This window comes from Enterococcus sp. VV15 (genome assembly GCF_005236045.1).
Lineage (GTDB): Bacteria > Bacillota > Bacilli > Lactobacillales > Enterococcaceae > Enterococcus_B > Enterococcus_B durans.
The window spans coordinates 1-41,778 of record NZ_QPTY01000027.1; the positions used below are offsets into that span (position 1 = coordinate 1).

Sequence of the window (41,778 nt, forward strand, 5' to 3'; positions counted from 1 at the left end):
GCCGGCGTGGCGGAATTGGCAGACGCGCTGGACTCAAAATCCAGTGATCTCACGATCGTGCCGGTTCGACCCCGGCCGCCGGTATCCTAACCCAAACGTAGTTTTACGTTTGGGTTTTCTTTTTGTTTCTAGAAAAAGTAGTTGGACGAGGCTGGGCCAGAAGTGTTTAACTCCGAGAAATACATCTGTTTCAACTTTTTTGTACGAATGTACCAGCCACTAAACTTTTCTGTAGTGTTCAGACCAATAATATTAAGGAATGACTTCACATCAAAAAATCCGCCAGAAGAAAACAGGGTTAGTTGTTTTTCTTCTGGCGGATCATTCTTAGTAAGTCCCTATTCTAGGGATCAACTATTTTTATCTAGCCACTCTTTAGCAATGCTTAACTCTTCCATTGTCAATTGATGTCCTGTATTTGTGTTGGTTACCGTAAGTTGGGCATGACGAGTTTCAAGTTCGTTGATTAAAGTAGAAATAGCTGTGGAAGAGACAATAGGATCGTCTTCACTGTAGGAAAGCCAGATTTTTTTGTCCGCCAATGAAAAGGACTGCTGATGGTTACCTAATGACATTGGATGGAAAAAGAGACCTGTTTTTAGACCCGTTTGACTTTCTAACATCAAATGCGCAGCAATATTTGCACCGTTTGAGTAACCGACAACGATCCAGTCGCTCAAAGGGATTCGTTCGTTTTTACTGATTTTTTTGATTTCTTCGTGCAAGTTTGTTGACTCTTCTTCTAAACTTTCATAATCAAATTGATTCAATCCATTTCGTTTGAAAAAACGATTCATACCGTCTTCATTAATGGAACCGCGAAAAGAGAGAAGTGTGCTATTGGGAGCTAAAAAGTGGGCGATATCGATTAAAGAGTATTCATCTCCACCTGTACCATGAAGCAAGAGTAACTTTTTGCCATTAGGGCTACCTTTTTCGAATAAATAGTGCACGGGGTGCCTCCTTTTTTCACTCATGGAAAATAGTTACTCACGTTTTTTATTGGCATCGCTAGTATCGAATGGACGAACATATTCTTCTATCTCTGATCGTTTCTCTTCTAAGAAAGGTGGTAAGGACAATATTTCTCCTGCGGTTTCAGTTGGTTCATCCCCAAAAAATCCAGGACCATCTGTAGCTAATTCGAATAACACGTGAGAAGCGGCTAAGAAATATTCTGATTGGAAATAAAAGCGGTCAACAAAGCCTGAATTTGGTAAATCAACTTTATTGATCAAGCGAATCCAGTGTTCCAACGCTTCTTTATCTGCGACACGTAAAGCTAAGTGATGGATATTGCCAAATCCTTCTATTGCGTCTGGAAGATCAGTCCGATGTTCGATGATGATACTAGCCCCATTACCACCTTCGCCTACTTCAAATTGATAAAAAGCATCTGAATGAGCTGTTTCTTTAAATCCTAAGATGTTTTCTAGGATCACGCGGATATGGTCTAAGTTTTTGACCCGAACAAAAACAGGGCCTAATCCAGTAATTCCATATTTTGATGGAACGTTACTGTTTTCCCATGGGATACCAGAAGCGACGCCGTGGTTATTTTCGTCTGAGATCAGTTGATATGCTTGACTGTCAAAATCTTCAAACTCTAAATACTTTTTAGAAAAGCGTTCGTTGATCTCAGAATGTGTGATACCATATTTTTCAAATCGTTCGAGCCAAAATGTTAATGATTCATCGTTTGGAACTCTAAAAGAAGCTCTTGAAATCGTATCAGTACCTTTTTTTCCTTTTGCCTGATTTGGAAAATCAAAAAAAGTCATATCAGTTCCTGGTGCTCCATGTTCATCTGTGAAGTAAAGATGATAAGTTTCGATGTCGTCTTGATTGACGGTTTTTTTCACTAAACGCATACTCAAAATGTCAGTAAAAAAACGATAGATTTTTGTGGCACTAGAAGTCATTGCTGTAACGTGGTGAATTCCTCTGATTTGTGTGTCCATACTGCTTCCTCCTGTAGACTTACAAAAAGTAAGTGAATGATGATAGATACAGTATAGTGGGAGAGGGGAGTTAATGCAATTATTTTGTCTTTGTGTTTTATTGGCTGAATGATATAAAAAAAGTCCCTTACACGAAACGGCTGTTTCTTGCAAGGGCTATATGATTTTAATTAGAACGGACATCAAGTACAGAATAATTACGAACATCGAACCGATTACGACTTGAAGAATATTCAATAGGTTGGCCGTCTTTTAAGTAGACGACTTGTTGGACTTCCAGTACAGGATCGGTTTCACTACAATTTAAATATTCTTGGTCAAAAGTGGTGCTTTTATCTGCAGAGATTGCGCGATAGGCTCCAGCAAAGTGAATATTCAATTCTTTATGCAAGTAATCATAAATAGAAGAAAGCAAGTGTTCTCTTTTTAAACCAGGTACTAAGTTAACAGGCATAAATGTGTGTTCCAAAATGTAAGGTTCATTGTCCAGTATGCGTAGGCGATGGATGTTATAAACGGGTTGTTCCGCATCGACCATCAAGCGCTCCTGGATATATTCATTCGGAAATTCCACGCCGAAATGGATCACTTGACTTGTTAGAGAACGATGGCGTTTATGCATTTGATAGCTTAGACCTTCGTATTCATTGGCAGGAGAAGTATCTTTTTCCATAAAAGGGTGATTCAATATTTTTGTCCCAGAACCTCTTTGAGAGTAAAGTAAACCTTCCATTGCTAGAATATTGATTGCTTTTTTGATCGTCATGCGGCTGGCGCCGAATTCATTCACCAAGTCCACTTGATTCGGTAAAAAACTATTAGGCGGGTATTGTTTTGAACGAATCCGTTCTCTTAATATATGGGCTATTTCTTCATATTTTGGCACGTTATTCACCTCACAATTGAGTATAACTAAAGATATGTTTTTCGACAACAAGTAATCGAAAAAGAAGGTCGATAGTTAAAAAGCTGTGGGAAAAATTTGAAAATCAGTTTTACTAAAGACTCTCGAATAAACGGTGTCCAAAAGTCTGATTTTTCGGAAATTTAAAAAAACGAGCAATACAAAAAATGTATTGTTCGTTTTTCTCCCCAATTTCTCAAACCTAAATGACTTTTGTCTCGACCTCTTTTCAATGTAGTAAAAGTAGTTATTACAAGACATCTAAGTCTGGTTGTTTATCCAAGATTTTAAGGAACGGATACCAAATGAAAGCTACAATCACGAAGTCAACAACTTGAAGGAGCCCGCCTAACCAAGAATTGGTTGCTAGCACACCACTTGCGATGATTGGAACAGTCCAAGGCACCGAAACCCCGGTTGGTGGTGGTACGATCCCAGCTGCCATGATCAAGTAGTTGAACGTAGTGACGATCAGTGGTGCAATTACCCAAGGAATCAAGATCGTTGCGTTTAAAACGATTGGTAACCCAAAGATCACAGGTTCATTCACATTGAAGATCCCGGGAGCTAGAGCAAGACGACCAACATCACGATATTGTTTTTTCTTCAAAACAAATGCCATCAAAAGGACAACAGCCAGTGTCATACCTGAACCACCGATACCAACGGTAAAAGTTTCCATGAATGGTTTAGTGATGATGTGTGGCAATTCTTTCCCTTGTTGATAAGCTTCAAGGTTATCAAGCATCAAAGTGTTCCAGATCGGATCCATTACAGAGTTGACGATGATTTGACCATGAAGTCCGAAGAACCATAGGAATTGAACAAAAAACAAAGCAATCAATGTAGCTGGTAAGCTACTTCCCAATCCAGTCAATGGTTTTTGGATTACTTCATAAACCACATCATGAAGATTTGCATGAAAGAAACCAGTCATAATCGCGTTGATAATTAAGAAAACAGTTAATGTTACAACGGCTGGAATCAAAGCAGCAAAAGATTTTGATACTGCTGGTGGTACACCGTCAGGCATTTTGATCTGCCATCCGCGTTTTGTGATACGGCAGTAGATTTCACCTGCAATAAATGCAGCAATCATACCAATGAACATCCCTTTAGCGCCAAGTCGATCAAGCGACAAGACACCAGAAACCTCTTCGCCTCCAGGTGTAGTCATGACAAAAGGAGTAAGAATCAAAAAGCTCGCAAAGGAAACTGCTCCGCCAAAAATACCTTCAACGTCATAGGATTTCGATAAATAATAGCCGATACCAAAAGTAACAAAGACAGACATGATACTCATTGTTGCATTTTGACCGTTTCCAAATAGAGTGGTTAAAGTTCCTTTCGTGCTATCACTGAAAAATGGAAGATTATTGATAACTACCACGATAGAACCAAACATCGTTAATGGAAAAGACAGCATAAATGCGTCTCTTAAAACCGTCAAGTAACGATTTCGCCCCAACATATTTGCTAGAGGCATGATTTTCTGAGCAAGTTTATCCATAAAACCGTTCATTATTTTCACCTCAAATTTATTTTTTGTAATCGATTACAAAAAATAGTATAACTGGTATTTCGTTAAATGTCTAGTCATTTATTATAAAAGTATTGATTTATTTTTTAGTATTCGTTATCATAACGGTATCAAAAGAAAATAAGCGAGGGCAAAAAAATGACGAAGTATAAATTTCCAGAGAATTTTTGGTGGGGTTCGGCAGCTAGCGGTCCACAAACAGAAGGAAGGATCCAAGGCGATCACAAAGGAGAGAATATTTGGGATTACTGGTATGAACAAGAACCAGAAAAGTTTTTCAATCAAGTTGGACCGGAAAAAACGAGTCAGGTTTATACTAAATACCGTGAAGACGTACAATTGATGAAGAAAACAGGCCATAATACTTTCCGGACGTCTATCCAATGGAGCCGTCTACTACCAAATGGAACTGGGGAAGTAAATCAGACTGCGGTTGCTTTTTATCGTGCGTACTTCAAAGAACTATTAGACAATGGTATTGAACCTTTTGTGAATCTCTATCATTTTGATATGCCGCTGACACTTCAAAAAAATGGTGGTTGGTTAGACCGAAAAACTGTCGATGCATATGTAGATTATGCGACTACTTGTTTTGACTTGTTCGGTGATCTTGTAAAAAAATGGTTTACCCACAATGAGCCGATCGTTCCAGTTGAAGGAGGGTACCTGTATCAATTCCATTATCCAAATCATGTCAATATGAAAGAGGCTATTCAAGTTGGCTATCATGAGAACCTGGCGAGCGCCAAAGCAATCAAGGCATATCACCAATTGGGACAAGATGGAGAAATCGGGATCATCTTAAATCTGACACCAAGCTACCCGAGAGATGAAACAAATGAAGAAGATGTGAAAGCCGCAAAGATCGCGGATGCTTTCTTTAATCGTTCGTTCCTTGATCCCGCTGTAAAAGGCAAGTTTCCGCAAGACTTGATCAAGATTGTCAAAGAATTGGATTTATTACCTGAGATAAAAGAAGGGGATCTGGAAACAATCAGAGAAAATACGGTTGATCTATTAGGGATCAATTATTACCAACCACGACGGATCAAAGCGAAAGAAACACCAGTGGATACAAAAAATAGTCCTATGCCAGATGATTATTTTGATAATTATGATCTGCCAAATAAAAAAATGAATCCTTATCGTGGATGGGAAATCTATGAAAAAGGAATTTATGATATCTTGACAAATACTAGAGAAAATTATGGAAATATCAAATGCTATATTTCCGAAAATGGTATGGGAGTTGAAGGAGAAGAGCGTTTTATCAATGAAAACGGCGTGATTGAAGATGATTACCGCATCGAATTTATTATGGATCATCTAAAATATGTTCATCAAGCAATCGAAGAAGGCACAAATTGTGTCGGTTACCATATGTGGACGTGCATGGATAACTGGTCATGGACAAATGCATATAAGAATCGCTATGGTTTTATTGCAGTAGATCTTGCTCAAGATGGAAAACGGATGATCAAGAAATCTGGTCATTGGTTCAGCGAAGTGGCTAAGAACAACGGATTCTAGAAACGAACCTCTAATAACAAGAAGCAAGGACAGAAGTAAAAGCGTTTCTCGTATGCAGGAAATTTTAATAAATGGCGGGAATAGAAATTACCTCTTCAAAAAATAAACATGCATCTTCAAAAATTTGAAAAATGATTTTCGTGAAATTTGGCTTATTTCTTGAGGGTAGGTTCATTTCTATTCTGGCCTTTTTTATATAAAAATGATACAAGTAAATATTTGTTATGGGCACTCAATAGTGCTAGAATTAAAGTAAGGAGGCGTTTACAATGTTAGATGCGTATAAAAATATTTTAGTTGCAATTGATGGTTCGGAAAAAGCTGAAAAGGCTTTTATGGAGGCAATTGCAGCTGCTAAGAGAAATCAAGCAACTTTGCACATTTTGTATGTCAATGAAGTAACTGGCAACTATTTCGGTGACTTTGGGTTCCTGACACCAAATCTTCAAGTAGAATTAGATGAAGTAGCGGAAAAACAAATGAATGAGCATCGAAATCTGGCAATTGAAAAAGGATTGATAGATATCGAGACATATATTTTATATGGTTATCCAAAAACATTGATCGCAAACTTCAATGAATCCAAAGAACCAATCGATTTGATCGTGATGGGTGCGACAGGGTTAAATGCAGTGGAACGAGCGTTAGTTGGTTCAACAACTTCCTATGTAGTAAACCATGCACCATGTAATGTGCTCGTAATTAAATAACATTGTCAATTAATAATAATGCTTTTAAGGAATTGCTTCTTGCTTTTCCTTAAAAGTTTTTTTTAGTGTCTATTTCTTTATCATTGGTATGAAAACGCTAAATACAAAGTATTTTCAAATAAATTTGATTGTAGGAGTAAAGTAGTGGTATAGTAACTGCAAAAGAAAAAATCAATCAAAAATGATAGATAAAAGAACGAAGGGAATGATCATGATGAAAGAACAATATTTACAAGTAATGACCATCGCTGGTTCAGATAGTGATGGTAGTGCCGGGATGCAAGCAGATATGCATACGTTTTTTACTCGAGGAGTTTATGGTGTCTCTGTAATGACTGCTTGTGTGGCAGGAAACTCATATGGCATTGGCGCAAGTGTGACGCTGCCAACTGACTTTATTGATAAAGAGTTTGCATTGATTGCAGAAGATTACCAAGTAAAAGCAGCAAAAACAGGAATGTTAGCTGATTCTACATTGATCGAAACAGTTGTTGAGAATTACCAAAAGTATGACTTCGGTCCTTTAGTCGTTGATCCTGTGATCATGACCAAACATGGCAATCTGTTATTAGAGGAATCTGCTTTACAAAGCTTGAAAGACAAACTTTTACCTTTAGCAACAGTTTTGACTCCTAATTTTTATGAAGCAGAAAAATTGATTGGCAGATCATTGTTAGAAGAGGAAGATTACGTTCAAGCAGCAAAGAAACTCCAACAAATGGGGGCAAAAAATATCATGATCAAAGGGCATCATTTAAAGGATGCAGACCAAAAAGACGTAAAAGATTATGTCTTGCTTGAATCCGGAAAGTCATTTTGGTTAAGTGCACCTTTTTATCCTACTGATCGTATCAACGGCACAGGGGATTCTTTATCTGCTTGTATTGCAGCAGAATTAGCTAAAGGAAAATCTGTTGAGGAAGCTATTCGTTTTGCGAAAGAATATGTGAATGTTGCGATACGAGAAGAAATCAACGTAGGGCATAAATATGGACCAATCAATCATTGGGCAGCGGGATCATTGAAGGAATCTGCAGATTTCTAACATATATCTGGGTCGAAAATGAAAATAAACCAATAGAAAAAAGTTGACTACTTTGAAAATAGGTTTTCCTATTTTTTTGAGTAGCCAACTTTTTTACGAACAGCTGATCGTTTTGATACGTGATCTATGAGAACCAAGAGTGTTAGATAAAAAATACTGGGGATAACTTATCCAGACTATAAAATTGGTGAGAACAAACGTGAAATTTGTTGTTTGAACAATAACCACTTGGACATTTCTTTGACTGTTTCAGTTGTCATCGGTGTACACTTTTCTTCATCAACCAAAAATTGGTCTGCTAATTGGTTCAAGAAATCTGCATCATAAATGACAGCACTAGTTTCAAAGTTCAGACGGTAACTACGAATATCCTGATTGGCAGAGCCCACCATACAGATTTCATCATCCATGATCAGTGTCTTTGCGTGTAGAAATCCATTTTCATACACTAGGATCTGCACATTCTCTTTGATCAATTGTCTAGCATAATATTGAGTAGCACGATAGATGAAGGGGTGATCTGGTTTATTTGGAATCATGATCTTGACTTCGACACCTGAGGCAGCTGCAATTTTTAAAGCTGCAAGTACACTTTCATCAGGTACAAGATAGGGCGTTTGGATCCAAATCCGTTTTTTCGCTGAAGTGATCAGTTTAATGAAGGATAACTTGATCTGCTCACGTTCATTGTTCGGACCACTTGACACTAATTGAATAGATGTATTTTCATGTTTATAGTCTTTCCCTGGTTCTTTTTGGAAAAAGTAATTAAGATGATAGCCGACTTTTTTCTGTTCAGGAACTGAAACATTCCAATCTGTTAGAAAGCGTAATTGCAAGAGCGATGCTGCGGCTCCATAGATTCGAAGATGTGTGTCACGCCAGTACCCAAATTTTTTGGTTATGTTGACGTATTGATCAGCGATATTGAAACCACCGATATAACCGATTTTTCCATCGATCACTACAATTTTGCGGTGATCATGATAGTTTAGGCGAAAACGGAGCAATGCACGTTGAGAAGTAATAAATGTGTGAATGTGTCCGCCATTTTTAATTAGTTTATTGAAGTCCTTTGGTTTTGTTCCGTTGGAGCCAAAGGCATCATACAGTAAACGGACTTCTACTCCTTCTGCCGCTTTTTCTTCAAGTAACGACAAAATCTGCTGACCAATATTGTCTGTTACAAAGGCATAATACTCAATATGGACGGAATGTTTGGCCGCTTTGATATCTTTTAATAGAGCGTCCAGTTTTTCTTGTCCATCTGTCAATAAAGTGACCGAATTTTTTCGAGTCAGTGGCATACGATTGAGGGAAGAGAAAAAATCAACGAATTGTTGATGTTCCAGATTTTCCATCAATGGATCGTAGTGATCGATCGTGTCTCCTTTGAAATCTCGAAAGTTTTCTAATTCTTTCAAGTCACTTTGTCTTAAATAGAATTTTTTCTTATCTGTCAGGCCACGCCCAAAGAAAAGGTAGAGTACAAACCCAATACCGGGAAGCGCAAAAAGTACAAGTAACCATGCCCAGATAGCAGCAACATCACGTGGTTTGATCAAAATAATAACTAAAGCAATGATGACGTTGATCAAATAAAGGACATAAATAATATTTGTTCCCACAGTCAAATCCTCCTTTTTTACAATAACAATAGTATAGCATGAGAACAAAAAGAAGCCTACAAATGAAGAACACTATTTTTGTAAACAAGGTTGAAAATATCCAGTAAACTAAGCTAAAGTGGTTGCTTTTTGGCATATATTCAGGTAGGATAATAGTACAGTTGAATATCTCCTTAGGGGAGTAACCGACAACATTTGTTGTGATAATATCAACAGTAAGTTAACCAAATGGTTATCTGGTATTGTATGAAATGGTGAGACCTAAGACAAATCCGCATTTGTCTTAGGTCTCTTTTTTTCAGTCAGGACAATTGCCGATAACTAAAAATCAAAATGGGGGATGAAATTTGGAAAACAAGGAACAGGCTCAGCAAGCCGTCTACAAGGAATCAATCGACTCGCTGATGCAAAAAACGCAGAGCTCGACCGAAGGATTGAGTACGACGCTCGCAAAAGAAAAGTTAGAAAGAGATGGATTGAATCAGCTAAAGGAAGCACCTAAGAAACCGACATGGAAATTGTTCTTAGAAACATTCAAAGATGCTATGGTCATCGTGTTGCTGATTGTCGCATTGATCCAAATGCTCATGGGTGACTACATCGAATTCTTAGTTATTTTTGCCGTGTTGATGTTGAACTCAGTGATCAGTGTTATCCAAACAAAAAAAGCAGAAGGCTCTTTAGAAGCATTAAAAAGTCTTTCCGCACCTGATGCGCGTGTTATCCGTGACGGAAAAGAACGGACGATTCCAGCAAATGAGTTAGTTGTTGGGGATATCGTCTTATTAGATGCAGGAGATTATGTACCTGCTGATGGGCGGCTGTTAGAAGCTGGTTCATTAAAAGTAGATGAAGGAATGCTTACTGGTGAATCGACAGCTTCAGAAAAAGAGGTTGTATCGATTGAGCAAACAGTACCAATCGGCGACCGTATAAATATGGTGTTTAGTGGAACGATCATCACGTATGGCCGCGGAAAATTCTTAGTAACTGCTACTGGGAACAATACAGAAATCGGAGAAGTTGCTGGGCTTCTTGAATCAACAACGGAACAAGTCACTCCTCTACAACGCGGATTAGACAAATTCAGTAAAAAATTAAGTTTGGCAATCCTAGCTTTATCACTAGTTATTTTAGGTATCCAATTGTTCCGTATCTATTTAGGTGAGGGAACAGGGGATCTAACTGCAGATATCGTTAGTGCAGTCATGTTCGCAGTTGCTGTTGCCGTAGCAGCTATTCCAGAGGCATTGCAATCGATCGTAACAATCGTTTTGTCTTTAGGAACAAACAAAATGGCAAAACGTCATGCGATCATTCGTAAGCTACCTGCGGTTGAAACACTTGGATCAACAAGTATCATTTGTACTGACAAGACTGGTACGTTGACTCAAAATAAAATGACGGTGGTTGATTATTATTTGGCAAATGGAGCTACAGGAGACTTCACGAATGATCCAGCGAAATGGTCCGATGATGAACGCCGTTTGATTGAGATCAGTGTCTTAGCAAATGATGCTTCGATCAGTGAAGATGGTACAAAACTAGGTGATCCAACAGAAGTGGCATTCATTGATTTCAGTGAAAAGTTGAATCAGCCTTATCAAGAAATCCGAAATGCCTATCCAAGACAAGCAGAATTACCATTTGATTCTGACCGTAAATTGATGTCAACGGCACATAACATCAACAATGGCCAATATTTGTTCGTCAAGGGTGGACCGGATATCATCTTTGGTCGTAGTAAAAAAGCGTTGGTCAATGGAGAAGTTGTGCCAATGACAGAAGAACTGATGACAAAATTCAAAGAACAAAATGAAGCTTTTTCAAATCGTGCGTTACGTGTTTTAGCTTTTGCGTATCGTCCAATCGAAAGCACAGAACTTTCATTTGAAGATGAAAATGACTTGATCTTAATTGGATTGCTTGCAATGATCGATCCACCAAGAGAAGAAGTGACACAAGCCGTCAAAGAAGCAAGAAGTGCTGGTATCAAGACGATCATGATCACAGGTGACCATAAGACAACTGCTGTAGCAATCGCCAAAGAAATCGGCATCTTTGAAGAAGGCGATCAAGCGTTGACTGGTACAGAATTAGATGATCTGACAGAAGACCAACTGAACGAAGTACTAGAAAAAGTGACCGTATATGCGCGTGTTTCACCAGAAAACAAAATTAGGATCGTACGAGCATGGCAAAATAAAGGCCATATTTCAGCGATGACTGGTGATGGTGTCAATGATGCACCAGCCTTGAAACAAGCAGATATCGGTATTGCAATGGGAACAGGTACGGATGTTGCGAAAGATGCTGCTGCAATGGTCTTGACTGATGACAACTTTGCATCGATCGTTAATGCCGTTGAAGTAGGACGAAATGTCTTCGATAACATCAAGAAAGCCATTTCTTACCTATTTTCAGGTAACTTGGGTGCAATCATTGCGATTATCTTTGCTTTAGTTGCTGATTGGTCAAACCCATTTACTGCATTACAATTACTATTTATCAACTTAGTGAACGACTCTCTTCCTGCTATTGCTTTAGGAACGGAAAAAGCGGAACCAGCAACGATGGGTAGACCACCAAGAGATCCAAATTCTGGTATTTTTACGGATAAAACGTTGATCTCAGTAACTTACCGTGGTGTATTGATCGGGATCGCAGTTATTTTTGCTCAATGGTTAGGGATGCAACATTCACCAGAATTTGGTGTAGCAATGTCCTTCTCTACATTGATCTGGTGCCGGACGTTACAAACATTTCCAGCACGTTCCAATACACAAACAGCGATCCAAGCTGGATTCTTCTCAAACCGAAGTGTCTTGTTAGCTGTTGTCGTATGTAGTGCATTATATTGCTTGACCATGATTCCTGGGTTAAAACAAGTCTTCTCAATTCCAGCTGATTTTGGCTTAACTGAAGTCTTTACATGTATCGGAATTGCCTTAGTGACGGTTATTTTGATGGAAATCACAAAAATGATCCTTGTCCACGTACAAAAGAATAAATAAAACCAAAAAAACGCTTGAAACAGCACTGTTTCGAGCGTTTTTTTGTGTAATCAAAGAGAAGAAACTGAATCACCTTCGATGAGTTGATAGCCAAGATTTACTTTTTCAATCAGCGTAGGCTCTTTGATTTTCCTTAGTAATAAGGTCATTGCCTCATGGCCAATAGAAGTTTGGTCCTGTTCGATATGTGTGAAAGTAAAGGCGTTCAAATCGAATAAATTGATCGTTGGGTGATCGAAACAGACGATAGAATAATCATTTGGAACAGCTTTACTCTGTTGTTCGATTGCGCTTTTGGCTAATAAAGCAATGTTGTATTCTGTAGTGAATAGTGCAGTGATCTCTGGATTTTTTTGTAAAAACTCAACAATCAGTTCGACATCTTCTGTGATACTTCTTGAAGAACCGGGGACAACTGAATCAATGACTGAAAAAATCTGCTTTTGACTGACCGCTCGGTTTGCATCGACATGAGCAGATAGAAAGCCGTCAACACGCTCGTCAATTGTAGAAACACGACTATCGGAGGTAAGTAAGCCGATTTTTTGATGACCTTGATCGAATAGATAGTTTGTCAATTCTTTTGATGCAGAGAAGCTATCTGTTTGGACGCTACATACAGGGAGTTGGTCCATTAGACGATCGATGACTACGACTGGGAAATCCCGGGCAATCAACTCTAAGATTTTTGGTGAAGTATATTCAGAAGATGTAGGTAGAAGGATCAATCCTTGAATCCCTAAATCGATTAATTCCTGGATATATTCATTTTCTTTTTTTAAATCGCCATAAGTGACTTTAACAATGACATTCAGCTTTTCCGCATCGTAGTTTAAAATACTTCTGAGAATCTGTGTACCAAAAAAATCAGAAAAATTGGTGATGACTAATCCGATGATCAGTTTTTCAAAAGTTGATTCGTTTTTACGATTACTGATGATCACTGAACCTTTTCGAGGTTTTCTGAGGATGTAGCCTTCTTCTTTTAATAAATCTAGTGCTTTTTTTGCTGTAATCGTACTTACGCTATATAAGGCGGCTAATTCTTTTTCAGTAGGTAAAAGGTCATTTATTTCATAGTTCCCTTTTTCGATATGTTTTTTTAAATCTGTGTAGATCATTTGATATAATGGTGCGCTCAATAGAATCCCTCCATTCATTTATCTGATTATATATATTAAATATAACATATATTTTAATCAAGTAATTTATTTAAAAAAACACTAAAGTAATTTTTTTCATTAAGATACTTCTTCAAAATAAATAGTTTTCTTCATTCTATTGACTTGTAGTTGTTTAGAAAGCACAAAAATCCATTTGTCTCTTTGTACAACTCTTAATAAGAAACAGTCTATCATAAAAATATCTTCAAGAAAATAACATCTGGACAAGTGAAGTAGCAAGTAAAGAAAATCAGATGAACTTAGTGGTAGCCTTCTTTTTATAAAGAAAATATTACGTGAAAGCCCAATATAGGGAAGATATGTTTCGTAGCAGTCGCAATAGCTATGAAATTTGTCTTAACTTGCTGAAGCATATAAGTTACTCTAAAGACAAGTTAAAAAATTTAAAGGAGGGTAAAAATGAGTCTAGGAGCCAAACTGAAAGAAGAACGAACAAAGAATGGGTATACACAAGAAGATATCGCAAAAATATTGAATATTGCACGTTCGACTGTTTCAAGTTGGGAGGTCTCAAGAACATATCCTGATCTTTCTTCTCTGAATAGTTTGAGTAAACTATTTGGGGTAACGTTAGATTATTTAATCAAGGATGAGGAGAATATCAATAACACACAGATCATACAAGATATAGACTCTTCAAATAAAAAATCAAATACTTTGGATTTGGTTTCTTACTGTGCTTCATTTGTGTCGTGATAGTAGGTACATTTCTGTTAGGGATACCTAGCATAGTTCCAAAACAAGAAACACTTAAAAGTGAGCAGTTAGAGTATACTATTCCTTTGACTGATATCATGGATGTATCTGTAAAAGAAATATCTTACGGTAATGATCAAGAACATGTAGTTTCAGAAATCACTGCGAACGTCAAACTACGTGAAGGTTGGCAATAACCGGGATGGAAGTTTTATTTTGATAACAAAGATGGTACTGCATATATCTCACTTTCACAAAATAAAGTACATAAAGAAGAAGCACCAAAAAATTATTTTCCGAAACTGAGCTTTGTAGCTGTACAATATGTGCGAAACACAAATAGTATGGACATACCAAATAAAATTGTTCTGATTGATGACAACACAGCAGATCCTCCAAGCACAGCGAAAGAACAACGAGTGATCTGGGAAAAAAATAAAACTTAAAAGGTGTGTATAAAATGAAAAAATTTGTATTTTTTGGATTAGCTACTTTTGGACTATTGCTACTTGGTCACTCCGTGCAGGCTGCTGAGATTAATAGCGATGTAACACCTGAATTAGGGAAAATTTTTATTGATGAAACTAAAGTGAATATAGATGCGATTATTTGTACCACTTCCAAAGGAAGCTATGTTGTCAAGAATAATAAATTAGTTGTAGTACATAAACTGCATAGTGGGATAGCCCCTTTTGTTTATCATGATGTTCAGCTTTTGAGTGGTCAGTCAACGGGTTATAGTTTTACAATTGCTAGCAAAAATAAATATACTTACCAGACTACTAATAAGAATAGTGACTGGAGTCTAAGGGCAATGTACATCATTCGAAACGGTGCTCAAATTCAATACTAGGAAGTATAGGGTACTCCAGCATCAATTAGTGATACTGCAAGTATGACAGCATCTTATACTTTTGGATTAAGAAATCTTTCATCTAACGCTATGAACTATGGAATGAATATAATATTTTAATATTTATATGAAGCGCCATTTTTTGAATATCTTTTTGAAAAATAGATCAATGTGTTAGAATCTCAACATAAGAATGAAATTTGCTAAGCTATATAATTTATTCCGAAAAGCGAAAAAATCAAATAGGAGAATCAACCATGGACGAAATAGATTGGGATGAATTTGCCCCAGCGTATTATCAAAATCAACTGGAATCACGCACGACGATCGTAGAAGATGTGATCGCCTTTTTAAAAAGCAAGAAAGTATTACCTGCATCTGACCTGATAGATGTAGCAGGTGGTGCTGGGCGCTATTTACCTATGGCGAAAGAAGTAGGAAGCTACAAATTATTTGATTTTTCAACCGAAATGTTGCGCTTTGCCCAACAAGAAGCAAATAAGCTGGGTGTGAAAAACATCCAAATGATGAAGCAGTCTTTCGAAGCTTTTTTAGAAAATAAAGAAAGTGCTGAAGTGATTTTTACTGCTGCAAATCCAGCATTGGATAATACAAAAAAATTAGAAAAAATGCTGAAAAAAATGAATCAGGCTTGTGTAATCCTTCGAGTCGTACGCTCAAGGGATGATCTTTTTATTCCTTTAGAAGAAAGATTAGGGATTTATGAAGCAGATCCGACGGTGTCTCCAGATTTAATGGATTTTTTTGAAACATTTTTAACACAAAATGATTATTCCTATCAAACACAGGAATTCACGTATGTTCTCAAAGAAGAAATTACTCGTTCATTGATGGAAGATTACTATGAAGAGTATAAAGAAGACCAACGATTGACTGATTTTCTTGACCAACATTTTCTCCAAAATGAACAAATCAGTACAACTCGTTTGACCTACCGCTTGTTGCTGATCCAATAAAAAGTAAATTGAGAGCGAGCAAGTAAAAGTAGTACCGGACACGTAAAAATAGAGGAAGTTACCCATTTTATGTAAATAAATAATCAGCCGAAGGAACTCAAAATAAAGAATATCATTTTGGTTCCTTCGGCTGATCGTAGTCATTTATTTTAGAATCTTTTGTTGCTATATACAACTCACTGCTTTAACTGATGAAAGCCAAGTCTTACGTATTACTGTTTGTAGTAGCGTATATCATTTTCTACTTTATAGATTGAAAAAGGCACATCAGAAGTATATTCTGCAGATTCGCCATTTTCTGGTAATTTTTCGCTAAAGATCGTTTCGTACTCAGCAACAGTGACTTGTTTTCTTGCATTTAGCATTTCTTGGTGGTTCTCGGTCATTAGGAATTCTTGGTAGCCTTCGACTAGATAGCCCGTAAAGAATTCACTGACTGCGCCAGAACCATAACTGAATAGGCCAATACGATCACCAGATGATAAAGCTTGAGAATTTTCCAAAAGAGAAATCAAACCTAGATAGAGTGAGCCAGTATATAAGTTGCCAACACGGCGGCTATATCGAATACTTTCTTCATAACGTTCTAACAAACGTGTTTGATTTTCCTCATCTGTCTGATCTAATACACTTTGCAACGCTTTTTTCCCCATTTTTGTATAAGGGATATGGAAACTCAATGCGTCATAATCTTCTAGTTTAAGACCAGTGAGTTCTTTATGATGATTCCAGACTTTTTGGAAGGATTCAATATAAGTTGAATTTGATAATGGCCCGTCTACGATAGGAAATTCACTATAATCTGGGCGCCAAAAATCGTAGATATCTTCTGTCAAGAAAGTACTATCATCTTCGATTGTAAGTATTCGTGGGTCAGCAGTGACCATCATTGCAACAGCACCAACGCCTTGTGTGACTTCGCCGCCACTTGCCAAACCATAACGAGCCATATCACTAGCAATGACCAAAACTTTACGATCTTGATGATTTTTCACATATTCTTTTGCCATATGCAAAGCTGCCGTTCCGCCGTAACAAGCTTCCTTGATTTCAAAGGAACGAGCAAAAGGTTGGACTTTAAGCAAATGGTGGATGATCACAGCACTTGCTTTCGAGTGATCGATACCTGATTCTGTTCCAACGATCACCATATCGATGAGTTCGCGGTCTTGTTCCGTCACGATTCTGCTGGCAGCATTTGCACCTAATGTGATGATATCTTCTGAAATGCGGTTAAGAGCCATCTGATCTTGACCAATACCGATATGGTATTTAGCAGGATCATCCCCTCGATGGTTGGCTAATTCTGTCATATCTAAATATAAATTTGGAATAAAAAAGGAAAGACGATCGATCCCTATTTTCATTTCAACACCTCTTTATTTGTGATAAAAAAACTTACTTTACTAAAGTATCATAAAATGATTAAAAGAAATACAAAAAAGCGAATATTTAAGGATTGTTAAAATTTGTTCCTCGTTTATTTTGAAGAAGTAATGTACTATTTGTTTTTGGCGAAAACAATGGTATATTTTTGTAGGAGGTGGTTTACTTGAAGGAAGTCGTAATTATAGATGCTGTAAGAACACCAATTGGTAAATATAAAGGTAGTTTGAGCAGTTTTTCTGCAGTTGAATTAGGGACAATGGTTACTAAAAAATTGCTAGAAAAAGCAAGTATCAAAAAAGATGAGATCAACCAAGTGATTTTTGGAAATGTATTACAAGCGGGAAATGGCCAAAATGTTGCCCGCCAAATCTCGATCAATAGTGATATTCCTGTAGATGTTCCTGCAATGACTATCAATGAAGTCTGTGGTTCAGGAATGAAAGCAGTGATTTTAGCGCGTCAGCTGATTCAATTAGGTGAGGCAGATCTAGTAATAGCTGGGGGAACAGAAAGTATGACCCGGGCGCCTTTACTACAACAATTTGATTCTGAAACCACTTCATATAATGAACCAATTTCAAGCATGGTCAACGATGGTTTGACTGATACTTTTTCAAACACGCATATGGGGTTAACTGCTGAGAATGTAGCAGAACAGTTCGGAGTGACGAGAAGAGAACAAGACCAATATGCATTAGACTCACAATTGAAAGCAGCCAAGGCAACGGAAAATAATGTATTCAAAGAAGAAATCATACCTGTTCCACTACCGGATGGAACATTGCTGGAAAATGATGAGGCGATACGTGGTAATAGTTCATTAGAAAAACTAGGAACATTAAAAACGGTATTCTCAGAAAATGGAACGGTTACAGCTGGAAATGCTTCTCCATTAAATGATGGTGCGTCAGTAATGATCCTAGCTTCAAAAGAATATGCACAAAAAAATGATCTTCCGTATCTAGTAACGATCAAAGGTGTGACGGAAATCGGTATTGATCCTAGTATCATGGGAATCGCACCGATCAATGCGATCAAGTCTTTGTTAGAAAAGACAGATGTTTCATTAGATGCGATTGATCGATTTGAGATCAATGAAGCATTTGCTGTCTCGTCCATCGTTGTCAATCGTGAACTTCAACTTGATCCAGAAAAAGTAAACAGTGATGGTGGAGCTATTGCTTTAGGACACCCGATTGGCGCTAGTGGTGCAAGAATCCTGACGACATTGAGTTATGGACTGCAGAGAAATGAACAAAAATACGGCGTCGCTTCTTTATGTATCGGTGGAGGTCTGGGACTAGCAGTCTTACTTGAGGCAAATCAAGAAAAAGCAGGATCATTCGACGAAAAAAAAAAGTTCTATCAGCTGACACCAGAAGAACGTAGAAGTCAGTTAGTTCGCGGAGGCGTGATTGCTGAAAAAAGTGCAGATCAACTAAAAAATGAACGCTTGTCTGACGACATTGCGAACCATTTGATTGAGAACCAAATAAGCCAAGTGGAGATTCCTATGGGCGTTGCCCAAAATTTTCAGATCAATGGTGAAAAAAAATGGGTTCCCATGGCAACAGAAGAACCATCCGTTATAGCAGCAGCTAGCAATGGAGCGAAAATTTGTGGGAATATCACTGCAAAAACGCCACAAAGACTGATGAGAGGCCAGATCGTGTTGACAGGTAAGTCTGAATATCAGGCAATCATCGAAGCAATAGGCACACGAAAAGATGAACTGTTTTTGTGTGCAAACAATAGCTATCCTTCCATTGTTAAACGCGGTGGTGGAGTGAGAGATATTTCTACGAGAGAATTCATGGGAAGTGACCATGCCTATGTATCAATCGATTTCTTGATCGATGTCAAAGATGCCATGGGGGCGAATATCGTCAATGAGATTTTAGAAGGAGTCGCCAGCCAATTGAGAAGCTGGTTTCCAGATGAAGAGATTTTATTCAGTATTTTGAGTAACTTAGCATCCGAATCTCTTGCTACAGCATGCTGCACGATTCCTTTTGAACATTTAGGCAAAAGCAAAGAAGTTGGAAGACAAGTTGCCGAAAAAATCCAACAGGCAGCGGAATATGCAAAGCTAGATGTTTATCGGGCAGCAACGCATAACAAAGGTATCATGAATGGGATCGAAGCGGTCATCTTAGCAACTGGTAATGATACCAGAGCGGCATCCGCAGCTATTCATGCATATGCTTCAAGAAATGGCTTTTACCAAGGATTGACAGATTGGAAGATAGTTGATGGACAGTTAGTGGGTAAATTGACTGTACCTTTAGCTGTTGCGACTGTAGGAGGCGCTTCAAAGATTTTACCTAAAGCGAAACTTGCGCTTGAAATACTTGATGTCTCTTCTGCAAGAGAATTGGCACAAGTAATTGCGGCTGTGGGCTTAGTTCAGAATTTAGCGGCATTGAAAGCTTTAGTAACAGAAGGCATCCAAAAGGGGCATATGTCCTTACAAGCACGAGCATTAGCCATTACTGTTGGTGCAACTGGGGATGAAATCGAACAAGTTGCGGCATATTTAAGGAAAGCAGATGCCATGAATCAACAGCTTGCAAGTGATTATTTGCTAGAAATTCGTTCTTGATTGTCTAGTAAAATTTATATTGATCGGGCGTCGACTAGCGCATTCGTATGGGGGAATGTGGGACAAATCTAAAAATCAGTTTTGTTACAGACTCTCGAATAAGCGGCGTCCAAAAGTCAGTTTTTCGGAAATTTCAAAAAAACGAGCAATACAAAAAACGTATTGTTCGTTTTTTCTCCAATTTCTCAACTCTAAACGACTTTTGTCTTGACCTCTTTGAACTGTTACATGAATGAGGAAGCGTTGTTTGACATCTGTCCAATCAGAGAGCCGAGGCAGATAAATGTCTTAGGTTCTTTTTTCTTAAAAAATAGTTGGAAAACGGCTTATTTTTAATGATTTTGCGTATATATCTAAGTTTTTTTTGGTATAATCCTTTTCATTTGTCTTTTTTTTTCTTATAATCGTAAAGGTATGAGCGAAGGAGAGAATATATGAAGAAAAAACAAAAGCAAAAATTACTCAATCAATTCCGTCCTTCTTTAGACGGCATCAGAAGTCAATTGTTCCATTCTTTGGAAGAGGAAAGCTTACGACGTTACGGACTACCTTTACAAGTGATGCTTGATCCTAAAAATCGACAAATATTGACTATTGGATTAGCAGGACAATCAAACGAAGATACACGTATTAATGTACCTATCGATGATAATTTTACTACTGTGTTAAAACGTATTCGTTCAGGTGAAAAGGATATTTTTGATCGCTTCCGCGACAACTTATTGATCGAAATCGTTTCTTACTGGAACGATCAACGTCTTAAAAATGATGAGCCAACTGCTCAAACCGTTTCTACACCAGTAAACGATACGACTGTCGAAGAAACGAACACAGTCAAAATGGAAGAACCAGTGAAAGAAGCAGAAGACAAACCAACAGCGGAATCAACTGAAAAAGAACGCTCAACGAACACTACCGCTTTGACTTTTGCTGATTTTTCAAGTGAAGTAGCTGAATATCCAAAATTCTATACAGAAAAAACAGAGCAATCCGTAGTGATTTATGAAAAAGCAGCGGATGAACCTCGCAAACTAGCTGAGATCTCTATGACATCTGAAAACGAGTTTACGATCGAAAAAGCGTTAGAGCGTAAATATAAAGTGAAACTGACTTTGATTCCACTGATCGAACAATTTGCGGCAACAGCTATCAATGATCGCTAAGCAATAATGAATGATGGTAAAATAAAATGAGGTGCCTTGAAGAAGTAGCGCATATTGCGAACTTCTTCAAGGCACCTTTTCATTCGTTGATAGGAGGCTGAGGCAGAAGTGTTTAACTCCGAGAAATAAGAAGAAATTCACGAAAATTGCTTTTCAAATTTTTGTGAATTTCGGCTTATTTAAGAAGGAGTTGCTTCTGCTCCCACGCTCTACATCATTATTCTCTTGGAATCAAAGCGAATTGTTCAAGGTCAGGAGAATAAATCACTTTATGACCTTGCCAAGTCTTGACCATCAAAGAATGATCGAATCTATTTTTAACTTCTGCTAATTTTTGTTCATAAGTAGCATTCCTCAATGGAAAATGCTGGATTTTGTCTGGTGTGATCAAAAAAACAAAATCAGGATGAAACGTTCGTGTGATTTCTTCAGGAAGAGAGTTTAAACGTTCGATTGGGTCCATAGCTATCTAACTTCCTTAACTTAGAATTGAGCAGTATCTGGATCTTTTGCTTTTCCAACTACGCCGTCCAATTGATCGATTTGTTTCATTTCTTCTTCGGACAATTCAAAATCAAATAATTCAGTGTTTTCTTTGATACGGCTAGGTGTTACTGATTTAGGCAATGGTAAAAAGCCGTGTTGTAAAGACCAGCGAAGAGAAACTTGAGCGATGCTCTTGTCGTGTGATTTTGCAATTTCTTGCATTTCAGGAACATCGAAAATTTTCCCAGTTCCTAGTGGGCTGTAAGCCTCTAAGATCATATCGTGTTTTTTAGCATAATCCACGACTTCAGGTTGTAATTCTCCTGGAGCAAGGAAGATCTGATTGACCATTGGCATTACTTTTGCTGTTTTAGCCAAAGTGTCTAAATGGTGAGGTAAGAAGTTGCTGACACCAATCGCTTTGATTTTCCCAGCTTCATATAATTCTTCAAATGCACGCCATGTTTCTGCATTTGCTTCTTCCCAATTGTCGCGAAAGGCAACGGGATTAGGCCAGTGGATTAAGAATAGATCAATATAGTCTATTTGCAATTTTTTCAAGGATTCTTCAAAGGAAGACATCACTAAGTCATAGCTGTGATTTGCATTCCACAATTTTGTAGTAAGAAAAATTTCTTCTCTAGGAATGCCACTTTCTTTTATTGCTTGTCCTACACTTTCCTCATTTTTATAGCCTTGTGCAGTATCGATGTGACGATACCCTGCTACTAATGCTTCTTTTACTGATGCAACGGCAACATCTCCATCTGGTGTTTGCCATGTGCCAAAACCAACGACTGGGATCTTATAGCCGTTTGCTAAACGATACGTACTTGTTAATGAATCCATACTCTCAACTCCTTAATTTTTATTTCTCCTTAATTCTAGCTCATTTTTCCAAAAAAAGAATCCATTTTGTTTCTTCTTTTTTTATTTTAGTAAAATCAATAAAAAAATGTTTTTCATTCTAGTATTTTGCTGGTAAATTACGTAAACTAAATCAGAAGGGAATGAGAGAATGGATATCTATTTAAAAAAAGCAATTTTGCATATTATTGATCGCGAAACTGGTTCTCCAGTTTTTTCTCAAAAAGAATTGGATTTGACAAAAGATTTTATCCGAGAGTTTTTACAAAAGAAAATCCAAAAAATTTCTTCTGCACAAACAAAGACCGGCCAGTTGACACAAGAAAGTGTAATCGGTACGCATTTAAAAAAATGTGAAGAAAATTTTGTTGAAGCGAGTGAATTGATTGTACAACGGTGGTTTGACGTCTATCAAGAAAGTGAAGAGGCACCAAGCGCGGATGTTTTTGTTGTCTTGTACGAGATGGATACCGTCATGTATTTAGCTTTGTTAAAAGTAAATTACCGAGAATCGTATACTCACTTTGTCGAAGCAGATGAAACAGGAATCGATAATCGTTTGATTTTGAACAGGGCGATCCTTGGTTCAAAATCACAGAAAGCGGATGAAGCACTTGCTGTGAACTTAACTGACTTGACGTATGAATTGATTGAAAAGAAATATGATTTCTCTGGGAAAAAAGAACTTTACTTTTCTGGAAGAGTGATCGAGAGTGTTCCCGCTCCCTCATTAGAAGAAAACGTCAAGGTTATCCAAAAGGTTGCCAAGAGTCTAGGTAAAAAATTTGAAACGGAAGAGTTTGATATCATGGCAGATTTGAAGGAAGCCGTCTATGATACGATCGAAGAAAAGGGCAGATTAGATCATGAAATGATTGCAGAAAAGGTGTTCAAAGAAAACATCACAGCAAAATTGGCGTTTCAAGAAGAAGTACAGGAACAAGGTTTTGTTCCAGAAGCACCACCTGTTAAAGAAGTACAAGAAATATCCGAGAAAAAATTTGGAAAACAAAAATTTAAACTATCAAATGGAATCGAATTGATTGTACCTGTAGATGTTTACCGCAATCCTGATTTGATCGAATTCGTAAATAATCCAGATGGAACGATTTCAGTCATGATCAAAAATGTCGATGAAGTTTTAAATCGTTTATAGGACACGACTGAGCGATTCAAAAAAACGGTTAGATTTTCAACAAATAAGCCTGAACACTGCGGAAATAATTATTTTCGTAGTGTTCAGGCTATTTTATTATTCTAACTGTTGCGCTGCAGCTTTTGGAATCTCATTGAGCTTTACTTCTTCCCAATTCAAAACGCCTTTTCTCTCGTTCACTTCTAATTTGAGATATGCGTTCATCTTCAATGGTCTTTCTCTTAGTTCGTTAAAAGAGACTTCTTTTTCTTGACCTTCTTCATTATAAGCCGCTTGTTTATACGTATAATACGTGTTTTTTCGGTCGCCCTCTGTATGTCTTTCGCCATTTGTCGTGATCTTTGTATAATAGGTTTCTCCCATGTAGTAATAACGATAAGTAGCAAAACTACCGCCTAAAAAAATCGCAACTACGATGAGTGCGCCAATCCATTTTTTCATCATCCATTTCACCTCAATCTTATTATTCATGAAAATAGTCGATTCGTCTATTGAATCAATTGGAATGTAAAATTTTATAAAGAAAAATTAAATCTTCTACTTTTTAATACTAGGTAGTTGTTTCTTTTTGATGTTGCTGTTATGATACTCCAGTACTAAGTGTTACAAAGTATTTTTACACATAGAAGGTGGCAGAAGTTGAAAGGGATGACCGAGTTATTAAAAGGCTCATTAGAAGGTATCGTCCTGCAAATCATCAAGAATAAGCAGGAAACATATGGATATGAGATCACAAATGAGCTAGTGGCTACTGGCTTTTCAGAAATCGTGGAAGGAACAGTGTATACTGTTTTATTGCGATTGGAAAAGAAGGGGTTAGTAACGACTGAAAAGAGAAAATCAGAACTTGGTCCAGCAAGGAAGTTTTATCAGTTGAATGATAAGGGTGATAGATATCTAGAAGAATTTTGGGAAAAATGGCGTTTCTTAGTCTCTCAATTGGCAAAAGTAAAGACAAATGGAGCTAGTGAAGAAAGAAGAGATGAAAAATGAAATTTTATGACAAAATCACAGGTAATGATATTAGAAGAGCGTATCAGGAATTTGATGTGCGTTCAGATAAACTGCCGCTAGATTATCAGATAGCATGGAAAGAGATCCAAAGTAGTTTATGGGACTATTCGAATTTTTCTGGTAGGAACCTAGTCCCTATTTTGGATGGGATTCTGGGACTGCTAGAGGAATCTGCAATGGATGGAATTTCAATCAATCAAATCGTTGATGGGGATGCGAAGAAATTCAGTGCAGCAGTCGCAGGAGTTGAAGGTGTAGAAAATTACCGCGATAAATGGCGAAAGCAATTAAACGAATCCGTAGCTGAAAAACTGAAAAAATGAGGGATAAACTATGGGAATCCAACAAATGATCGATGAAAAAAAAGAGTGGCGTGTCCACATGATCCGTGTCAAGAGTTTACCGAAAGACTATCAAATCGTTTATAAAGAGATCCAAAAATATTTTTTTAAAGTAGCGCCGATTGGTGTGACTGAAAAGGATGGCGTACTTTCTGAATTAGTAGAGTTGTTCGAAGAAGGGGCACAAAGCGGGAAAACAGTTCTTGATATCACAGGAGAAGACGTCGCTTTATTTGCAGATCAATTAATTGAAGGAAAACCAACATTGATCGAAAATCGTCAAATGAAACAAATACATTAGATAGAGCGATAATTCGTGTAACTTTTGTATTACATCAGTAGATAGGAAGAGGCCGAGACAAAAGTCGTTTAGGTTTGAGAAATTGGAGAAAAAAGAGGCTGGGACAGAAGTGTTTAACTCCGATAAATAAGAAGAAATTAGCGAAAACTGCTTTTCAAATTTTTGTGAATTTCGGCTTGTTTAAGAAGGAATTGCTTCTGCTACCGCCGTTTATTCGAGCGTCTGTAGCAAAGCTGATTTTTAGATTTGCTCCGTATTCTTGTTCATTTTAGTTTATCATAGAAAATAGAATAGAAAGATGACGCTTTATGAGAATTATCAAGCATGGTATAAATAATTATATAGATTTAAAATATAAAGGAGTGGAATTCATGCATATCGAGCATATTGCGATTTGGACAAAGGATTTAGAAAAAATGAGAGCGTTTTATGAGTGCTATTTTGGCACAAAAAGTTCAGAAAAATATACCAATCCCAAAACGAGGTTCCAATCTTATTTTTTAAGTTTCCCTACTGGTGGCAGAATCGAATTGATCACCAAACCATTTTTATCTGATCGATCGGTAGATACGTTAGGCTATGCGCATCTGGCATTAGCAGTCGGAACAAAAGAAGATGTGGATTCATTTGCGGAACGATTCATCGCTGATGGTTATCCACTACTAAGTGGTCCAAGAACGACGGGAGATGGTTATTATGAGGCAGTGATCCAAGATCCAGAGGGGAATTTTATTGAACTTACAGCTGATTGAGAGTTCAAAAAGCGTTGAAGAGTTTTCGCTAAGCACAAGAAATAATGGTATATATGATGAAGGAGGTGTAGTTATGCATTTTCATGAACAAAAATGTATTGGTGAACAATCATTACTAGAACTTTATGGCGCTGTGGGCTGGACGGCATATACAACAGATAGCAAACGACTAATGAAGGCGGTGGAGCAGTCACTTAAGGTCATCACTGTTTGGCAAGAGAAAGAATTGATTGGACTGATCCGCAGTGTGGGGGATGGTGAAACAATTCTTTACATTCAAGACTTGTTGGTACACCCTACCTATCAAAAGCAAGGCATTGGGACAGAACTGATGAAGAAGATGGTAGAAGCTTATCCAGATGTGAGGCAAAAAGTAATACTGGCAGAAAATGACCCTGTGATAAAAAGATTCTATGAAAAAAATGGGTTCCACCTAGCAGAGCAACAAGGAGCAGTTTGTTTTTATAAAGAATATTAAAAAGAATACAAAAAAGAATATCAGTATTCAGTTGATCCCAATGAACTGATCAGTGTGTTTTTGTTACAAGCAGATTTGGTAATCACGAAATAACCCTTACTTTTCCAAGTGGTTATTGATGAATGGCAAGGTTATTTTTAAACGACTTAATTGCTGAAAATTCAACGGTTGTGTCTGTGTGCTCTTCGAATACTGAACTGTTCAACAAGGCGAGTGTTCTTAGTTGACTTTGACCAATTTTGACGTATAATAGGGTTTGTTCAATACTTACAAAAAGTAAGTCGGACATAATCTTTTTTATTTAAGCTAAAAAGGACTATAATGAACAAGTGAGAGTGAAAAATCGAGCTCTAAAACATTTAGGAGGTTTGTTAATTATGGCAAAAGAACATTATGATAGAAGTAAACCACACGTAAACATTGGGACTATTGGTCACGTCGACCATGGTAAAACCACTTTGACTGCTGCAATCACTACAGTATTAGGTAAAAAAGGCTTAGCAAATCCTCAAGACTATGCTAGTATCGATGCAGCACCTGAAGAACGTGAACGTGGGATTACAATCAATACTGCGCACGTAGAATATGAAACTGAAAAACGTCACTATGCACACATCGATGCACCAGGACATGCGGACTATGTGAAAAACATGATTACAGGTGCTGCTCAAATGGACGGAGCCATTCTAGTTGTATCTGCAACAGATGGACCAATGCCACAAACACGTGAACATATTTTATTGTCACGTCAAGTAGGTGTTAAATATTTGATCGTCTTCTTGAACAAAATCGACTTAGTAGATGATGAAGAATTGATTGATCTTGTCGAAATGGAAGTTCGTGAATTATTAAGCGAATATGGTTTCCCAGGTGACGATACACCAGTCATCAAAGGTTCAGCATTAAAAGCTTTACAAGGAGATCCAGATGCAGAAGCAGCTATCATGGAATTGATGGATACTGTTGATGAATATATCCCAACACCAGAACGTGATACAGACAAACCATTATTATTACCAGTGGAAGATGTCTTCTCAATCACAGGTCGTGGGACTGTTGCTTCAGGTCGTATCGATCGTGGTGCAGTTCGTGTAGGTGATGAAATCGAAATCGTCGGTATCAAACCTGAAACACAAAAAGCTGTTGTAACTGGGGTCGAAATGTTCCGCAAGACATTAGACTATGGTGAAGCAGGGGATAACGTTGGGGTATTGTTACGTGGTATCCAACGTGAAGATATCGAACGTGGACAAGTAATCGCAAAACCAGGTTCAATCACACCACATACAAAATTCAAAGCAGAAGTGTACGTATTGACAAAAGAAGAGGGTGGCCGTCATACACCATTCTTCAATAACTATCGTCCACAATTCTACTTCCGTACAACTGACGTAACTGGAACAATCGTTTTACCTGAAGGCACTGAAATGGTTATGCCTGGAGATAACGTAACGATCGATGTTGAATTGATCCATCCAGTTGCCATCGAAAACGGAACAACTTTCTCTATTCGTGAAGGTGGCCGTACAGTAGGTTCAGGTATCGTAACAGAAATCGAAGCCTAATTTGGTCATTAAAGAGAATCTATTTAAATAAAAGACTGCAGACAAAGAAAAAATTCTTTGATCTGCAGTTTTTTTGTTATAATAAAAGATAACGTTTGCTTTTTATGAAGTAGTTTTACGAACAGCCAGTTCTGTTCAAGATGCGCAGATCAAGATTGTCGTTTACATTTTGATCCAGGTGTATCCAGGCAGAGTGAATAGTTAGAATAAAAAGCAGTGATGAACGTAGGATGCAGTGGAACTCAAAATGGTTGCAGGAGGGAAGAAACGATGAAAGCAGTTTTACTTGAGAATGTATCAAAAATATTTCCTGATAAAAATAAAGCGATAGACAATATAACGATTAGCATTGAACAAGGAGAAGTGTTTGGATTCTTAGGTCCGAATGGTGCAGGGAAAACTACCACTGTGAAGATACTCAATGGTATGCTTCAACTATCAGGAGGGCAGTGCCGGATATTCGATATCGATCCTATGGAAAATCCTGAAAAAGTACATGCGTTGGCCGGTGTAGTCACAGAGCATGCACAAATGTACGATAACTTGTCAGGTATTGAGAATCTTATGTTTTATGGAGCAGCATTCGGTATAAATAAGAGTGAGAGTTTCAAGCGTGCTACTGCACTTTTGGAAAGACTAAATCTGACTGAAGCAAAAGATCGCAAGCTAGGGTCTTATTCTACTGGGATGCGACAAAGACTTTCTCTTGCGCGTGCAATGATCCATCAACCTAAAATTTTGTTTCTAGATGAACCCACTTCTGGGTTAGACCCTGAAAGTGCCCAAAGTGTCAATCATATGATTCGAAAATTGGCCCAAGAAGAAGGGATGACGATTTTCTTATGTACACATCAATTGCGTTATGCTCAAGAGATTTGTACTTCTTATGGTTTGATCGACAAGGGATCACTACTTGCAATAGGCACACTTGAACAGCTTCGCGTAAAGATCCATTCTGGTATGACGGTAAAAATCGAGACGAATTATATGACGGATAGTGTGACTTATCGAAAAATCGAACAAGGGATGTTTGAAATTGACGTTCAGACAGAAAAAGAAATCCCTTCACTTGTGAAGCAGATCGTGGAGGCAGGTGGAGATATTTACCATGTTTCTGCCGAACAGCCAACGTTGGAAGATATCTATTTCAGCTTGATCGAAAAACGAAAGGGGAACGAGTAAAATGTTGCATACTATGCAGTGGGCCATCATCAAAAAAGATTTGCAAAGTATCACTACCAACAAACAGGTATTTGTTACCATATTGGTGGTTCCCTTGGCATTGACGATTGTTTTACCCACTATTTTTATTATGATGGTCCATTTTGTCCCATTAGATTCTCTCAATTTACAAGCACTATTAGAGATGATCCCACAGACAGGTGCAGATCAGGATGTCAAACAGAGTTTGATCAAGCTATTGATGAATAATACCATGCCTGTGTTCTTTTTGATGATACCCATCATGGCTTCGTCTGTTATGGCGGCAAGCTCATTCGTGGGAGAAAAGGAAAAGCAGACCTTAGAAACATTGCTTTACTGTCCTCTTCCACTAAAAAAAATTTTCCAATCAAAAATAGTGGCAGCATTTCTATTAAGTATGATCGTTTCTTTTACTTCATTTTTTGCTATGCTGATCGTGACGCAAGTTGTAATACTTGTGTTGATGGGTACCATGTTCTTACCTAGTATAAGTTGGCTAGTCATTCTGTTATTGGCGTCACCTGCAATATCTTTTATCGCGATCACGATTACTGTTCGCGGTTCTGCAAAAGCGCAGACTGTAGAAGAAGCACAGCAGCGCGCTGTTTTTCTTATTTTACCTATCTTGCTTTTTATCATTGGGCAGTTTATGGGAATCATGCTTGTAAACACTTGGATCACATTAGGATTGAGTATTGCTTTGATCCTCCTTGCTTGGTTGCTTGTACGAGGAGTTACGAGGAAGTTAAGCTATGAAACGTTATTGAAGTAGATACGTCTTTCGAGGAGATTAGTCCAGTCAGGAATGAAACTAGAAGTGATGATTAGGATCAACAGAAGATATTTTGAGAAGTGGAATGAGAGGAGGACGCTAGAACGAATAGTGATGGGGAAATAGTAAATAGACAAAAGAGGCTGGGACAGAAGTGTTTAACTCCGAGAAATAAGAAGAAATTCACGAAATTTGCTTTTCAAATTTTTGTGGATTTCGACTTATTTAAGAAGGAGTTGCTTCTGCTCCCACCATTTATTCGTTTTTAAAGAATGAGACAACAGTGCTTCTTACTTTTGTCCCACACTCTTTTGATTTACCGTCTTCTATGGAAGGCGGTAGATATTTTCAAAATGAAGTTTTTTGAAAAACAATACTTCTAAGATTTCTTTGCTATTCAAATCAACGTCTGCGCAGCCATTTTTTTAATCCGAATAATCGGTTTTTTGGAGTTTCAACAGGCGCATTATCGATGATCAATAAGGCGATCATGACATAGGTGATCCAACTATCTCTTGAGTAAAGCGTATAGCGTGGAATCCAGTTGGTTGCATATTTATCTTTGTATTCACGTAACCCATGGAATGAGTAGAAGTGAGAACCAAATTCATAGACAAGATAAGCAATTCGTTCTTGAATGAAACTCTTTCTAGAAGTTCCCACATTTGCTAAAGGTGCCATTCCCAAATTAAAGTACTCGATTTGTTCTTCTTTCATATACTCGAAGAGATGTAAGAAGAGAAAATCCATACTTCCAGATGGTGCTCGGTCTAGATCGTAACGCATCAAATCGATCGTGCCGATTCTATTATCTGTATAGGTAGGCATTATGGAGGCGAAAGCGACCATTTCTCCTTCTGGGCTATTCACAATAGCAATCGGTGCTCGTTGCAAGTAATCTTCTGAAAAGAATCCTAAGGAAAAACCTTTTTCTTTTCGCGTACCCAACCAACTATCAGAAATTTTCTTCAAGTCAGCCATTTGACTAGCTGAAAAGGGTGGTTGGATGACTTCAAAGGTAAATCCTTCACGTTCGATTCGGTTTAAGATTGCCCGAGATCCCTTCATTTTTTTGCCGGAAGTAGTGAAATCGGCTAATTTTACGTGAGCTTCTTCGCCCATTTTAATAAAGTCGTACCCAAATTCATGAAGGATCATCACGATCTCTTCACTTGTCTCATAGAAAACAGGGAGGTAGCACAAACGGTCTGTTTCTTCGATAAATGCCTCGATTGCTTCAGCAAAATCTTCTTTTTTCCCAGAAGGATCACCCATCACGATACATTTATTGTTATAGCAAGCAAATTGCAGTAAGACAGTTGGTTGCCCATCTTTTTCATAAATGAACATCCGCTTGTCTTTTAAGAAAATCAGTTGACTATCTGAATTTCCGCCAAAAGAATGTAATACTGACAATGCTCGTTCCTCGTTAAATGGTTCGCCGATCTGTTGTTTATTCCCTTGTAAAAAATGAACGAGGAGAATGATGATGAAACTTACAGCGATAATTGCAAGTAATCCAGAGAACCAAATCTTTTCAGAAGGGAAAAGGAAAAACGAGATAAAGTGATGCTTCCGATGGGGGAATTCCGGCATGTTGTATACCCCAATAATAATGTAAAGAAGGGATAAGGTGCCGGTGATCAGACCATCTACTGTCAGCCATTCCCAAGAATAGATGATTTGTTCCCTAAATAGTTCATTTTTGGAAGCAACGATGATCAACAATAGGATCGTTAGAAAAACAACTGCTGTTAGGCTAAGATCTGTGATACCAACGTAGATCAGTGAAAGGAGGATCAAGCCAATCGTTGGCCAGTAGGCTCTTTTTACGCGAGCTGCCATTGCTCTTCCCATGACTACAAATAAAAAGCCTAATAAGATACTTGGAAATTGAATGATCAAGTGCAACCTCAAAGGATTCAAGCTGTGCAACCAGCGAAACTCAGTAAAAGCTTGTGGGATCGTTGCAGAGAGAACCAACATGATTCCTGAAAAATATAAAAGGACAACAACGATTTTATGCGCGATTTCTGTCGCTAATTGCCTTGGGATACCTGAGTAACGTTTATCAAAAGTTGAGCCGATATTTTTAAAGAAAAAGATGATCCCGATCAAGAAAGGGATAATATAATAAAAGACCCGATAAAGCAAGATCCAAACAACGACAGTTTCTTTAGGTACGCCAATCGCGGATAAGCCGATGATCATCATGACGTCAAAACTACCGATTTCACCGGGTATCATGGAGACGATCCCGATAACCGAAGCGGCAATAAACAGAGGAATCGTTTGCCAAAGATCGATCCTGATTTCCATCAAATAGCCTACTGCTAGGAAACTAAATAATACCCCTGACCATTCAAGGAAAGATACGAGCAATAATTGACCTTGTGTTTTTAAGGAAAGCCCGCCGACATAACCTTCTTTTTTCAGCGTAGTGACAAGGAACACGATCGGGAAATACAATCCTCCGCCAATCAACCAGATCCAGTATTGTTTAAGGAATGGAGCGACAGGACTAAATAAGACCATGAAAAAGGAAATCAGACTGTAAACCGAAAGACCAGCCATCAAGAAAAGAAAGATCTTAGAGAGAGCTTGCATCAACTGTTTGCTTTCTTTTTTGTGGCCATAAAGTTCAGAACGCAAGCCGATACTGACGAATCCGCCAAATCCTGCGATATTGTTGATGGTATTGATCAGCCAGCTTGTCTCAAATAAATATTGCGGTTTTTGCTTTTGTCCAAGTAATCGATTTAAAATAATATCATAACCAATCATAGGAAGTACCGCGACTAAGCCGATGAGCAGCATCAATCCGGTTTTCCAAAGAGGAATGGTGGCGAATGTCTCTGCTAACTGGTCAACAGATAATGTTTTTCCAATTGAAATTAGTTCACTAACGATAATTACGATGACTGAAATCAAAAATATCATTTTAAAGAGACCTAAATGGTTTTTGATCCACTGCACGGTCTGTTTTATCAAAAAAATCACCTACTATTCTTTATTATTCAGCTAAAAATTCTAGTACTTCTTGATTAAATCGTTCTGGATCTTTTCTAGCGAGTTGATGCCCCTGCTCTTTTACAAGAACGAAGGAAGCATTTGGGATCGTTTTGGCTAAGTAAAGTGAATGCTTTAATTTGATCACATCTTTTTTCCCAACAATGATCAATGTCTTCGATTTGATTTTTTCCAAATCTGCTGTAGAAAGTCCCACATCTTGCAATAATAGATTTATTACTAGTAGATTTCTTCTAAGCATTGGACGAAAGATCGATAGCAGCCAAACCCATGCATAATGCAAGTAACTAGCTATTCTTGCAGAAAAAAGAACACCTTCTACTAAAGTATTTCCTGAATTTAAAATCAGTCGATGCACTTTTTCAGGATAACAACTTGAAAATACTAAAGCGAGGTTTGCACCATCACTAAATCCTAAAATGTTTGCCTTTGTAATCCCTTCTAACAACATGATGGTATAAAGATCTTCAGCCATTAAACGAAAGCTCAAGGTATTTGCATTGTTCGTTGATCGACCGTGTCCGCGACTATCAATCAGATATACTGTATAAAACTGTTTAAAAACAGGTACTTGTTCTGAAAAAAAGCGGCCACTGCCGTCATTACCATGAAGTAAGAAAAGCGGAAATCCTTTACCGCATTTTTCGTAATAAATCTCACTACCATCTGCCATTTTTGCATATTTCTTTTCATTTTCCACATAATCACCTACTGGTTAAATTATAACGACTTTTCTTTGATAAGGACAATGCTTTTCCTAAAAAAACAACGATCAATTTCGTAAGATAAGAAAAAATAGTGAATTTTTCATTTTTTATTAAGAGAAGCAACGAATTTTCTCTCTTAAATAGCCAAGGAAGATAATAAATAGTAAGATAAATAAGATGTCAAAATAACTAGGTGAGTTTTTATGAAGAAAAAAAGAAAATCGATTTTTCGATGGCCGCTACGGTTGCTTGCCATTGCGGTTCTTGTAGGTATCCTTTTTATCGGAGGAAGAACCTATACATCCATCAAGCAGGTGGAACAATACGATTTGGAAATTGCGGTAGCTACAAAAAAATATCAAATGGAAAATTACAAAAATCTGATTAAAGGGATCATTCTCACAGAATCAAAGGGTAAGGGTACTGATTTGATGCAAAGCTCGGAAAGTGCCTATGGAAAAGCAAATATGATCAACAACCAAGAAGAAAGCATTGATCAGGGAGTTAGCTATTTGGCCGAAATGATCACTGAGGCAAACGAACAAGGCTGTGATCTTGCTACGGCTATCCAGGCGTATAACTTTGGCAAAGACTATATTGCTTACGTCAAAAAGCATGGAGGCAAAAATAGCGTAGAATTAGCAGAAGAATATTCAAAAAACGTACTAAGCCCGTTACTAGGTAATAATGGGAAGACGAAATATCGTTATTGGCGAGTCCAGTCCTTGCTTTATAATGGTGGGTATCTCTATCATAATGGAGGTAACATGTTCTATTCAGATGTTGTGGATATGAATGAAAAACTGATCGAATTATATGAAAAAGTATGGAAATAGTTCCAAGTATTGAATGATTAAGAAAGAAGGAGTGCTAATATAGGTGGAAAATAGACAAGAAGCAACAGAAAATGTTACTAGAAATGGATCAAAAGATTGGTTTTTACGTTTTATCAAAGGAATGTTTATTGGCTCTGGATTTATTTTGCCAGGGGTAAGTGGTGGCGCATTGGCTGCTGTTTTTGGTATGTATGAACGGTTGATTTCTTTTTTGGCTCACATCACGAAGAATTTCAAAGAAAATGTTTGGTTCTTTTTGCCTGTGGGACTTGGAGGGATCACCGGTGTTTTCTTACTTTCATTTTTAGTTAGCTTTTTATTAGGGGCGTACGAAACAACCATTCTCTGGTTTTTTGTCGGTTGTATCGCTGGAACAGTTCCTGCGTTGTGGAAAGAGGCAGGGAAAAAGGGGCGACAAACGTCGGATGTCGTGATCATGGTCGTCACTTTCGTAGTTGCTTATCTTTTTCTACTTTATGGGGCACAGCTTTTCGATGGTCAAGTGGAGCAAAATACGGTTACTTGGATCATCGCAGGCGGACTGATCGGTCTTGGAATGATCGTTCCTGGACTTAGCCCTTCTAATTTCCTTGTATACATGGGTCTTTATAAAGCAATGGCAGATGGCTTTAAAGAGATGCGTTTGGACGTGATTTTACCGATTGCATTGGGCGGAATTGTTTGTGTGCTGGGATTATCAAAGATCATGGACTATATTTTCTCTAAAGCTTATAGTAAATTGTTCCATTTTATTCTAGGTGTCGTCTTTGCTTCAACGATCATGATTATTCCAACAGATTATTCTGGACTTGGACTCTTGGGAATCTTACTTTGTCCAGTTTTATTCATTGCCGGAGCACTGCTCGGTTGGTGGATGAGTCGTCTGGAAGAACGATATAAATAGAAACGGTTGCTTTACACATGATTGGTCAGACCAGCAACAAATGCTTGGTGTTCGATCGTGTGTTTTTGTTTTGTTTAAAATATAAAAAAATAAGTTGTTTTTGCTACTGGAACAAGCTAGACTTAATTACGTTGATTATTTTTTGAAAGTTGGCGAAAAATGGAAAATAAAGAAATAAGAGGTCTCTCTCAGGAAGAAGTTCAAGAAAGAATTGCCTCTGGACAACAAAATGATTATCAAGAGGATGCTACGAAAAGTACTTGGCAGATCTTCAGCGATAATATTTTGACGCTTTTTAATTTTTTGAACTTTGGTATTGGGGTATGTTTACTCTTTGTCGGTGCGTACTCGAATATGGCATATCTAGCAATCATCATGGTCAATATCATCATTGGTATTTATCAAGAAATCCATGCCCGAAATCTCGTGCGAAAATTATCGATTGTTTCGCAATCGGAAGTTTTAGTTATCCGTGAAGGAAAAGAGTTATCCCTTAGTACAAAAGAATTGGTATTAGGTGATATCGTCAAAATCGGTGCAGGGGAACAAATCCCGTCAGATCTGCGGGTGCTATCTGGTCGTGCTGAAGTAAATGAAGCGTTATTGACAGGTGAATCAGATTTGATCGTAAAAACAGCAGGTGATGAATTACTGTCAGGTAGTTATCTGACAAGTGGCTCCGTCTTTGCAGAAACGATTCGAGTTGGTGCAGACAATTATGCAGTCCGCCTGACCAGTGAAGCAAAAACACACAAAGCAATCCATTCAGAATTGGTGGATTCGATCCGTAAGGTTTCAAAATTCACTAGTTTTGTCATTATCCCACTAGGTATTATTTTATTTTTAGAAGCATTGTTTATTCGTGATGCGTCGATCAAAATATCAGTTATTGCTTCGGCAGCTGCTTTATTAGGAATGTTGCCAAAGGGCTTAGTCCTTTTGATCAGTATTGCCTTAACGACTGGTGTCACAAAACTGGCGAAAAAGAGAATCTTAGTCCAAGATATGTATTCGATCGAAACACTTGCACATGTCGATACGCTTTGTCTAGATAAGACGGGAACGATTACAGAAGGTAAAATGAGTATCCAACGAGTTGAAGCACTTCATCCTGTCTATGAAAATGCTATTTCTGAGATCATGGGTACTTATTTAGCTGAGAGCAGCGACAATAATATCACGATGCGCGCGTTAAGAGATTATTTTGCCGTTTCAAATCGCTACGATGTAACGGAAAAATTAGCTTTTTCATCTGACCGTAAATGGGGGGCGATGGAATTCCCTGAGTTAGGAGTCATTTATGTTGGGGCGCCTGAGCGTTTAGTTACAGAGGAACAACTACCAGAAAGTTTATTGTCGGCGCAAGCCAACGGATATCGTGTACTAATGCTTGGACTTGCACCAAATCAGCGGCTGACGGATGATGCACCACATGGCGTGGAGCCACTCGCATTGTTTGAAATTGATGATCCGATCCGTAAAAATGCTAAGCAAACTTTGGCTTACCTGCACAATGAAGGAGTCGATCTAAAAGTCATCTCAGGTGATAATCCATTTACAGTATCGAATATTGCCAGACGTGCAGGCCTACCAAACTATGATTCTTATATTGATCTTTCAACATTGACGGAAGAATCAGAAGTTCGAAACGCCGTACATGAATATTCCGTCTTTGGACGAGTGAGCCCGCAACAAAAGAAAATTTTAGTGAACGAATTAAAAGAAAGTGGACGTACAGTTGCCATGACAGGCGACGGCGTCAATGATGTGTTAGCTTTGCGTGAGGCTGATTGTAGTATTGCGATGGCAGAAGGTGATGGTGCAACTCGTCAAATCGCTAATTTGGTCTTGTTGGATTCCGATTTTACTACTTTACCAGAAGTTTTGTTTGAAGGGCGACGAGTAGTGAATAACGTGACGAAAGTTTCAGGGATCTTCTTCATTAAGACGATCTATTCGTTTATCTTGTCTATTATATGTGCAGTGACAGCGATTGGTTTTCCTTTCATCCCAATCCAAATCACTCTGATTGATCTAGCCATTGAAGGATATCCTTCTTTCTTCCTTTCGTTTGAACAAGATCGAAAAAAAGTCACTTATCGCTATTTACCAACTGCTCTGATCAATGCATTACCGAATGCGTTGTTAGTTGTATTAAATATCATTGTGGTGTACTTGTTAGGCGACATTTTATCGTTTACGAATCTGGAAACAACGACGCTGATGTATTACTTGTTGATAGGGATTAGCTGTATGGCAGTAATCAAAGCTTGCTATCCATTCAATCCGTTACGTATATTCTTAGCAGTCACGACAGTGATCGGTATATATGTTGCAGCAATGCTTTTCCATCATTTACTAGAAGTCAATCTTGGTCTAGGAACGACTTGGCCATACTTTGTCGGGTTCATGGGGATAAATATCGTCTTACGTTTGCTTTATTGGAAGGCAGATATCCAAAGTTATTTGCTCAATAAATTTGCAACAACTAAAGTTTTTGAGTAAGCAATAATGCTACTTTCTGTAGGAGTAGATGGGTAAAAAATGAATCGTGAGTATAATGCTTGAAAAAGTATTGAATTATGGTACAATGAACGATGTATAATTGTGTCCTTTAAAATCGCACTGATTTTCGTTAGTGCGATTTTTTACCGGTTATTCTCCTGAGAGTATCTCTCTTAAGATACTACAAGTATTGCTTACAGGGGGTGAAAACATGGCTCAGCGAATACCTCAAGAAGTCATTGAATCGATCCGAAGTCAAACGAACATCGTTGAGGTAATTGGGCAATATGTCCAATTAAAAAAATCTGGAAAAAATTACTTAGGGTTATGTCCATTTCATGAAGAAAGAACGCCATCTTTTTCAGTGGCTGAAGATAAGCAGATTTTTCATTGCTTTGGTTGCGGAAAAGGAGGAAATGTCTTTACCTTTCTCCAAGAGCTAGAAGGACTTAATTTTCCGGAAGCAGTGATAAAAGTTGCTGATTTTGAACAAATTCCTTTGGAAGAACAGTGGCGTAATCAAACGTTACCTGTTGAAAACAGTGACTCAATAAACGGAAAACTGATTTTAGCCCATGAAAAAGCAGAAGAAGTGTATCACCACATGTTGCTTCATACAAAAGCAGGTGAACAAGCTTTGAACTATCTGCTCCAACGAGGGCTGACAGAGGAACTGATTGCCGAGTTCAAAATTGGATTTGCACCAAATGAGCGGTCATTTTTAAATCAAGTATTAAAAAATGAAAACTATGATCAAGAAGTTTTGGAACGTTCTGGCTTATTTGTATCCCATGATGATGGCCGATTATCAGATCGGTTTTATCAAAGAGTCATGTTTCCTATCAAGAATCCACAGGGACGAACGATTGGTTTTTCTGGGCGCTGGCTCGCACCGGAAAAAGGACAAGAAAAAGACCAGCCTAAGTACTTAAATAGTCCTGAAACAGAGTTGTTCAATAAAAGACAAGTGTTGTTTAATTTGGACAAAGCCAGAAGCGAAATCCGAAAAAGTGGTGAAGTTCTTTTATTTGAAGGTTTCATGGATGTGATTGCAGCATGGCAAGTAGGCATAAAAAATGGCATTGCTTCTATGGGGACTAGTTTAACAAATCAACAGATCCAGCATATCGAACGTTTAACAAAAGAGCTAGTCTTTTGTTATGATGGTGATAAGGCAGGTTTTGAAGCAACAAATCGAGGAATTGAATTGCTTCGGCAAAATAGTCGATTACGCCTATCGATCATTATGATACCAGAAAAACTTGATCCGGATGAATATTTACGTAAATATGGAAACGAGTCTTTCAATGAATTGCTTTCTCATGGTCGAGAAACGGTATTTACATTTAAAAGTCGCTATTTGAAGCAAGAAAAGAATTTAGATAATGAAAAAGATAAAATAGAATATCTTGAAGAGGTGATCACTGAGTTAAGTAAGGTCGTATCACCGATCGAACAAGATATGTATCTCTCGCAATTAGCAGCTGAATTTCAAGTGAACCGTGAAACAATCCAGATGCAATTGAGAGAACTTCGACGAGAAAATCAGCGAAGTCGCACAGAACAACAGCCAACGGTGGTCCCAGAAAGACAAGCTGTCAAAACAAGTACAGCGAAAAAAAGATCACTGACCCAGGTTGAAAAAGCAGAACAAATACTTTTGTATCGGATATTCAAAGAGGTTTCTGTTCGTAATCTTCTAAAAGAGCAGAATTTCCAGTTTATCCATGATTCTTATGCAGAGGTCTATTTTTTATTCGATGCATTTGTATCACAACATGATGAATTCAACCTTGCAGAATTTTTAGACTTTTTGCAAGATGAAAAATTAAGGCGGTTAGTGGTGGAGATCGAATACTTGCGCGTGGCAGAAGAAAGTACGCCAAGGGAGATCCAAGACCTATTGCGAGTGATCAGTAAATCTGGTTTAGCTGATGAAATAATGATAAAAAAACAGATGCAGCAAGAAGCTAGAAGAACTGGTAATAAGCAGTTGGAGTTGGAATTGACGATTGAAATCATTGATTTAACAAAACAGTTAAAAAAAGCCGAATAGCTACTCAAGGGGGGCCTTCTTTTATGGCAAATGTAACAGAAAAGAAAAAGTATGAAGCAGCGGTAGCAGCTTTTATCAAAGAAAACAAACCAAAAAAACAAGTTGTATATGATGATCTTTCAAATAAACTTGCGACACCATTCACGTTGAATGCAGACGAAATGGATAAATTGATCCAAAAAGTGGAAGATGCAGGAATCAGTGTCGTTGATGAAAACGGCGAACCATCTGTTCACAGTTTAAAGAGTGCAGAGAAAAAAGCAGAACAAGCGAAGACCGAAGATTTATCTGCGCCAACGGGTGTAAAGATCAATGATCCTGTAAGAATGTATTTAAAAGAAATCGGCCGTGTGTCCCTTTTAACAGCAGAAGAAGAAGTAGCTCTAGCACTGAAAATCGAAGAAGGCGACCAAGAAGCAAAACAGCGTTTAGCTGAAGCAAACCTTCGTTTGGTTGTAAGTATTGCTAAAAGATATGTAGGACGAGGTATGCAATTTTTAGACTTGATCCAAGAAGGTAACATGGGCTTGATGAAGGCTGTTGAAAAATTTGATTACCGTAAGGGATTTAAATTTTCTACGTATGCTACTTGGTGGATCCGTCAAGCAATCACTCGTGCCATCGCTGACCAAGCGCGTACGATCCGTATCCCAGTGCATATGGTTGAAACAATCAACAAATTGATCCGTATCCAACGTCAATTACTGCAAGACCTTGGAAGAGAACCAACGCCTGAAGAAATCGGTGCAGAAATGGATCTCCCTACAGAAAAAGTACGTGAAATATTGAAAATTGCGCAAGAACCAGTTTCTTTAGAAACACCAATCGGTGAAGAAGACGATTCACATCTAGGTGATTTCATTGAAGACCAAGAAGCAACGAGTCCTGCGGAACATGCAGCGTATGAATTATTGAAAGAACAATTAGAAGATGTATTAGATACCTTGACTGACCGTGAAGAAAATGTTCTGCGTTTGCGTTTTGGCTTAGATGACGGACGCACTAGAACATTAGAAGAGGTCGGAAAAGTGTTTGGGGTTACAAGAGAACGTATTCGTCAAATCGAAGCGAAGGCATTGAGAAAACTACGCCATCCTTCTCGCTCAAAACAATTGAAAGATTTCTTAGAATAACCATCAACATTCATAAGAGCTTATGGATTAAATTAAAGTGAAAAAGGAGCAGAAAAGATCATTTTTCTGCTCCTTTTTTTGTATATTTTGCAAACCACCTGCATAGCAGGTGGTTCCGAAAAAATTGGTGCTATCTTTGAGAAAAAGCAATTATTTCCCAAAATAAAAATTATTGTCTGAAAAAAATTTTTTCATTTTTAGTAATAAAATTTATGCAAGATGATCTTCAATTTTTGACGTTTACCGTAATTTTCATTGTAAAAATAATAGGTATATGTAGTTCTTCACATTTTTGACAAGAAAATAAACTGTTAGCTATTCTTCATTTAATGAGTGTAAGATGACAAGTATAGCTATTTTTAAGATAACTTATCAATCTAAATGAAAGGATCAAACGAAGATAAAGTCCATATAATTGTGTAAAAGATAAAAGGCCATGTAACAGCCCTTTTACGGTACAATGTTTTTAACCACAA

35 protein-coding genes, 1 tRNA gene and 1 pseudogene are annotated in these 41,778 nt (G+C 37.8%); 25 read left to right on the forward strand and 12 right to left on the reverse strand.

The window, feature by feature from the left end; translation table 11 throughout:
- A tRNA-Leu gene (locus DVW83_RS10135) sits at nt 1-84 on the forward strand.
- A 266-nt stretch (nt 85-350) separates the two neighbouring features.
- Here DVW83_RS10135 and DVW83_RS10140 read toward each other — a convergent pair.
- The 4 genes from DVW83_RS10140 to celB all read right to left on the reverse strand — a co-directional run bounded on the left by DVW83_RS10140 (nt 351) and on the right by celB (nt 4,387).
- Nucleotides 351-953: an alpha/beta hydrolase gene (locus DVW83_RS10140; protein ID WP_104660894.1), complete on the reverse strand. Its 603-nt coding sequence runs from the start codon at nt 951-953 to the stop codon at nt 351-353.
- Between the two features lie 33 nt (nt 954-986).
- Complete coding sequence (locus DVW83_RS10145) at nt 987-1,961, reverse strand: ring-cleaving dioxygenase (RefSeq protein ID WP_104660893.1); 975 nt, start codon at nt 1,959-1,961, stop codon at nt 987-989.
- A gap of 166 nt (nt 1,962-2,127) precedes the next feature.
- Nucleotides 2,128-2,847: a GntR family transcriptional regulator gene (locus tag DVW83_RS10150; RefSeq protein WP_104660892.1), complete on the reverse strand. Its 720-nt coding sequence runs from the start codon at nt 2,845-2,847 to the stop codon at nt 2,128-2,130.
- A 268-nt stretch (nt 2,848-3,115) separates the two neighbouring features.
- Nucleotides 3,116-4,387 (reverse strand): PTS cellobiose transporter subunit IIC, encoded by a 1,272-nt coding sequence (gene celB / locus DVW83_RS10155; RefSeq protein ID WP_104660891.1) that lies wholly within the window; start codon nt 4,385-4,387, stop codon nt 3,116-3,118.
- 156 nt (nt 4,388-4,543) lie between these two features.
- On the opposite strand from celB, the gene DVW83_RS10160 reads away from it, so the two are divergent.
- The 3 genes from DVW83_RS10160 to thiD all read left to right on the forward strand — a co-directional run bounded on the left by DVW83_RS10160 (nt 4,544) and on the right by thiD (nt 7,690).
- A complete protein-coding gene (locus DVW83_RS10160) occupies nt 4,544-5,935 on the forward strand; it encodes a glycoside hydrolase family 1 protein (protein WP_104660890.1) in 1,392 nt (463 codons plus the stop codon).
- A gap of 269 nt (nt 5,936-6,204) precedes the next feature.
- Nucleotides 6,205-6,645: a universal stress protein gene (locus DVW83_RS10165; protein ID WP_104660889.1), complete on the forward strand. Its 441-nt coding sequence runs from the start codon at nt 6,205-6,207 to the stop codon at nt 6,643-6,645.
- 214 nt (nt 6,646-6,859) lie between these two features.
- A complete protein-coding gene (gene thiD, locus DVW83_RS10170; protein WP_104660895.1) occupies nt 6,860-7,690 on the forward strand; it encodes a bifunctional hydroxymethylpyrimidine kinase/phosphomethylpyrimidine kinase in 831 nt (276 codons plus the stop codon).
- Nucleotides 7,691-7,866: 176 nt separating this feature from the next.
- Here the strand turns inward: thiD and cls are convergent, their stop codons facing one another.
- A complete protein-coding gene (cls, locus tag DVW83_RS10175) occupies nt 7,867-9,318 on the reverse strand; it encodes a cardiolipin synthase (protein ID WP_104660888.1) in 1,452 nt (483 codons plus the stop codon).
- A gap of 347 nt (nt 9,319-9,665) precedes the next feature.
- Between cls and DVW83_RS10180 the strand changes: the two genes are divergently transcribed.
- Nucleotides 9,666-12,332 (forward strand): cation-translocating P-type ATPase, encoded by a 2,667-nt coding sequence (locus DVW83_RS10180; protein ID WP_137239341.1) that lies wholly within the window; start codon nt 9,666-9,668, stop codon nt 12,330-12,332.
- Between the two features lie 50 nt (nt 12,333-12,382).
- Here the strand turns inward: DVW83_RS10180 and DVW83_RS10185 are convergent, their stop codons facing one another.
- Nucleotides 12,383-13,474 carry a GntR family transcriptional regulator gene (locus tag DVW83_RS10185; protein WP_104660886.1) on the reverse strand — a complete coding sequence of 364 codons (1,092 nt, stop codon included), beginning with the start codon at nt 13,472-13,474 and terminating at the stop codon, nt 12,383-12,385.
- Nucleotides 13,475-13,915: 441 nt separating this feature from the next.
- On the opposite strand from DVW83_RS10185, the gene DVW83_RS10190 reads away from it, so the two are divergent.
- The 3 genes from DVW83_RS10190 to DVW83_RS10205 all read left to right on the forward strand — a co-directional run bounded on the left by DVW83_RS10190 (nt 13,916) and on the right by DVW83_RS10205 (nt 16,042).
- Nucleotides 13,916-14,212: a helix-turn-helix domain-containing protein gene (locus tag DVW83_RS10190; protein WP_123862507.1), complete on the forward strand. Its 297-nt coding sequence runs from the start codon at nt 13,916-13,918 to the stop codon at nt 14,210-14,212.
- A gap of 460 nt (nt 14,213-14,672) precedes the next feature.
- Complete coding sequence (locus DVW83_RS10200; protein WP_104660883.1) at nt 14,673-15,065, forward strand: hypothetical protein; 393 nt, start codon at nt 14,673-14,675, stop codon at nt 15,063-15,065.
- 257 nt (nt 15,066-15,322) lie between these two features.
- Nucleotides 15,323-16,042: a methyltransferase domain-containing protein gene (locus tag DVW83_RS10205; RefSeq protein ID WP_104660882.1), complete on the forward strand. Its 720-nt coding sequence runs from the start codon at nt 15,323-15,325 to the stop codon at nt 16,040-16,042.
- Between the two features lie 212 nt (nt 16,043-16,254).
- Here the strand turns inward: DVW83_RS10205 and DVW83_RS10210 are convergent, their stop codons facing one another.
- Complete coding sequence (locus DVW83_RS10210; protein ID WP_104660881.1) at nt 16,255-17,409, reverse strand: hydroxymethylglutaryl-CoA synthase; 1,155 nt, start codon at nt 17,407-17,409, stop codon at nt 16,255-16,257.
- 185 nt (nt 17,410-17,594) lie between these two features.
- On the opposite strand from DVW83_RS10210, the gene DVW83_RS10215 reads away from it, so the two are divergent.
- From DVW83_RS10215 to DVW83_RS15990, 3 genes and pseudogenes are all read left to right on the forward strand, one after another.
- Entirely contained in the window at nt 17,595-20,033 is a 2,439-nt protein-coding gene (locus DVW83_RS10215) for a hydroxymethylglutaryl-CoA reductase, degradative (RefSeq protein ID WP_137239343.1), read from the forward strand.
- A gap of 434 nt (nt 20,034-20,467) precedes the next feature.
- Entirely contained in the window at nt 20,468-21,196 is a 729-nt protein-coding gene (locus DVW83_RS10220) for a hypothetical protein (protein ID WP_104660879.1), read from the forward strand.
- Nucleotides 21,197-21,293: 97 nt separating this feature from the next.
- Nucleotides 21,294-21,401, forward strand: a pseudogene (locus tag DVW83_RS15990) (DUF3788 family protein); the annotation flags it as partial.
- Nucleotides 21,402-21,413: 12 nt separating this feature from the next.
- Here DVW83_RS15990 and DVW83_RS10230 read toward each other — a convergent pair.
- Together DVW83_RS10230 and DVW83_RS10235 are read right to left on the reverse strand one after the other, a co-directional pair.
- The gene (locus tag DVW83_RS10230; protein ID WP_104662151.1) at nt 21,414-21,659 is read right to left on the reverse strand and encodes a hypothetical protein; all 246 of its coding nucleotides are present in this window, start codon (nt 21,657-21,659) and stop codon (nt 21,414-21,416) included.
- Nucleotides 21,660-21,679: 20 nt separating this feature from the next.
- On the reverse strand, nt 21,680-22,531 hold the full coding sequence (locus tag DVW83_RS10235) for an aldo/keto reductase (protein WP_104662150.1): 852 nt from the start codon (nt 22,529-22,531) through the stop codon (nt 21,680-21,682).
- 169 nt (nt 22,532-22,700) lie between these two features.
- On the opposite strand from DVW83_RS10235, the gene DVW83_RS10240 reads away from it, so the two are divergent.
- Nucleotides 22,701-23,705, forward strand: coding sequence for a nucleoid-associated protein (locus DVW83_RS10240; RefSeq protein ID WP_104662149.1), 1,005 nt, complete (start codon nt 22,701-22,703; stop codon nt 23,703-23,705).
- 96 nt (nt 23,706-23,801) lie between these two features.
- Here the strand turns inward: DVW83_RS10240 and DVW83_RS10245 are convergent, their stop codons facing one another.
- Entirely contained in the window at nt 23,802-24,146 is a 345-nt protein-coding gene (locus tag DVW83_RS10245; protein ID WP_174784278.1) for a YxeA family protein, read from the reverse strand.
- A 198-nt stretch (nt 24,147-24,344) separates the two neighbouring features.
- On the opposite strand from DVW83_RS10245, the gene DVW83_RS10250 reads away from it, so the two are divergent.
- From DVW83_RS10250 to DVW83_RS10290, 8 genes are all read left to right on the forward strand, one after another.
- Nucleotides 24,345-24,698 carry a PadR family transcriptional regulator gene (locus DVW83_RS10250; RefSeq protein WP_104662147.1) on the forward strand — a complete coding sequence of 118 codons (354 nt, stop codon included), beginning with the start codon at nt 24,345-24,347 and terminating at the stop codon, nt 24,696-24,698.
- A complete protein-coding gene (locus DVW83_RS10255; RefSeq protein WP_104662146.1) occupies nt 24,695-25,042 on the forward strand; it encodes a DUF1048 domain-containing protein in 348 nt (115 codons plus the stop codon). Before DVW83_RS10250 ends, DVW83_RS10255 begins: the two co-directional genes overlap by 4 nt.
- A 10-nt stretch (nt 25,043-25,052) precedes the next feature.
- Nucleotides 25,053-25,361, forward strand: coding sequence for a DUF1048 domain-containing protein (locus tag DVW83_RS10260; RefSeq protein WP_104662145.1), 309 nt, complete (start codon nt 25,053-25,055; stop codon nt 25,359-25,361).
- Nucleotides 25,362-25,732: 371 nt separating this feature from the next.
- Entirely contained in the window at nt 25,733-26,113 is a 381-nt protein-coding gene (locus DVW83_RS10270) for a VOC family protein (RefSeq protein WP_104662131.1), read from the forward strand.
- 73 nt (nt 26,114-26,186) lie between these two features.
- Nucleotides 26,187-26,591 (forward strand): GNAT family N-acetyltransferase, encoded by a 405-nt coding sequence (locus tag DVW83_RS10275; RefSeq protein WP_104662130.1) that lies wholly within the window; start codon nt 26,187-26,189, stop codon nt 26,589-26,591.
- Nucleotides 26,592-26,968: 377 nt separating this feature from the next.
- Entirely contained in the window at nt 26,969-28,156 is a 1,188-nt protein-coding gene (gene tuf, locus DVW83_RS10280) for an elongation factor Tu (RefSeq protein ID WP_005878630.1), read from the forward strand.
- Nucleotides 28,157-28,426: 270 nt separating this feature from the next.
- On the forward strand, nt 28,427-29,338 hold the full coding sequence (locus tag DVW83_RS10285; protein WP_123862502.1) for an ABC transporter ATP-binding protein: 912 nt from the start codon (nt 28,427-28,429) through the stop codon (nt 29,336-29,338).
- A 1-nt stretch (nt 29,339) separates the two neighbouring features.
- Nucleotides 29,340-30,131, forward strand: coding sequence for an ABC transporter permease (locus DVW83_RS10290; protein ID WP_104662128.1), 792 nt, complete (start codon nt 29,340-29,342; stop codon nt 30,129-30,131).
- Nucleotides 30,132-30,533: 402 nt separating this feature from the next.
- Here DVW83_RS10290 and mprF read toward each other — a convergent pair whose 3' ends face one another.
- Together mprF and DVW83_RS10300 are read right to left on the reverse strand one after the other, a co-directional pair.
- The gene (mprF, locus tag DVW83_RS10295; RefSeq protein ID WP_104660721.1) at nt 30,534-33,122 is read right to left on the reverse strand and encodes a bifunctional lysylphosphatidylglycerol flippase/synthetase MprF; all 2,589 of its coding nucleotides are present in this window, start codon (nt 33,120-33,122) and stop codon (nt 30,534-30,536) included.
- 22 nt (nt 33,123-33,144) lie between these two features.
- Nucleotides 33,145-33,861, reverse strand: a complete 717-nt coding sequence (locus DVW83_RS10300) for an alpha/beta fold hydrolase (RefSeq protein ID WP_104660722.1) — start codon at nt 33,859-33,861, stop codon at nt 33,145-33,147.
- A gap of 210 nt (nt 33,862-34,071) precedes the next feature.
- Here DVW83_RS10300 and DVW83_RS10305 point away from each other — a divergent pair, with 210 nt between their 5' ends.
- The 5 genes from DVW83_RS10305 (at nt 34,072) to rpoD (ending at nt 41,302) form a co-directional block, all read left to right on the forward strand.
- A complete protein-coding gene (locus tag DVW83_RS10305; protein WP_104660723.1) occupies nt 34,072-34,704 on the forward strand; it encodes a lysozyme family protein in 633 nt (210 codons plus the stop codon).
- Between the two features lie 121 nt (nt 34,705-34,825).
- Nucleotides 34,826-35,608, forward strand: coding sequence for a DUF368 domain-containing protein (locus DVW83_RS10310; protein ID WP_205820649.1), 783 nt, complete (start codon nt 34,826-34,828; stop codon nt 35,606-35,608).
- A gap of 159 nt (nt 35,609-35,767) precedes the next feature.
- Entirely contained in the window at nt 35,768-38,113 is a 2,346-nt protein-coding gene (locus DVW83_RS10315) for a cation-translocating P-type ATPase (protein WP_104660725.1), read from the forward strand.
- Nucleotides 38,114-38,324: 211 nt separating this feature from the next.
- Nucleotides 38,325-40,169, forward strand: a complete 1,845-nt coding sequence (gene dnaG, locus DVW83_RS10320) for a DNA primase (protein WP_104660726.1) — start codon at nt 38,325-38,327, stop codon at nt 40,167-40,169.
- A gap of 23 nt (nt 40,170-40,192) precedes the next feature.
- On the forward strand, nt 40,193-41,302 hold the full coding sequence (gene rpoD, locus DVW83_RS10325) for an RNA polymerase sigma factor RpoD (RefSeq protein WP_016176834.1): 1,110 nt from the start codon (nt 40,193-40,195) through the stop codon (nt 41,300-41,302).
- The last annotated feature ends 476 nt before the right edge of the window (nt 41,303-41,778 follow it).

Bases quoted from the DNA above. Each gene is read 5' to 3' on its own strand.
- DVW83_RS10165 (WP_104660889.1), top strand. From the start codon at position 6,205: ATGTTAGATGCGTATAAAAATATTTTAGTTGCAATTGATGGTTCGGAA.
- DVW83_RS10255 (WP_104662146.1), top strand. From the start codon at position 24,695: ATGAAATTTTATGACAAAATCACAGGTAATGATATTAGAAGAGCGTAT.
- DVW83_RS10160 (WP_104660890.1), top strand. From the start codon at position 4,544: ATGACGAAGTATAAATTTCCAGAGAATTTTTGGTGGGGTTCGGCAGCT.
- DVW83_RS10145 (WP_104660893.1), bottom strand. From the start codon at position 1,961: ATGGACACACAAATCAGAGGAATTCACCACGTTACAGCAATGACTTCT.
- celB (WP_104660891.1), bottom strand. From the start codon at position 4,387: ATGAACGGTTTTATGGATAAACTTGCTCAGAAAATCATGCCTCTAGCA.
- DVW83_RS10240 (WP_104662149.1), top strand. From the start codon at position 22,701: ATGGATATCTATTTAAAAAAAGCAATTTTGCATATTATTGATCGCGAA.
- DVW83_RS10210 (WP_104660881.1), bottom strand. From the start codon at position 17,409: ATGAAAATAGGGATCGATCGTCTTTCCTTTTTTATTCCAAATTTATAT.
- DVW83_RS10205 (WP_104660882.1), top strand. From the start codon at position 15,323: ATGGACGAAATAGATTGGGATGAATTTGCCCCAGCGTATTATCAAAAT.
- DVW83_RS10230 (WP_104662151.1), bottom strand. From the start codon at position 21,659: ATGGACCCAATCGAACGTTTAAACTCTCTTCCTGAAGAAATCACACGA.
- DVW83_RS10315 (WP_104660725.1), top strand. From the start codon at position 35,768: ATGGAAAATAAAGAAATAAGAGGTCTCTCTCAGGAAGAAGTTCAAGAA.
- DVW83_RS10270 (WP_104662131.1), top strand. From the start codon at position 25,733: ATGCATATCGAGCATATTGCGATTTGGACAAAGGATTTAGAAAAAATG.
- DVW83_RS10310 (WP_205820649.1), top strand. From the start codon at position 34,826: ATGTTTATTGGCTCTGGATTTATTTTGCCAGGGGTAAGTGGTGGCGCA.
- DVW83_RS10290 (WP_104662128.1), top strand. From the start codon at position 29,340: ATGTTGCATACTATGCAGTGGGCCATCATCAAAAAAGATTTGCAAAGT.
- DVW83_RS10190 (WP_123862507.1), top strand. From the start codon at position 13,916: ATGAGTCTAGGAGCCAAACTGAAAGAAGAACGAACAAAGAATGGGTAT.
- DVW83_RS10220 (WP_104660879.1), top strand. From the start codon at position 20,468: ATGAAGAAAAAACAAAAGCAAAAATTACTCAATCAATTCCGTCCTTCT.
- DVW83_RS10235 (WP_104662150.1), bottom strand. From the start codon at position 22,531: ATGGATTCATTAACAAGTACGTATCGTTTAGCAAACGGCTATAAGATC.
- DVW83_RS10245 (WP_174784278.1), bottom strand. From the start codon at position 24,146: ATGAAAAAATGGATTGGCGCACTCATCGTAGTTGCGATTTTTTTAGGC.
- DVW83_RS10285 (WP_123862502.1), top strand. From the start codon at position 28,427: ATGAAAGCAGTTTTACTTGAGAATGTATCAAAAATATTTCCTGATAAA.
- DVW83_RS10275 (WP_104662130.1), top strand. From the start codon at position 26,187: ATGCATTTTCATGAACAAAAATGTATTGGTGAACAATCATTACTAGAA.
- tuf (WP_005878630.1), top strand. From the start codon at position 26,969: ATGGCAAAAGAACATTATGATAGAAGTAAACCACACGTAAACATTGGG.
- rpoD (WP_016176834.1), top strand. From the start codon at position 40,193: ATGGCAAATGTAACAGAAAAGAAAAAGTATGAAGCAGCGGTAGCAGCT.
- dnaG (WP_104660726.1), top strand. From the start codon at position 38,325: ATGGCTCAGCGAATACCTCAAGAAGTCATTGAATCGATCCGAAGTCAA.
- thiD (WP_104660895.1), top strand. From the start codon at position 6,860: ATGAAAGAACAATATTTACAAGTAATGACCATCGCTGGTTCAGATAGT.
- DVW83_RS10260 (WP_104662145.1), top strand. From the start codon at position 25,053: ATGGGAATCCAACAAATGATCGATGAAAAAAAAGAGTGGCGTGTCCAC.
- DVW83_RS10305 (WP_104660723.1), top strand. From the start codon at position 34,072: ATGAAGAAAAAAAGAAAATCGATTTTTCGATGGCCGCTACGGTTGCTT.
- DVW83_RS10200 (WP_104660883.1), top strand. From the start codon at position 14,673: ATGAAAAAATTTGTATTTTTTGGATTAGCTACTTTTGGACTATTGCTA.